The sequence below is a fragment of the Kocuria sp. UCD-OTCP genome, from assembly GCF_000349605.1.
Classification (GTDB): domain Bacteria; phylum Actinomycetota; class Actinomycetes; order Actinomycetales; family Micrococcaceae; genus Kocuria; species Kocuria rosea.
In genome coordinates this window covers 1-55,623 of sequence record NZ_AOSQ01000038.1, presented here as the reverse complement: position 1 = coordinate 55,623, position 55,623 = coordinate 1, and the positions used below count along the sequence as shown (strand labels likewise).

The window sequence follows — 55,623 nt, the reverse complement described above, 5'->3', positions numbered from 1 at the left end:
GCCCCTCGCTGTTCCTGGACGCGTCACGGGCTACCCTGGGACGGGCATGAGAGTTGGGTCACAGCACGGGACAGGAGGCGGCGCGTGGGCGCACCGGCGGACGGACCGACGACGACGGACCCGCTGCTGCGACTGTCCTGGGCCCGGTCGCTGGACCACCTCTCGGCGCCCGAGCGCTGCACCCCGCGGGTCGTGCTGGACGGCCCCGACGTCCGGGAGGCCCGCTCCCCGCTGCGGCTGCTGATGCCCGTGCTCGACGAGCTGCTCACCCCGCTGGCCGAGGACACCGGCCTGGTCGTGGCCGTCACGGACCCCGGCGGCGTGATCCTGCAGGTCCGGGGCAGCGCCGCGACCCGGCGGCGGGCCGAGTCCATGGGCTTCGTCGAGGGCGCCGACTGGTCCGAGCCGGCCGTGGGCACCAACGCCCCGGGCACCGCCCTGGTCCTGCGCCGGCCCGTGACCGTGCACCGCGAGCAGCACTTCTACCCCGAGGCCCGGCCCTGGACCTGCACGGCCGCCCCGCTGCTGCACCCCGTCACGGGGGCGCTGCTGGGGGCGGTGGACCTGACGGGCGGGGACGCCGCCGCGGCCCCCGCCACCCGGGCGCTGGTCGGCGCGGCGGTGCGCGCCGCCCGGGCCGAGCTCGCCCTCGCCCTGCGCTCCGCCCGCCGCTCCGAGACCGCCGCGGCGGCACCGTCCGCCGCCCCCGCCCACGGCGCGTTCCTGCGCGTGCTCGGCGACGCCCCGCCGGCGCTGGTGCTGGACGGGCAGGCCCTGGAGCTCACCGAGCGCCACGCCGAGATCCTCCTGGCCCTCTCTCGCGCCGGCAACGGCCTGTGCACCGCGGAGCTGTCGGAGCAGCTGTGGGCCGGCCGGGCGCAGGAGACCACGGTGCGCGCCGAGGTGCTGCGGCTGCGCCGGCTGCTCGAGTCCCGGGGCGGGTTTTCGAGCGGTTTTTGTCCTGCGCCCAGGGAGGTCCGGACTTCCTCGTCGGCTGTCGCGAGCTCGGCGGCATCCTCTGTTGCCAGTGTTGTGGCGTCGCCGAAGNCGCCCAGTGGGAAAACTTGTTCGAAAACTCCCGCCCCTACCGGCTCGAGACCCCGCTGCCCTCGGACGCGGGCCGGGTGCTCGAGCTGCTCGCCCGGGGCTCGCACCGCCGGGCGCTGCGCGAGTACACCGGGGCGCTGCTGCCCCACTCCGAGGCGCCGTCCCTCGTGGCCCTGCGCCACCGCCTCACCGGGCTCCTGCGCGAGGCCGTCCTGACCGACGGCTCGGCCGAAGCCGTGCGCGAGTACCTCACCCTGCCGGAGGCCGCCGACGACGCCGAGGCGTGGGCGCTGCTGCTGCGCCTCCTGCCGGCCCGCTCCCCCGCCCGCGCCGAGGCCGTGCTCGAGCTGGAGCGGCTGCGCCGCTGACCGGCCCCGGCGCCCGCCGCACCGTGCGTGCAACGTGCGTGCAACGTGGCCCCTCGTAGCGTGATCCGCATCACACGATGGTGCGGACGAGGCGGTCCGCACCCGTGCCACTCGCACCGTCACGCACCAGGAGCAGGTCACCATGAGCGTTGAAACCCAGTCCCTCACCACCGTCTACGCGCAGCCGGGCACCGAGGGCTCGAAGGTCACCTTCAAGCCCCGCTACGAGCACTGGATCGGCGGACAGTGGGTGGCCCCGGTCAAGGGCCAGTACTTCGAGAACATCTCCCCGGTCAACGGCAAGCCCTTCACGGAGGTGGCCCGCGGCACCGCCGAGGACATCGACGCCGCGCTCGACGCCGCGTGGGCCGCCGCCCCGGCCTGGGGGAAGACCCCGGTCGCGGAGCGGGCGCTGGTGCTGCACCGGGTCGCCGACCGGATGGAGCAGAACCTCGAGATGCTCGCCGTGGCCGAGAGCTGGGACAACGGCAAGCCCGTGCGCGAGACCATCAACGCGGACATCGCCCTGGCCATCGACCACTTCCGCTACTTCGCCGGGGCGATCCGCGCCCAGGAGGGCACCCTCTCCCAGCTCGACGACAACACCACGTCCTACCACTTCCACGAGCCCCTCGGGGTGGTCGGGCAGATCATCCCCTGGAACTTCCCGATCCTCATGGGCGTGTGGAAGCTCGCCCCGGCCCTGGCCGCGGGCAACGCCGTGGTGCTCAAGCCGGCCGAGCAGACCCCGGCCTCGATCATGGTGCTCATGGAGCTGCTCGCGGACATCCTGCCCCCGGGCGTGGTCAACGTGGTCAACGGCTTCGGCGTGGAGGCCGGCAAGCCGCTGGCCTCCAGCCCGCGGATCCGCAAGATCGCCTTCACCGGCGAGACCACCACCGGCCGGCTCATCATGCAGTACGCGTCCCAGAACATCATCCCGGTGACCCTCGAGCTGGGCGGGAAGTCCCCGAACATCTTCTTCGAGGACGTCGCCGCGGCCCAGGACTCCTTCTACGACAAGGCACTGGAGGGCTTCGCGTTCTTCGCCCTCAACCAGGGCGAGGTCTGCACCTGCCCCTCGCGGGCCCTGATCCAGGGCTCGATCTACGACCGGCTGCTCGCGGACGGCGTCGAGCGGGTCAAGGGCATGGTGCAGGGCAACCCGCTGGACCTCGACACCCAGGTCGGGGCGCAGGCCTCCAACGACCAGCTGCAGAAGATCCTCTCCTACATCGACATCGGCCGGCAGGAGGGCGCGAAGGTCCTCGTGGGCGGCGAGCGCAACGTGCTGGACGGAGATCTCGCCGAGGGCTTCTACGTCTCCCCCACAGTGTTCGAGGGCGAGAACTCGATGCGCATCTTCCAGGAGGAGATCTTCGGGCCCGTCCTGTCGGTCACCCGCTTCACCGACTACGCCGACGCCATGGCCACCGCCAACGACACCCTCTACGGCCTCGGCGCCGGGGTCTGGGCCCGCAACGGCAACCTGGCCTACCGCGCCGGCCGCGACATCCAGGCCGGGCGCGTGTGGGTGAACCAGTACCACAACTACCCCGCCCACTCCGCGTTCGGCGGCTACAAGTCCTCGGGCATCGGCCGCGAGAACCACCTCATGATGCTGGACCACTACCAGCAGACCAAGAACCTGCTGGTCTCCTACTCCGAGGACGCCCAGGGCTTCTTCTAAACCGCCCTCACCCGTCCCGTCCCGACCGTCCGTCCCGTTCCAGGAGGAGCACCATGAACGCCCAGCAAGCCCCGACCGTCCAGGAGTCCGCGGCCACCGCGGTCCCCGGCACCATGACCGCCGCCGTCGTCACCGCCTTCGGGCAGCCCCTGGAGGTCAAGGACCTCCCGGTCCCGGAGCCCGGCCCCGGCCAGGTCCTCGTCAAGCTGATCTCGACCGGTGTGTGCCACACCGACCTGCACGCCGCCCACGGCGACTGGCCGGTCCAGCCCACCCCGCCCTTCGTCCCGGGCCACGAGGGCGTGGGCACGGTCGTGGCCCTCGGCCCGGGGGTCACGGAGGTGCAGGAGGGCGACCTCGTGGGCAACGCCTGGCTGGCCTCGGCGTGCGGGCACTGCCGCAACTGCCGCACCGGCTGGGAGACGCTGTGCGAGGAGCAGGTCAACGGCGGCTACAGCATCGACGGGTCCTTCGGCCAGTACATGCTGGTCGACGCCCGCTTCGCCGCGCAGATCCCCGCGGGCGCCGACCCGTACGAGGTGGCGCCGGTGCTGTGCGCCGGGGTCACCGTCTACAAGGGCCTGAAGATGACCGAGGCGCGGCCCGGGGAGTGGGTGGTGATCTCCGGCATCGGCGGCCTGGGGCACCTGGCCGTGCAGTACGCGGTGGCCATGGGCCTGCGGGTCGCGGCGGTCGACGTCGCCGACGACAAGCTGGCCCTCGCCCGCAAGCACGGCGCGGAGATCACCGTCAACGCGTTCGCGGAGGACCCGGCCGAGGCCGTGCTCGCGCAGATCCCGGGCGGTGCGGACGCCGTGCTGGTGACCGCAGTGCACCCGGCCGCGTTCGGCCAGGCGATCGGCATGGTCCGCCGCGGCGGGACGATCGTGTTCAACGGTCTGCCGCCCGGGGACTTCCCGGCGCCGATCTTCGACATCGTGCTCAAGGGCCTGACCATCCGCGGGTCCATCGTGGGCACGCGCCAGGACATGGTCGAGGCCCTCGACTTCTACGCGCGCGGTCTGATCCACCCGACCTACAGCACCCGTCCGCTCGAGGACGTCAACGCGATCCTCGACGAGATGGAGAAGGGCAAGATCGAGGGCCGCGTGGTCGTCGAGTACTGATCCGGGCGGACGCGAGGGGTCGCGTCCCGTCCCGGGCGATCGTGAGGGGTCGCGTCCTGTCGGTGGGAGAACGTCTCATCAGCAGGACGCGGCCCCTCGCGCGTGGGCGAGGGGCGCAGCGCGGCCCCTCGCGCGCACGGCCTGCGTATCCTGGGACGGTGACTCCCCGCCTCGTCCTCGCCTCCCGCTCCCCCGCCCGCACCAAGCTGCTGGCCGACGCCGGGATCGGCCACGACAGGCTCGTCTCCGACGTGGACGAGGACGCCGTGGTCCGGGAGCGCGGGGTGACCGGCGCCGAGGAGACCGCGATGGTCCTGGCCCGGGCCAAGGCGGAGGCCGTGGCGGCGCTGCCCGAGGCCGCCGGCGCCCTCGTGGTGGGCTGCGACTCGGTCTTCGAGCTCGACGGCGAGGTGCACGGCAAGCCGCTGGACGCCGCGACGGCGACCGCCCGGATCCGGGCCATGCGCGGGCGCTCGGGGGTGCTCCACACGGGCCACTGGCTCGTGGACACGCGGAGCCCGGCGGACGGCGGGACCGGCTGGAGCGGCGGTGCGCCCGCCAGCGCCGAGGTGTTCTTCGCGCAGATGTCCGACGACGAGGTCGCGGCCTACGTGGCCACCGGCGAGCCCCTGGAGGTGGCCGGGTCCTTCACCATCGACTCGCTCGGCGCGGCGTTCGTGGAGCGGGTGGAGGGCGACGTGCACGCCGTCGTCGGCCTGAGCCTCAGCACCCTGCGCACGCTGCTCGGCCGGGCGGGCGTCGGCGTGCCCGAGCTGTGGACCGCCGGCCGCTGAGAACCGCTCCCCGCCGGAACCGGTCTGCGCTTTGTAGGACTCCTACAGAAACGGCGTCGCATTTCCGGTCCGCCGCCGGGTGGTTGGGCGATTGCTCACGACGGGGAATACAGTGCATCGGAGGATTCGACAAGGAGTGAGACGTGACCGGTAAGAACCCCGCGGACGGCGCCATCCGCCCCATCACCAAGGTGCTCGTCGCCAACCGCGGCGAGATCGCGGTGCGCGTGATCCGCGCCGCCCGCGACGAGGGCATCGCCTCCGTGGCCGTGTACGCCGACCCGGACCGGGACGCCCTGCACGCCCGCACGGCGGACGAGGCGTACGGGCTGGGCGGGTCCACCGCCGCGGACTCGTACCTGGTGATCGACAAGATCCTCGACGTCGCCGCCCGCTCGGGAGCCGACGCCGTGCACCCCGGCTACGGCTTCCTGTCCGAGAACGCCGAGTTCGCCCTCGCCGTGCTCGAGGCCGGACTGACATGGATCGGGCCCCCGCCCGCGGCCATCGCCAAGCTCGGCGACAAGGTGGCCGCCCGCCACATCGCGGAGAAGGTCGGCGCCCCGCAGGTCCCCGGCACCACCGACCCGGTCGGCTCCGCCGAGGAGGTCCTCGCGTTCGCCGACGAGCACGGGCTGCCCCTGGCCATCAAGGCCGCGTTCGGCGGCGGCGGCCGCGGCATCAAGGTGGTCCGCAACCGCGACGACATCCCGGAGCTCTACGAGTCCGCCGTGCGCGAGGCCACCGCGGCGTTCGGCCGCGGCGACTGCTTCGTGGAGCGCTTCCTGGACGCCCCGCGGCACGTCGAGACCCAGTGCCTGGCCGACGCCCACGGCCACGTGGTGGTCGTCTCCACCCGCGACTGCTCCCTGCAGCGGCGCAACCAGAAGCTCGTGGAGGAGGCGCCGGCGCCGTTCCTGTCCGAGGAGCAGAACCGCCTGCTCTACGCCTCCTCGAAGGCGATCCTGCGCGAGGCCGGCTATCAGGGCGCGGGCACGTGCGAGTTCCTGGTGGGCCAGGACGGCACGATCACGTTCCTGGAGGTCAACACCCGCCTGCAGGTGGAGCACCCGGTGTCCGAGGAGGTCACGGGCATCGACCTGGTGCGGGAGCAGTTCCGGCTGGCCCGCGGCGAGGCCCTCGGTTACGACGACCCGGAGGTCCGCGGCCACTCGATCGAGTTCCGCATCAACGGCGAGGACCCGGGACGGCACTTCATGCCCTCCCCCGGCACCATCGCCGCCCTCGACCTGCCCGGCGGTCCCGGCGTGCGCGTGGACTCCGGTGTGCAGGCCGGCGAGACCGTGGGCGGGAACTTCGACTCCATGCTCGCCAAGCTGATCGTCACCGGGGCCACCCGGCAGCAGGCGCTCGAGCGCTCCCGCCGGGCGCTGGCGGAGCTGCGCATCGAGGGCATGCCCACCGTGGTCCCCTTCCACCGCGCCGTCGTCGCCGATCCCGCGTTCGCCCCCGCGGACGGCGCCCCCTTCTCCGTGCACACGCGGTGGATCGAGACGGAGTTCGACAACACCATCCCGCCCTTCGAGGGCGTCCCGCAGGCCGGGCCCGAGGCCGAGGAGCGCCAGGCGATCGTCGTCGAGGTCTCCGGCAAGCGCCTCGAGGTGGTCCTGCCCGCCCTGCCCGGCACGGCCAAGCCCAACGGGGCCGCGGCCAAGCCCCGCAAGTCCCGCTCCGCGCGCGGCGGCGGCACCGCCGCGGCGAGCGGCGACAGCCTGAGCTCCCCGATGCAGGGGACCATCGTGAAGATCGCGGTGGACAACGGGGACGAGGTGGCCGAGGGCGATCTCGTGCTGGTGCTCGAGGCCATGAAGATGGAGCAGCCGCTGACCGCCCACAAGTCGGGCACGGTCTCGGGTCTGTCCGTGAGCCCCGGAGACACCGTCTCCGCCGGCGCCGTTCTGGCGACCATCTCCTGAGGCGGGCGGCCCGGCCCCGATGAGCACCCGACCGACCGGCGCCCCCGGGCGCTGCCTCGTGGACCTCTCCGCGCAGGACCGGCTGCGCAGCGGCGCCCCCGCCCGGACGCCGCGGCTGCGGGTGCTCTGCTGCCCGCCCTCGGGCGCGGCCGCCGGGTACTGGCGGTTCCTGGTCCGCGAGGACGTGCACGTCCTCGGCGTCCAGTACCCCGGCCGGGAGAGCCGCTTCCGGGAGCCGGCGGCGCCCTCGGTCGCCGCCCTCGCCGCGGAGGCGGCCGAGGCCGTCGCCGGCGCGCCGTGGGCGGCCTCGGACGTTCCGCTCGTGGTCCTGGGCCACAGCATGGGCGCCTCCGTCGCGGCCGAGCTCGCCTCGCTCCTCGAGCACCGGGAGGGGATCCGGGTGTCGCTGCTCGCGCTGTCCGCGAAGACCGCCCCGGGCGCCGTGGACGCGGCGGACGACGGGGACGATGACCTGCGGGCCGGGCTGGACCCGCAGGACCCGGGCGCGGACGAGGCGCTCGCCCGGTGGTTGCGGCGGCTGGGCGGCACCCCCGAGGCGGTGCTGGCGAATCCCGAGCTGCTGGCCCTGCAGCTGCCCGCCCTGCGCGCGGACCTGCGGGCCTCGATGGCCCACGACCGGCTCCCCGCCCCGGTCGGGGCGCCCCTGCTGCTGCTGCGCGGCAGCGAGGACCACACGGTGGACACCGCCGGCATGGACGCCTGGCGTCCCGTCAGCACCGGGACCGTGCAGCGGCGCGAGTACCCCGGCGGCCACCACCCGCTCGCGGAGAACCGGCACCGCCTGCTCGAGGACCTCGAGGCGTGCGCCGCCCCGGCGGAGCCTCGTGCCCGGCCCGGTGAGCGAGCCGTTGTGAGCGGTCGGCTGTGACGGAGGTCCCGGCGTGGTCCTGGGGTCCACTCCCCTCGCCCTGGACCGCGCTGCCCGCGCCCCGCCGGGCCGGTGACGTGGCCGTGGTCCAGGCCCACCTGCCCGACCTCGTGCCGTGGGCGCGCACAGTCGAGGCGTTCTGGCTGGACCCGGCGGAACAGGCCCGTCGGGACAGGTTCCTGCGCGAGGCGGACCGCGACGCGTTCCTCGCCCGCCGCTGCCTGCTGCGCGCCGTGCTGGCCGAGCGGCTGGACATCGAGCCGGCCGCGGTGCCGCTGGCACCCGCCCCTGGGGCCGCCGGGCGGCATGGCAAGCCAGCCGTGCCCGGTTTGCACTTCTCGCTCTCCTCCAGCGGTGGGCACATCCTGATCGCCATGGGCCCGCGGGATCTCGGGATCGACGTCGAGCGCGTCCCCGACCTCGTCGGCGGCGAGCAGATGTCCGCGATCCTGCACCCGGCCGAGCGGCGCCGTCTCGCCTGGACGAGCCGACGGCGCCGGCCCGCCGCGGTCGCCAGGGTATGGGCGCGCAAGGAGTCCCTGCTCAAGGCCATGGGCGTCGGGCTCTCCCGCGACCCCTCGGTGGACCGGGTGGGCGCCGGCCGGTTCCCCGGGCACCCGCTGCCGGGCTGGCGGATCCTGGATCTCCCCCTGAGGCCCGGCGGCGAGGACGCCCGGGCGGCGCTCACCGTCAGCGAGCCCTGGACCGACCGGCGTTCCAGGATGTGAGACGGGCCACCCGCCATGCGGACGGCCCGGCGTACTATCGGGATCTTGTCCCCACCCACTGCTACGACCGAGGTTTCCCCATGTCCTCTCCGGTGACCGGGCAGGACGCCACCGGCGCGTCCTCCCCCTCGCTCCCCCTGTCCGACCGCGTGCCCCGCAGCCGGGTGATCCTGGCCTCCCTCGTGGGCACGACGATCGAGTTCTACGACTTCTACGTCTACGCCACCGCGGCCGTGGCCGTGTTCCCGGCCCTGTTCTTCACGGGTGAGGACGAGACGGCCAAGCTGCTCGCCTCCATGGCGACCTTCGCCGCGGCCTTCGTGGCCCGCCCGATCGGCTCGGTGATCTTCGGGCACTTCGGCGACCGGATCGGCCGCAAGGCCACCCTGATCGGCGCCCTGCTGACCATGGGCGTCGCCACGTTCCTCATCGGCCTGCTGCCCACCTACTACTCGATCGGCATCTGGGCCCCGCTCATCCTGACGATCCTGCGCTTCTGCCAGGGCCTGGGCCTGGGCGGCGAGTGGTCCGGCGCGGCCCTGCTGGCCACCGAGTACGCCGAGGAGGGCAAGCGGGCGCGCGCCGCCATGTGGCCTCAGCTGGGCGCCCCGTTCGGCTTCATCCTGGCCAACGGCTTCTTCCTGGTGCTGACCATCGTGATGGGCTTCGTCTCGGTCGCCGAGCAGGGCACCGACCACCCGTTCCTCACGTGGGGCTGGCGCGTGCCGTTCCTGGCCTCCGTGGTGATGGTGGTCGTCGGCCTGTACGTGCGGTTCAAGCTCGAGGAGACCCCGGTCTTCCAGAAGGCGCTGGACCAGGGCGAGAAGGTTCAGACCCCGCTCGTCGAGGCGTTCCGGGGCTCGTGGCTGCAGATGATCCAGGGCACGTTCATCATGCTCGCCACCTACATGCTCTTCTACCTGATGACCGCGTGGATCCTCTCCTACGGCATCGGCAGCCCCGCCAACGGCGGCCTCGGCATCCCCTACCGGGACTTCCTGGTGCTGCAGCTGCTCGCCGTGCTGCTGTTCGCCGCCATGGTGCCCGTCTCCGGGTGGGTCGCTGACCGCTTCGGCCGGCGCAGCTCACAGCTGGTCATCACCTCGGTGATCCTGCTCTTCGGACTGAGCTTCGGCCTGCTCATGGACCCGGCCGCGGTCGGCACCGGTGAGGACGTCAGCACGGGCCGCGTGCTGTTCTTCCTCGTGGTCGGCATGACCCTGATGGGCCTGACCTTCGGCTCGATGTCGGCGATCCTGCCCGAGCTGTTCCCCACGAACGTGCGCTACACCGGCTCCGGCGTCGCGTACAACACGGCGTCGATCCTCGGTGCCGCCATCACCCCGTACGTCGCCGTCACCCTCAACGCGAGCTACGGCGTGGGCTCCGTCGGCCTCTACCTGGCGTTCGGCGCCGTGCTGACCCTCGTGGCCCTCTGGTTCTCCCCGGAGACCAAGGACGTCGACATGGAGAACGTCGTCACCCGCCGCTGATCCGCTTCCCGACGCAGCAGCACGCGCAACGGCCGCATCCCCTGAAGCGGGGGATGCGGCCGTTGTGCGTGCCGGCGGGGATCAGACGTGCACGTGCAGGCGCCGGGCCGCCTCCGAGATCGACCCGGTGAGGGACGGGTAGATCGTGAAGGTGTCGGCGAGGTCGTCGACGTGCAGCTTGTGGGTGACGGCCAGGGAGATCGGGAAGATCAGCTCGGACGCGCGGGGACCCACCACCACTCCCCCGATCACCGTGCCGGAGCCCTTGCGGGAGAAGATCTTCACGAACCCGTCCTCGACCGCCATCATCTTGGCGCGCGGGTTGGTGGAGAGCTTCAGCATGATGGTGTCCGCCTGGTAGGTGCCGTCCTCGATGGACTTCTCGCTCACGCCCACGGACGCGATCTCGGGCGAGGTGAAGATGTTGGAGGCCACCAGGTGGGTGCGCAGCGGCTTGACGGCGTCGCCCATGAGGTGCGCCACGGCGATCCGGCCCTGCATTGCCGCCACCGAGGCGAGCGGGAGCACGCCCGTGCAGTCACCCACGGCGTATACGCCCGGCACCGTGGTGCGGGAGACGCCGTCCACCTTGATGTGCCCGGACTCGGCGCGGGCCACCCCGACCTCCTCCAGCCCGAGGTCGTCGGTGGCCGGGATCGCGCCGACCGCGACCAGGCAGTGCGAGCCGGCGATCTTGCGCCCGTCGGAGAGCGTGACGACCACCCCGTTCTCGCTGCGCTCCACCGAGTCGGCGCGGGAGCGGCTGAGCACGTTCATGCCGCGGCGCTCGAAGACGCTCTCGAGCACGGCCGCGGCGTCCTCGTCCTCGCCGGGCAGCACCTGGTCCCGGGAGGAGACGAGCGTGACCTCGGCCCCGAGGCCCCGGTAGGCCGAGGCGAACTCCGCGCCGGTCACGCCGGAGCCCACCACGATCATGTGCTCGGGGACCTCGGTGAGGTGGTAGACCTGCTTCCAGTTGAAGATCCGCTCCCCGTCCGGCTTCGCGGACGGCAGCTCCCGGGGGTACGCCCCGACGGCGAGCAGCACGGCCTGCGCGTCGAGGGTGTACTCCAGCCCGTCGTCGGTGGTGACCTGCACGCAGGTGGGGCTGAGCAACCGTCCGGTGCCCGCGATCACGCGCACCCCCACCCGCTCGAGCCCGCGCTTGATGTCCCGGGACTGGGACGCCGCGAGGCGCAGGAGACGGGTGTTGACCTTCTCCAGGTCCACGGCGAGGTCGTTGATCTCGTCCCCGTCCTTGCTGCCCCCGCGCACGTGCACCCCCAGGTCCGCGGCCTCTGCGAAGCGGGTCATCGCGTCGGCGGAGGCGATGAGCGTCTTGGAGGGAACCACGTCCGTCAGCACCGCGGAGCCGCCCAGGCCCTGGCGCTCGACGACGGTCACGTCCGCCCCGAGGCTGGCGGCGACCAGGGCGGCCTCGTAGCCGCCCGGACCGCCCCCGATGATGACGAGCTTCTGGATGGAGAATTCGCTGTGTGCAGTCACCCGGCCATTCTTGCAGGTGCCGCTCCGGCGGCGGAACCGGCCCGGCCGCGCCGGGCGGCCCGGGACCATGCGGTAGCTTGGGGCGGGTGGACACAGAGCACAGCGCTGACCGGGCCGATCCCTTCGAGCTCGCCCAGGAGGCGGCGGACGCACTCCGCCGGGCCACCGGGGTCGACACGCACGAGATCGCCCTGACCCTCGGCTCCGGCTGGGGCCAGGCCGCCGATCTGATCGGCGAGACCGTCGCCGAGATCCCGGCCGCGGAGATCCCCGGCTTCACCCCGCCCGCCCTCGAGGGCCACGTGGGCACGCTGCGCTCCGTGCGCACCGCCGCGGGCCGGCACGCGCTGGTGATCGGCGCCCGCACCCACTACTACGAGGGCCGGGGCGTGCGCCCCGTGGTCCACGGCGTGCGCACCGCGGCCGCCGCCGGGGCACGCACCATGATCCTCACCAACGGCTGCGGCGGGCTGAACCCGTCCTGGGGCCCCGGCACCCCGGTGCTCATCAGCGACCACCTGAACCTCACGGGCCGGTCCCCGCTCGAGGGTGCCACGTTCGTGGACCTCACCGACCTGTACTCCCCGCGGTTGCGGGAACTGGCCCGGGGGGTGGACCCCACCCTCCACGAGGGGGTCTACGCGCAGTTCCCCGGCCCGCACTACGAGACGCCGGCGGAGGTGCGGATGGCCGGGGTGCTCGGCGCCGACCTCGTCGGGATGTCCACCGCCCTGGAGGCCATCGCCGCCCGGCACGCCGGGATGGAGGTCTTCGGGATCTCCCTCGTGACCAACCAGGCGGCCGGGATCTCCGCGACCCCGCTCTCCCACGAGGAGGTCCTCGAGGCGGGGCGCGCCGCGGGCGCCCGGATCTCCGGACTGCTCGCCCGCATCGTCGCCCAGCTCTGACCGGCCCCGGGCCGGGACGGGTTCCAGGCCCGGCACCCCGGCGCACCGGACGCCCCCAGGAGGCCGCGCCATGACCACCGACCCCCGCACCGACCCGCAGCTGCTCGACGCCGCGCGCGCGTGGGGCGCCGCCGACCCGGACCCCGCCACCCGCGCCGAGCTGGCAGCGCTCGTCGAGGCCGCCGCCGCCGGTGACGCCGCAGCACGGGCGGAGCTGGCCGACCGCTTCTCGGGCACCCTCCAGTTCGGCACCGCCGGACTGCGGGCGGCCCTGGGCGCCGGGCCGATGCGGATGAACCGGGTGGTGGTGCTGCGCGCCGCGGCGGGGCTGGCCGCCCACGTCCTGGCCGTGCACACCCCGGCGGACGGTGCGGCGGGCTCCGCCCGGCGCCCCCGCGCGGTGGTCGGCTACGACGCCCGGCACGGCTCCGAGGTCTTCGCACGGGACACCGCCGCGGTGTTCACGGCCGCCGGCATCGAGACGCTGCTGCTGCCCGCGCCGCTGCCCACCCCCGTCCTGGCCTGGGCGGTGCGGGCCCTCGAGGCGGAGGTGGGCGTCATGGTCACCGCCAGCCACAACCCGCCGGCGGACAACGGCTACAAGGTCTACCTCGGCGGCCGGGCCGTGGAGCCGGAGGCCCGCGGCTGCCAGATCGTGGCCCCGCACGACCGGATGATCGCCGAGCGGATCGCGGCCGTCGGACCCGTCGAGGACATCCCCCGGGCGCAGGACGGGTGGACCGTCCTGCCCTCGAGCGTCGAGCAGGACTACCTCGACGCCGTGCTCCCCGCCGTGGTCCCCGCGGCCGCGGACGGGGAACGTCCCCTGCGGATCGTCCTCACCCCGCTGCACGGGGTGGGCGGGCGCACGACGACGGAGGCCCTGCGGCGGGCCGGCCTCGCCGACGTGCACGTGGTCCCGGAGCAGGCGGAGCCGGACCCGGACTTCCCCACGGTCGCCTTCCCCAACCCCGAGGAGCCCGGCGTCCTAGACCTGGCCCTGGCCACCGCCCGCGCCGTGGGCGCGGACCTCGTCCTGGCCAACGACCCCGACGCGGACCGTGTGGCCGTGGCCGTCCCGGTGCCCGGCGCCGGGGACACAGGGCAGGACTGGCGGATGCTGCGCGGCGACGAGGTCGGCGCGCTGCTCGGCCACGCCGCGGCGGCCCGGTGCGCGGACCGCGAAGGCGCCGTGTTCGCGAACTCCATCGTCTCCTCCCGCCTGCTGGGGCGGATCGCCGCCGCAGCGGGGATCGCGCACCAGGAGACGCTCACCGGCTTCAAGTGGATCGCCCGCGTCCCGGGGCTCGCGTTCGGCTACGAGGAGGCGCTGGGCTACTGCGTGGCGCCGGAGGTGGTCAGGGACAAGGACGGGATCAGTGCGGCCGTGGCGGTGGCGGTGCTCGCCGACGAGCTGCGCGCGCAGGGCCGGACCCTGCTGGATGTGCTGGACGACCTCGCCCTGGCCCACGGACTGTACGCGACCGACCAGCTGAGCGTCCGGGTGGCGGACCTGGGCCGCATCCCGGTGATGGCGGCCGCCCTGCGGGACGCCCCGCCCGCGGACCTGGGCGGCTCCGAGGTCGTCGAGGCCGCGGACCTCGCCGCCCCGAGCACGGGGCTGCCGCCCACCGAGGGCCTGCGCCTGCTCACCGCGGACGGCACCCGGGTGATCGTCCGCCCCTCCGGCACGGAGCCGAAGCTCAAGTGCTACCTCGAGGTGGTCGCCCCGGTGGCCGGCCAGGCAGCGCTGCCCGCAGCCCGGGACGAGGCGCAGGAGCGGCTCGGCCGGATCCGCGCCGAGCTCGAGGCCGCGCTGGGCCTCTGACGGCGCACGGGCTCAGGCGGCCGGCGGCCGCGCCCGGTCTTCGCCCCGGGCCAGTACCCGGCGCGAGACGGCCTTGGTCGACCGGGTGACCATTTTCTCCAGCGGGCCCTGGCCCAGGGCCCGCCGCCACAGCAGGGCGAACACGGTGAACGCCACGATCTGGCCCGCGGTCCACGCGGCGGGCGCGAGGTCGTAGTACTCGGGCCAGAGGATGAGCAGGTGGGCCGTGTAGAGCGTGAACGTCATCGCGCCCGCCGCGGCGAGCGGCGCGAGGACCCTGCCGGCCACACGCTCCAGGAGCAGGCAGATGCCGAGGACGGACAGTGCCAGGCCCACGTTGAGCGCCAGGAAGAACGGCGTGTTCGTGTGCGGGGTCGAGATCAGCAGCCACCACAGGGTGTCGGTGGGCAGCGTGGGGTCCCCGCCGAAGACGAGCACCTCGTCGATCTCCGACTCGTCCATCCAGGGCGTGCCCTCGGCGATGGCCTCGTAGCCGCCGAGCACCCGCAGCGCGAGGGCGGAGGACGACCACACGAGCAGCGCGACCGCCGCCCCGACCGTCGCGAGCAGGGTCTGCACCTTCCGGCTGGTGAGGTCCGTGCGTCCCACGGCGAGTCCGGCCAGCAGGAACGCCATCCAGGGCAGGGCGGGGTAGACGCCCGTCAGGAGCAGCTGGGAGAGCACGGTGCCCGGGTCGACGACCAGGTCCACGAGGCTCGGGTTCTCGTACTCGAGGCCGGGCAGCACGTCGACGGACCACTGCATGAGGAAGGGCGCGACGAGCGCGAAGAGCGCGGCGCACACCAGGAGGGACCGGGTCCGCAGGCGCAGGAAGGGCACAGCGAGCAGGAAGAGCATCCCGTAGTAGATGAGGATGTTGCTCACCGGCAGCTCGAGGAAGCCGAGGAGGAAGCCGACCAGGGCGATCACCCCCGCCCGTGCGGCCAGGGCCCACCGGGAGGCCGTCATCCGCAGCCCCGTGCGAGGGGTGCGCCCACCGGAGGCGAAGGCCAGGCTCACCCCCGCCAGGGTGGCGAAGAGCGCGGCCGAGTGGCCGGCGAACAGGGTCCAGGACAGGTTCGCCTCGCCCGTCTGCTCGTCCCACGAGGGCAGCGTGTGCACGGCGACCATGCCGAACAGGGCCAAGCCGCGGGCGGCGTCGACGCCGGTGAGCCGGCGGGTCGTCCGGGGGCCCCCGGCAGCGTCGCGCCCGGGTCCTCCCGTCGGGACACCGGTGGCGGTGGCCGTCCCGGCCGGCGGCGTGCGTTCTGCGGACATGCGGTTCCCCCACGGATCGATCGGTTCGGGCACCCGTGCCGGTCCCGGCCCCGTCCGCGCCCCCCGGCACGGCGCCCGGCGCCCGCCCGCCCGTCGTGGACGACGGGCTCGCGGCGCACTGGTGCACGCCTGAGCTTACTAGAGCAAACGCGGAGCGGATCCCCGGCCGGGGAAAAACCCAGGACCCCCCGGCGAGGGGCACGTCAGGACTGCTCCTGGGAGCCCTCCTCGGCGGCGTTCAGCGCACGCTGGAGGATACGGGCGTACGGCAGCCCGAAGTGGTCCACGCCGTCCCGGTACCGGATGCGGGCGCGCTCGAAGCCCTGCTCCTCGTACCAGTGGTGCCCGTCCCACGCCGCGGACACGGCGTCGAACTCTGCCTGCGGGTCGGTCCCGTCGTCCTCCGTGCCCACGTCCCAGCGCAGGCGCAGCTCCTGCAGCTGCTCGGAGGTGGGCTCCGCGGAGGGCCGGTCCGGGGCCTGTCCGCCGCCCATCATGATCGCGCCGCCGCCCGGGACGAGGTCCACGTGGTCCGCCAGCAGCTCCTGGCTGATGAACTGGGCCCCGCCGGAGTACCCGGTCAGCCAGGTGCGGGAGCGGTCGATGTCGTACTCGGGCTCGAGCCGCTCCTCGACGAGCGAGAGGAACCACTGCGCGTTGAGGTCCCGCTCCTCCCACCAGGTGATCTCCCCCGCACGATCGGGAGTCCGCGGAACCACCAGCAGCATGTTGTGCTCCCGCGCGACCTCCGCCAGGCAGGAAGCGGTGTACTGGGGGCTCTCGTACTCGAAGGCGCCGTCCCCGTGGAAGTGGTACACGACGCCCACCGGCCGGTCCCAGTCCAGGTCCTCGGCGAAGACGTGGTAGGAGCTGGTGATCCCGTCGTGCTCGTGCTCGAGCTGGAAGCGGTCCTCCCGCTCCTCCCCCGGGCCGAACACGCGCGCGTCCAGCACGGCCCCGTCCGTGGGCCCGCCGGGGCCGCGGGCCGTGACCCGGACGCCGTCGAGTCCGTAGCGGGCGCACGAGACCGTCTCGGGGGCCTCGGCCTCCGGGGTCTCCTCGTCCCGGCCGACCAGGAGCGCCACGGTCGTGACGAGCAGGAGCACCAGCGCCAGGGCGCCGGCCCCGAGCAGGCGCAGCCGCCGCCGGGCACCCCGGGACGTCGCACCGCGGTGGCGGTGCCGGTGCGGCAGCCAGGACCAGGGCCACCGGGGACCGCTCCGAGGGTGTTGTCGTGTCACCCGGTCATCTTACGAAGGAGTACCTGGGAGAACCCCGACGACGTGCCGTCAGCGGGGCAGCCCGACGAGCACCCGCCCGTCGCGCACCTCGGCCGGGTGCACCGGCAGGGCGGGCCCGTCCCCGCTGAGGCACAGCCCGGTCGCGAGGTCGTAGACCTCCTTGTGCAGCGGCGAGGCGACCGTGACGGCCGAGCCGCGGGAGCCGAGGATGCCGCGGGCCATGACGCAGGCCCCGGTGCGGGGATCGCGGTGGTCGGCCGCGAGCACCGTGGTGGCGTCCACCCGGTACAGCGCCACCTGGCGGCCCGCCACCCGGGCGGCCTCGCCCCACAGGGGCTCGAGGTCCGTCAGGGCGCACACGTCGTGCCACTCGGTGCCGGCAGCACGGCTCGCCGCGTCCACCGCGGTCGCGGTCGTGATCGCTGTCGGGGTCGGGGTCGGGGTGAGGGTCGTCATGTGGGGCCTCCTGCGGCTCGGCGGAACGTCGTGCTCGACGTTAGGCGGGGCGGATGACGGGCGCGCTCCGGAGCCGTTTCGCCCCGGTCAAAGCCCGCTCACACGGAGCCGGGGCCCCGGTGAGGGAAGCGAAAAGCGACCGGAACGGCGGGGCAACGGCGGGGCAATCCCGTCTCCCTAGAGTCGGGGGCAACGCCCCAGCCGCCCGCCAGCTCCCGGAGGTCCCCGTGCCGCGCTCCCCCTTCTCCCCGCAGTCCCCCCAGCACGTCGTCGTGGTCGGCGGCGGCCCCGCCGCCCACCGCTTCGCGGAGGCGGTGCTGTCCGCGGAGGACCACCACGTGCGCCTCACCGTGTTCGCCGACGAGCCGTGGGTCCCCTACGACCGCGTCCAGCTGTCCAAGGCGCTGACGGGCCCCGCGGGCGCCGTCGACCTCACGCTGGGCGGGGGCACGGTGTGGCAGGACCCGCGGGTGGACCTGCGCCAGGGCGTGAAGGCCCGGGAGATCGACCCCGCGGCCCGCACGGTCGCCGCGGCGGACGGGACCGTGACCGGCTACGACGAGCTCGTCCTGGCCACCGGCTCCGACGCCGCGCGCCTGGACGTCCCCGGCGCCCACCACGCCTTCGTCTACCGCACCCTCGACGACGTCGCGGCCATCCGCGCCGAGGTCGAGCGGCTGCGCGCCCGCTACGGGCGCACCCCGCGCGGCGTGGTCATCGGCGGCGGTCTGCTGGGCCTCGAGGCCGCGGGCGGGCTCCAGGAGCTCGGCGCGGAGGCCACGGTGGTGCACTCCCGCAAGTGGCTGATGAACGCGCAGCTCGACGAGGGCGCCGGCCGCTCCCTCAACGCCCTCATCACCGCGCGCGGCGTGCGCCTGCACCTGGGCGAGCGCCCCTCCGGCGTGGGGCTGCGCAAGTCCGACGGCGAGGTGTGCGCCGTCGAGTTCCGGGACTCCGCCGACCTCGAGGCGGACCTGGTCATCGTGGCCACCGGCATCCGGGCCCGGGACCGGCTGGCCTTCAACGCGGGCGTCGCGACGGCCCCGCGCGGCGGCGTGGTCATCGACGAGGCCTGCCGCACCTCCGCGGAGCACGTGTGGGCGATCGGCGAGGTCGCCTCCTGGAACGGGGAGTGCCTCGGTCTCGTGGCCCCGGCGAACACCATGGCGGAGATCGTCGCCGACCGGCTGGCCGGCGGGCGCTCCACCTTCGACGGCTTCGACACCGCGACCAAGCTCAAGCTCTCCGGCGTGGACGTGGCGTCCTTCGGCGACGCCTACGGCGAGACCGAGGACTGCCTCGAGGTCGTCTACGCGGACCCCGCCCGCGGGATGTACCAGAAGGTCGTGGTCACCCAGGACGCGCGGACCCTGCTGGGCGGGGTGTTCGTGGGGGACGCCGAGCCGTACAACGCCCTGCGCCCGCTGCTGGGCCGGGAGCTGCCCGGTGAGCCCGGCGCGTACCTCTCCGCCTCCGGCGTGGACGCCCCGGCCGGGGACCTGCCCGACGACGCCGTGATCTGCTCCTGCAACAACGTCACCACCGGGGCCGTGCGGGAGCAGATCTCCTGCGGCGTGCACGAGATCGGCGAGCTCAAGAAGTGCTCCCGGGCCGGCACGCAGTGCGGGTCCTGCGTCCCGATGCTCAAGAAGACCCTGGACCTGGAACTGGCGAAGGCCGGCGTGGAGGTCTCCAGGGCGCTGTGCGAGCACTTCGAGCTCTCCCGCGCCGAGCTCTTCGAGGCCGTGCGCGCCCTGGACCTGTCCTCCTGGGACGAGGTCGTGGCCCGCTTCGGCACCGGACTGGGCTGCGACATCTGCAAGCCCGTGGTCGCCTCCGTGCTCGCCTCCCAGCGGGACGAGTACGTGCTCGACTCCGGCCGGGGCGCCCTCCAGGACACCAACGACCGTGCCCTGGCCAACATGCAGAAGGACGGCACGTACTCCGTGGTCCCGCGCGTGCCGGCCGGGGAGATCACCCCGGAGAAGCTCATCGTGCTCGGCGAGGTGGCCCGGAGGTACGGGCTCTACACCAAGATCACCGGGGCCCTGCGCGTGGACATGTTCGGGGCCCGGCTCGAGCAGCTGCCGGAGATCTGGCGGGAGCTCGTGGACGCCGGCTTCGAGTCCGGGCAGGCCTACGGCAAGGCGCTGCGCAACGTGAAGTCCTGCGTGGGCTCCACATGGTGCCGCTACGGGGTGCAGGACTCCGTGGGCATGGCCGTGCGGCTGGAGCTGCGCTACCGGGGGCTGCGCTCGCCCCACAAGTTCAAGATGGGCGTCTCGGGCTGCGCCCGCGAGTGCGCCGAGGCCCGCGGCAAGGACGTGGGCATCATCTCCACGACCGACGGCTGGAACCTCTACACCGGCGGCAACGGCGGCGCGAACCCCGCCCACGCCCAGCTGCTGGCCCAGGGTCTGGACGACGAGACCCTGGTCCGATACATCGACCGGTACCTCATGTACTACATCCGCACCGCGGACCGGATGCAGCGCACGGCCCGGTGGCAGGAGGAGCTCGAGGGCGGGATCGACCACGCGCGCGCCGTCGTCGTCGAGGACTCCCTGGGCATCGGCGAGGAGCTCGAGGCCGCGATGGCCCGGCACGTGGACCGCTACGAGGACGAGTGGGCCGCGACGCTGAAGGACCCCGAGCGGCTGCGCCGCTTCCGCTCCTTCGTCAACGACGCCGCCCCGGACGACTCCCAGGACTACGTGCTCGAGCGCGGTCAGCGCCGCCCCGCGACCGACGCCGAGCGCGCCGCCGCCGAGGCCGGCGAGGGCCCCGTGCTGCTGACCGGTCCGCGGATCCCGGTGCGCGAGGGCGCCGCGACCCCCGGAATCTGACGCGGCCCGGGGCCGCCGGTGGGGTGCGTCCGGGTCCGGATCGGGCTCCCGGCCGGGACCGGACCGGAGGGGCCCGCGGCGCCTGAGGTCACGTCAGGTGGAGCCGGCGGTGCCGGTCGAGCACGGTACGGCGGCCGGCGTCCCCGACGGCGTCGAGGACCCGCTCCAACGGCCCCCGGCCCAGCGCCCGGCGCCAGCCGACGGCCAGCAGGACCGCCGCCCCCAGGTGGGCGACGGACCAGAGGACGGGGAGGTCGTACCGGATCTCCACGGACAGCGCCACCAGGTGGGCGGTGTACACGCTCAGGGCCGTCGCGCCCACGGCCGACAGCCGCAGCAGCCACGCCCCGGACCTGCGGGAGACCAGCAGGCAACCCGCCAGCACCAGCAGTGCCACGCCCAGGCCGGCGGCGATCGCCCACACCCCGTCGACGGGCCACGGATCCGGGCCCCGCACCAGCACCTCCGCCAGCTCGTCCGCGCCCGTCCCGCCGGTCGCCGGAACCCGGTCGTGACCGCCGACGACGTACGGTCCGAAGGGGTCGGCGGTCCGGGCGAGGACGACCAGGCCCGCCCCCGCCGCCAGCAGACGGACCTGGATCCCCGTGTCGCGCAGGTTCATCCGCCCCACCCCCAGCCCGGCCAGCAGACAGCTCAGGTACGGCAGGGCCGGGTAGGTTCCGGTCACCAGCAGCCGGGAGACCGTCCCGCCCGGCTCCGCCGGCACGTCGGCGAACGCGGGGTGGGCGGAGGCGAGGGCCGGCAGGACGTCCGTCACGCCCTGCACCAGCAGCGGGCCCACCATCCAGAGGACCGCCGCGCAGACGAACAGGGCCGTCGCGGACAGGCGCAGGAACGGGATGGCCAGCACGAAGAGCACCCCGCAGCAGACCAGGAGGTCGTCCGCCGGGGCGTCCTCGGGCATCAGCGCCCCGATTCCCAGTCCCACCACGGCGAGCAGCACCGCCCGCACGGCCAGCCCCACCCGATCGGCGGCCAGCCATCTGCCCCGGTGCGGGAACCGTCCCCCGGACCCGAGCGCCAGTCCCACCCCGGCCAGCAGGATGAACAGTGCCGCCGAGCTCTGCGAGAGGAGGGTGTGCGGCCAGGCCGGCGCCTGGGTCGGGGCGTGGTGGCCGGGCAGGATCTGCACCGCCATCAGCCCGATCAGCGCCAGCCCGCGGGCCGCGTCGAGGCCCGTCCACCACGCCGGGGACCTGCGGGCCCCGCCCGTGGCCGCGGCCGGGGCGAAACGCTCCGTTCCGGACGTCCACCTCATGACTCCCCCGTCCTCGCGGGCCCGCCCCGGCACTGCCAGGGCTCGGGCCGCATCCGAGGTCCCAGTGCTCCGGGACCTTTCCGGACCCAGGATCTCTGCCGCACGTGGCGCTCCCGTTGCGCACACCTCACGATTCCGTGAAGTCCGCGGGCCCCGCCGTGCACGCCAGCGGGACCTCCGGCACTCCGCGGTTCCCCGCACCGCGTCCGCGGGGCAGGCGGTGCGGAATCGGAAACCTGGGGTAACACCGTGGTCACAGGACCGACCTACGCTCGGGGCATGACCGCCGCACCCCCCTCCCCCGCACCCGGTGACTCCGGCGCGCCCGGCGCGCTCGGGGAACTGACCGGGTTCCGCGTCGGCGTGACGGCCCACCGCCGCGCCACGGACTTCATCGCCGCCCTGGAGCGCCGCGGCGCGCAGGTGGTGCACGCGCCCGCCCTGATGATCTCCCCCGTGGCCGAGGACACCCGGGTGGTCGAGGACACGCGCACGCTGCTCGCCCACCGGCCCGCGATCATCGTGGTGACCACCGCCTACGGGCTGCGCCGGTGGTTCGAGGCCGCCGACGCCGCGGGTCTCGGGGAGGACCTGCGGGACGCCTTCCGGGCCGCCCGGGTGCTCACCCGCGGGGCGAAGGCCCGGGGCCAGGTGCTCTCCCTGGAGCTCGAGGACGCGGAGGTCTCCGAGGACGAGCGGACCTCGTCGGTGGTCGACCGGCTCCTGGCCGACGGTGTGGCCGGCGCCCGCGTGGCCGTCCAGCTGCACGGGCTGACGGACCAGGTCCAGCTGGAGCGGCTCGTGGCCGCCGGGGCGCAGGTGGACACGGTCTCCCCCTACCGGTGGCTCTCCGCCGACGACGGCGAGCGCCTGCCCGGCCTGATCCGCGACGTGTGCGAGCGCCGCCTGGACGTGCTGACCTTCACCGCTGCCCCGGCCGTGGACTCCCTGTTCAGCACCGCCCAGGAGATGGGCCGCTGTGAGGACCTCGTGGACGCCCTGCGCACGGACGTCACGGCCGCCGCGGTGGGACCCGTGTGCGCCGGGCCCCTGCTGGAGGTCGGGGTGGAGCCGCTCGTGCCGGAGCGCTACCGGCTGGGGGCCCTGGTCCGGGCGGTGTGCACCCACGCGGTCGAGGAGCGCACCCTGGTGGTGCCCACCCGGCACGGGACGCTGCGGCTGATGAGCACCGGCGCCGCCCTGGAGAACGTGTTCGTCCCGCTCTCCGACGCCCAGGTCGCGGTGCTGCGGGCGCTCGCGGCGCACCCCGGGGCGGTGGTCTCCCGGGGGCAGCTGCTGTCCGCGGTGCCGGGCCTGGAGACCGAGCACGCCCTGGAGATGGTGATCTCCCGGCTGCGCCGGATCCTGCCCGCTCCCCTGGTCGCCACCGTGATCAAGCGCGGCTACCGGCTGGACCCCTGAGCCACGGCCCGGCGGACCGGCCGGACCACCGCGTTCATCGCCCGCTCCAGCGGGCCCCGCCCGAAGGCCCGCTGCCAGGCGAGGGCGAACAGCACGGAGAGCACCAGGCTCGCGACCAGCCAGAGCAGGGGCGCGGTGTGGAAGAGCTCGAAGGACAGGAACACGAGGTGCGCCGTGTACAGGGTGAGACTCATCGCGCCCACGGCCGTCACGGGCAGCAGCCAGGCGCTGTGCCGGCGGGCCAGGAGCAGGCAGGTCCCGACGACGGCCAGGCTCACCCCGAGGCTCCACGCCACGGAGAACGGGGTGTTGACGTCCGGGGTGGTGAGCACGAGCCACCACGGCGAGGTCGTCGGCAGCGTGTCCTCGGGGCCGTAGGTCAGCAGGCTCTCGAGCTGCGCCACGGTGAGGTCCGGGTCGCTGAACAGCAGCCTGGTGTAGACGTCCCCGGCGTAGAGCAGCTGCCGCGAGACCAGCTTCGCGGTCACCGCGAGGACCGTGCCCACCACGACCAGCCGGACCTGGACGTCCCGGCGGCGCAGGTTGAGCCGGCCGATGGCCAGGCCTGCCAGCAGGTAGGCCAGGTACGGCAGGGAGGGATAGGTCCCCGTCAGGAGCAGCTGGCCGAGCACCGCGAGCGGTTCGGTGACCAGGGTGACGAAGGTCGGGTTGTAGGAGGAGAAGCCCGGCAGCGCGTCCCCGGCGAGGTGGAGCAGCAGCGGGCCGGCCACCAGGGCGACGCCCGCGCCGAGGAACAGAGCCCGCGGCCCGAGCCCCAGGAAGGGCAGGGCGAGCAGGAAGTACGCGGCGAAGTAGATCAGGATGTTGTAGGCCGGGGGCTCCGGCGGCATGAGGTGGCCGATGACCAGCCCCAGGATCAGCAGCAGCAGCGCGCGCACCGCGATACCGGCCCGGGCGGCCGTCATCTCGCGGCCGCGGAGCGGGCGGCGCCCGCCGGAGGTGAGCGCCAGCCCCGTGCCGGCCAGCAGGGCGAACAGGGCCGGGGAGTCGCCGGGGAACAGGATCCACGTCACCGTGGGCCGGCCCGTGGCGGCGTAGGACACAGGCAGGATGTGCACGCACATGATGGCCACGAGCGCCAGCCCGCGGGCGGCGTCGAGGCCCACGAGACGCCTCGAGGACCGCAGCGCGGCACCGCGGGACGCAGCCGCCGCGGGCCGGTGCTCGGTGGGGCGCTCCCTCATGGATGGTCGTCCTGTTCGTCGGTGCAGGCCCGCGCGGGCGGGCGGCGGGCGCGACCATCTTCGCACCCCGGGGCACCCCGGCCAATCGTGACGGGCCGGTGACGCTGTCCACCCTTGTGCGAGAGCACACGCCGGTGCGTGGCCCTCCGGCGGCACGGGACCCCTCACGCCGCGGCGGCGTGCTCCTCGACGAGCCGGCGCACCGTGTCCGTGCAGCCCCCGCAGCCTGTCGAGGCGCGGGTGGCGCAGCTGACCTCCTCGAGGGTGGCGGCGCCCTGCCCCACTGCGTCGGTGATCCGGCCCATCGTGACGCCGGCGCAGTGGCAGACCGTGGACTCGGGCGTCAGCCGGGTCTCCTGCTGCGTCCCGGCGTCCGGGCCGTCGAGGCGCAGCAGGACGCCGGGGTCCTCGGGCACGGGCTCGCCGCGGTCGTGGAGGAGCCCGATCTCGGCGGCGGCGCGGGGCAGGCCGAGCACGATGTAGCCCTCGAGCGTGCGGTCGGGGCGCAGCACGAGCTGGGCGTAGCTGCCGGCCGAGCCGTCCGCCCAGTGCACCACGGTCCCGCCGTCCGGGCGGGGCTCCCAGGGCAGGCCCCCGACCGTCCCGGCGCAGGCGAGCTCCACCTGGTGGGCCTTGAGCCGCACCGCGCCGGCGGGACCGGTGGTGAGGGGGGCGAGCACGGCCGTCCCGCCCTCGGCCACGGCGTCCAGCTCGGCGCGGATCCGGGCGGCCAGCCACTCGGCCTGCCGCCAGCCGGGACCGATCAGACCGGACGGGCCCATGCCGTCCCGGCCGGGGCAGACCCGGCAGGACGGGTCCTTGCACAGCACCTCGGCGCAGTCCCCCACCGCGAAGACCCGCTGCTCCACGTCGGCCTCGAGCTCGTGGTTGACCACGATCCCGCGGGCAGTGCGCAGCCCGGCGCCCTCGGCGAGCTCCGTGCGCGCCGTGACGCCGATCGACAGCAGCAGCAGGTCACCCGGCAGGGTCCGGCCGTCCTCGAGCACGAGCCCGCGGAAGGAGCGGTCCTCGTCGAGGGAGACCTCGCGCGCCTGGGCGCCGGAGACCACCTCCACGCCGGCCTCGGCGAGCGCGCGGCCCAGCAGCGCGCCGCCGGGGGCGTCGAGGGAGCGGGTCAGGACCCACGCCGCGTGGTGGACCACGGTGACCGGGCAGCCGGCCTCGCTCGCCGCGAGCGCGGCCTCGAGCCCGAGCACGCCGCCGCCCAGGACCACCACGCGGCCCCGCCGTTCGACGACGGCGCGCACGGCCCGGGCGTCGCGCAGGTCGCGCAGCGCCGTGACCCCGGCGGGCAGGTGCTCGTAGGCGCCGGGGTCCGGGTTGATCCCGCGCAGCACGGGGAGGTTCGGGCGGGCCCCGGTGGCCAGGACCAGGCGGTCGTAGCCGAGCTCCCGGGTCTCCCCCGTCGGCCCGTCGGTGAGCCGCAGGACCCGGCGGGAGCGGTCGATCCGGGTGACCTGCGTGCCGAGCAGCACGTCGATCCCGGAGCGGGCCAGGAGCTCGGGGTCGGCCAGGGCCATCGTGGCGCGCTCGGTGCGGCCCATGGCGTGCTCGCCCACGAGCACCCGGTTGTAGGCGGGGTTTTCGAACCACTTTTCCGGCGGCGATGTAGCCGGCGGTGCCGAAGTGCCCGATGGCGACGCTGTCGTCGCCGGTGATCCTGCGGGTCCACGGGTGGGCGAGCGCNCCAGAATCGACAAATACCACCTGAACCGGTGCCCACACGATAGTCACGAGCCAGCCGTAGAGGGTGGTGCACGAGCAGGGGCCACCCAAAAATGTCTTCGAAAACGATCACGGTGAGGCGGATCGTGCCCGCGGCGGCGAGGTCGGCGACGTCGTCGACGAAGCGGGCGGCCACGGGGCCGAAGCCGATGACGACGACGTGCTCGCCGGGCCGCATCGGGGTGCCGTGGGCACGGGTGGGGCGGTGCACGGTCATCGGGTCGTCTCCTCGGCGTCGATCGCCCGGACGGTCACGGAGCCGGCCTTGAACTCGGGCATGGCCGAGACCGGGTCCACGGCCGTCGAGGAGACGAGCCGGTTGGCGGTCTGGGTCCCGGCGTAGTGGAAGGGCAGGAACACCGTGTCCGGGCGGATGTCGGTGCTCAGCTCGGCGCGGGCCACGGCCCGGCCGCGGGCGCTGGTCAGCTCCACCGCGGCGCCGTCGCGGATCCCGTGGGCGGCGGCGGTCGCGGGGTGGATCTGCAGCCGCGCCCCGGGGCGGGCCGCGTGCAGCGAGGGCACGCGGCGGGTCTGGTTGCCGGACTGGTAGTGCTCCAGCCAGCGGCCGGTGGTCAGGGTGAGGGTCCCCGCGGTGTGCAGGGGCTCCCGCCGGTGCCCGGGCGGGCTCGGGTCCACGGCCCGGCCGGCGGCGCGCGGGCGGACCGGGACGAGCACGGCCCGTCCGTCCGGGTGGCCGAAGCGGTCGAGGAAGACCCGCGGCGTGCCCGCGGACGCCCCGGCGGGGTGCGGCCACCAGCAGGCCTCGCCCGCGTCCAGGGCGGCCCAGCCGATCCCCGAGTAGTCGGCCTTCCCGCCCGCCGAGGCCCGGCGCAGCTCCTCGAACACCTCCTCCGGGTCGGGGCTGAACGTGCCCGGGGCCTCGAGCCGGCGGGCGAGCTCGGCCATGATCCACAGCTCGTCCCTCGCCCCGGGCGGCGGGTCGAGCGCGCGGCGGCGGCGCAGCACCCGGCCCTCGAGGTTCGTCATGGTGCCCTCCTCCTCGGCCCACTGCAGCACGGGCAGGACGAGGTCGGCGAACTCGGCGGTCTCGGAGAAGAAGAAGTCGCAGACCACCAGGAAGTCCAGGGCCTGCAGCCCGCGGACCACGGCGTCGGTGTCCGGGGCGCCGATCACCACGTTGGAGCCGTTGACCCACAGGCAGCGGACGCCGTGGTCGGTGCCGAGGGTGGTCAGCATCTGCGCGGCCGGGATCCCGGGGCCAGGCAGCTCGGCGGGGTCCACGCCCCACACCCCGGCCACGTGCGCGCGGGCGGCGGGGTCCGTGATGCTGCGGTAGCCGGGCAGCTGGTCGGCCTTCTGGCCGTGCTCCCGGCCGCCCTGCCCGTTGCCCTGCCCGGTCAGGGTGCCCCAGCCGGAGCCCTCGCGCCCGGGCAGGCCGAGGAGCAGGGCCAGGTTGATCGCGGCGGTCGCGGTGTCGGTGCCGTCGACGTGCTGCTCCACGCCGCGCCCGGTCAGGACGTAGGTCCCCTTCCGCGCCCGGGCCAGCAGGCGGGCGGCCCGGCGGATCCGCTCCGCCGGGACGCCGGTGACCTGCTCGACCCGCTCGGGCCACCACGCGCTGACGCTCGTCGTGAAGGCCTCCGAGCCGGTGGTGCGCCGGGCGAGGTACTCCCGGTCGGCGAGGCCCTCGTGCAGGACCACGTGGGCCAGACCGAGCAGCAGCACGAGGTCGGAGCCGGGGGTGGGCTGCAGGTGCAGTCCGCCGTCGTCGTCGGTCATCCGGGCCGTGGCGGAACGGCGGGGGTCGACGACGACGAGGCCCCCGTGCTGGCGGGCGTGCTGGAGGTGCTGGACGAACGGGGGCATGGTCTCGGCGGGGTTCGTGCCCAGCAGCAGGACGGTGTGGGCGTCGTCGAGGTCGGTCACGGGGAACGGCAGGCCGCGGTCCAGGCCGAGGGAGCGGTTGGCGGCGGTCGCGGCGGAGGACATGCAGAACCGGCCGTTGTAGTCGATCCGCGAGGTCCGCAGGGCCACCCGCGCGAACTTCCCCAGCTGGTAGGCCTTCTCGTTGGTCAGCGACCCGCCGCCGAAGATCCCCACCCCGTCCGGGCCGTGGCGCTGCTGGGCGGCCCGGAACTCCGCGGCCATCCGGTCCAGGGCCGCCGCCCAGGACACCTCCTGGAAGACGCCGTCCGTCCCGCGCAGCAGCGGCGCGGTGAGCCGTGCGGGGTCGGCGAGCAGCTCCGCCGACGTCCAGCCCTTCCGGCACATCCCGCCCCGGTTGGTGGGGAACTGCCGGGCGGCGACCTCCGGGTAGCCCTGCGCCGCGGCGGCCGCCGATCCGGTGTCCAGGGTCATGGCGCACTGGAGGGCGCAGTACGGGCAGTGGGTGGCCGTGGTGCTCATGCGGGCGGTTCCTCCTGGGGTCGGCGGGACGGGGCGGGGCTGCGGGCTCAGATGTGGCTGTCGCCCATCTCCGTGCCCCGGCGGAGGTAGCAGCACCAGGTGACCGCGAGCGCCACCACGTAGAAGGCCACGAAGCCGTAGAACGCCGCGCTGTAGGCCCCGGTGGTGCTGTTCGAGAGGTTCAGCGCCTGCGGGATCAGGAAGCCGCCGTACGCGCCGACCGCACCGATCAGCCCGAGGGCGGCCGAGGCCTTGCGCTCGGTGGAGACCGCCGCGTCCTGCTGCTGCCGCAGTCCCAGCACCCGGTAGATCGAGGGGATCATCCGGTAGGTGGAGCCGTTGCCCATGCCCGCCGCGGTGAACAGCAGCAGGAACAGGCCGAGGAACAGCCAGAAGTTGGCCAGCGGCAGGGTGAGCACCACGGCGAGCGCGAGCAGCGCCATCACGGCGAACACGGCGACCGTCATGGGGGCGCCGCCGAAGCGGTCCGCGAGCCGGCCGCCGTAGGGGCGGGAGACCGAGCCGACCAGGGGGCCGAGGAACGCCAGGGACAGCGCCGCGGCGCCCACGCCGAAGGACGAGAACTCCGGGAAGGTGTCGGCGATCAGCTTGGGGAACACGCTGGAGAAGCCGATGAAGGAGCCGAAGGTGCCCACGTAGAGGAAGGACATGATCCAGAAGTGCGGCTCCCGGACCGTGGCCAGGGACCCCGCGACGTCCCCCTTGGCGTGGGAGAGGTTGTGCATGTGCTTCCGGGCGCCCCACGCCGCGAGCAGGATGAACGGCACCCAGATCCACCCGGCCAGCGGGAGGTCCAGGGCCCCGGCCGCGAGAACGGTGACCGCGATCGGGACGAGCAGCTGGGCCACGGCCGTGCCGAGGTTGCCGCCGGCGGCGTTGAGCCCCAGCGCCCACCCCTTCTCCCGCACCGGGTAGAAGAAGGTGATGTTGGCCATCGAGGAGGCGAAGTTGCCGCCGCCGAAGCCGGCCGTGGCCGCCAGGAGCAGCATGACCGCGAACGGCGTCTCCGGGTTGCCGACCGCCAGGGCCAGGCCCACCGTGGGGACCAGCAGCAGCAGGGCCGAGACGATGGTCCAGTTCCGGCCGCCGAACCGGCCCACCATGAACGTGTAGGGGATGCGCAGCGTGGCGCCCACCAGGGACGGGATGGAGATCAGCCAGAAGATCTGGGAGTCGCTGAAGGCGAAGCCCGCCGCCGGCAGGTAGATCACCGTGATGGCCCACAGCTGCCAGACGGCGAAGCCGAGGAACTCCGCGAAGATCGACCACTTCAGGTTGGTGCGCGCGATCGGGCGGCCGGTGGACTCCCAGAAGTCGGGGTCCTCGGGGCGGTAGCCGTCCAGCCAGCGGCCGGGCCGCTCCCGCAGGGCGAGCGGCGGGGGCGCCGGGCTGCCGGTTGCCGTGGTGGCCGGGTCGGGATGCAGTTCTGAGCTCACGGGTGACCTCCTGGGCGAGCGGGGCGGAGCACGGCGACGGCGGCGTGCGGTGCTCCCACGCTACGAACCCCGTGTTTCGGTCCCCGACGGCGGGAGTAACGCCTCGATGCACTTCCACTCACAGCGCCGCAGGACCCCGTGTGAGGTCCCCGGCCCTCTGCCTCCCAGGCCGCGCCGAGTCCCCCCTCGCCGACGCCCTCATGCAGCGAGTCCCCCAGGTGCTCGCAATCCCCCCGGATCGGATGGGGGGATTTGCGAGCACCTGGGGGACTCGACGGTCACGGCCGGGGCCGCGGGGCCAGGGTCGCTGGCTGCGGGTCAGCGGGCGGCGACGCTCCCGGCGATGCGCTTCGAGGTGCGGGCCACCAGCTTCTCGAGCGGGCCCTGGCCCACGGCGCGCTGCCACGCGACGGCCAAGAGGCCGAACACGGCCACCTGCATCCAGAACCAGAACCCCGGGTGCAGCTCGTAGACCCCGGTGCCGAGGAACAGCAGGTGCAGGGTGTAGAGCGTGAACGTCATGGACCCGGCGGCCGCCAGCGGCGTGAGCGCCTTGCCGATCAGCCGGGCCAGGAGCAGGAACGCTCCGAGGGCGAACGCGGCCATGCCGAGGCTCAGGAGCAGCGCCACGGGCGTGTTGCTGTGCGGGGCCGGCACCATGAGCCACCACAGGGTGGTGGTCGGCAGGGACGGGTCCGGGCCGAAGACGAGGATCTCGTCGATCTGCTCCTCGGTCAGCCACGGGGTGGCCTCCCAGATCCGGTCGTAGACGCCGAGGGCCAGCAGCGCCCCCATGGACACCGTCCAGGAGAGCAGGGCCAGCGCCGCGCCGGCGCCCACGAGCCACAGCTGCACCCGCCGGCTCGTGAGGTTCATCCGGCCCAGGGCGATCCCCGCGCACAGGTAGGCCATGTACGGCAGCGCCGGGTAGGTGCCCGTCAGCAGCAGCTGGGAGAGCACGGTGACCGGGTCGGTGACCAGGTTCCACAGGGTGGGGTTGCCGTACACGTGCGCGGGCAGGACGTCCACGGCCCACTGCATCAGGAACGGGGCCAGCGCGGTGAACGCCGCCGCGCTGATCAGCAGGTGCCGGATGCGCAGGCCCAGGAACGGCATGGCGAGCAGGAAGAACATCCCGTAGTAGATGAGGATGTTGTCCACCGGCAGGGCCACGAAGCCCACGAGGAACCCGACGAGGGCGATCACCGCGGCGCGGCCCACCAGTCCCGCCCGGTCCCCGGCCAGCCGCCGGCCCGTGTGCGGGGTGCGGCCCCCGGAGAGGAACGCGAGGCTCACCCCGGCGAGGGTCGCGAAGAGGGCGGCCGAGTGCCCGGCGAACAGGGACCAGGCCAGGGAGGCGCGCTCGTTCTCCGCGTCCCAGAACGGCAGGGTGTGCACGGCGACCATCCCGAGCAGGGCGAAGCCCCGGGCGGCGTCCACGCCGACCAGCCGCCGCCGGGTGCGCCGCCCGGAGGCGCCGGGGACGTTGAGCACCGCGGTGCCCCCGCCGCGCGTGGCGGCCGCGTGCTCAGCGCTCACGGGTGGCACCTCCGGCGGGAAGGGCCTCGGCGTGCAGCGGGCGGATCGGGTTGCCGCCCCAGGTGCTGCCGGCGGGCACGGTCTCCTGGGCCATGACCAGGGAGCCGGGGCCCACCGTGGCGCCGGCCTCTACCGTGCTGCCGGGCAGGACGAAGCTGTTGGGCCCCAAGGTGGAGCCCGCCTCCATCGACACCGGCTGCAGCCGCATGATGCGGTCGTGGAACAGGTGGGTCTGGAGCACGGTCCCGCGGTTGACGGACACGCCGCGGCCCAGGTGCACCAGGTCGAACTCGGGCAGCCACCAGGTCTCGCACCACACGCCGCGCTCGATCTTCGCGCCCATGAGCCGGGCCCAGGCGTTGAACACCGGGGAGCCGACGGCCAGCCGGATCAGGCCGGGCACGGCCAGGGACTCCGCGAAGGTGTCGGCCAGCTCGTTGCGCCACACGAAGGAGCTGAACAGCGGGCGCTCGCCCTCGCGGAAGCGGCCCATGAGGGCCCACTTGACCAGCACGGGGATGAGGGCGGCCACCACGCCGGCGGCGAGCACCACGGGCGTGGCCCACAGCAGCGCCGAGAGGATGCCGTCGAGGCCTCCCCCGGCCCGCATGTACACGGTGGTGAGGACGAAGACGATCGCGAGGTCGATCCACGCGGTGACCATGAAGGGCACAGCGCGCAGGGACTCGACGAGCGTGCGGGCCACGACCAGGCGCCGGCGTGGCCGGTAGGTGACAGCCTCATCCGCAGTGTCGGTGACGCGGCTGATCGGCTCGGGGAGCCGGCCCAGCCAGGAGGTGCCGCGCTCGGCGTCGGCCGGGGCGGAGGAGAGCACGGCGACCAGGGAGTCGTCGGGGACGTCCCGGTCCGGGCCCACGATCGCGGAGTTGCCCACGAAGGAGCGTTCCCCCACGGTCGAGGGGCCCACGTGGATCCAGCCGAAGCCGGTCCGGGCGGAGCTGACCATCGAGTGGTCGGCCATGAAGGAGCCGGACTCGAAGGTAGTGAGGTGCGGCAGGGTCTCCACGGTGGAGATCTCCACCTGGCTGCCCACCCGGGCGCCCAGCAGCCGCAGGAAGAACGGCGTGGCGATGGAGGCGTAGATCGGGTAGGTGGAGACGAGGCTCTTCTGCAGCAGCACGCCCGTGAGCCACACGGCCCAGCCCACGGTGCCGTCGGCGGGGTGGTGGCCCGGGCGGATCAGCAGGGCGAGCGCGCGCACGACCAGCACGAGCAGGGCGAGATAGACGAGGACCGTGAGCACGGCGAAGACGGGCACCCACAGGGCCATGACGGGGAAGACCAGCTCGTAGAGCTCGAGCCCGCGCACCTGGGTGAAGACGATCAGCGCGCCCGGGACCACGGCCAGCACGGGCAGGATGCCGACCGTGCCGAGACCCAGGACGTACAGCAGCCCGGTCAGGAACCGGTTGCTGCGGCCGGGGGCCCACTCGAGCCAGGACTCCCCGGCGGGGCCGAGGTCCACGAGCGGGGAGCCGCCCTGCAGGCGGCCGGCGGGGACGGTGCCGGTGACGTGGGAGCCGGGGTCGACCTCCGCGCCGGCCTCGACCACCGCGCCCGGGCTCAGGAGCGTGCGGGTGCCGACCCGGGCGTTCTCGCCCACGGTCACGCCGCCGAGGTGGAAGACGTCGCCCTCGAGCCAGTAGCCGGAGAGGTCCACCTCGTGCTCGATGGCGGCGCCGTCGCCGATGCGGGCCATGCCGCTGACGGGGGGCATCGTGTCGAGGTGGGCGTGGCGGCCCACCCGGTTGCCGAGCAGCCGGAAGAACAGCACCATCACGGGGGCGCCCATGAGGGGCTCGAACTTGTTGAAGATCAGGACCCGCTCGGCCATCCAGACCCGCAGGTGGGTCCAGGAGCCGCGGGCGTGGGCGCCGGGGCGCAGCCGGAAGGTCAGCAGCCGGATGAACAGCGCGGTGAGCACCAGCCGGCCGGGCAGGGCGAAGAGCACGAGCCAGCCGAGGACCAGGGGCAGCAGCGGCGGGTTCGGGACCCAGCCCGCGCCGAGCACGTTGAAGAGCAGCCACACGACGATCGTGGCGCCCAGGACGTAGCGCAGCCCCGAGACGGCGTAGAGGGCCGTGAGGAAGGGAACCTGGACGAGGCCGTTCCAGCGGGGGACGTCCGCCACCCGGCGCTCGCGCGCGGCGTCCTGGGCGACGACGTCGACGGGCGCCAGCGTGGTCAGGTACTCGTGCATCCCGGCGAGCGTGGGGTGCCGGTAGATCTCGGCGATCGCGGCGTCCGGGTAGGTGCGGCGGATCTCGGAGACGAGCTTGGCCACCGCCACGGACGTGCCGCCGAGGACGAAGAAGTCGCTGTCCTCGTCGATGGGCAGGGGGCCGAGCTGGTCCGCCCACAGGGCGGCGAGCCACTCGAGCTCGGCGTCGATCTGCGAGGCCTCCGCGGCGGCGCCGGCGGAGGGCAGCGGCCAGGGCAGGGCCTTGCGGTCCACCTTGCCGGAGGTCTTCAGGGGCAGCTCGTCCATGAGGGTCAGCGCGGGCACCATCTGGCCCGGCAGCCGGTCGGCGAGCAGGCGGCGGGCGTCGGCGAGGTCCACCGAGCCGGGGGCCTCGGCCACGAGGTAGCCCACGAGGACCTGGTTGCCGGCCGGGGTGGTGTGCACGGCGGCGGCGCCGGCCTGCACGCCGGGCAGCCGCGACATCTGCTCGTCGATCTCGCCCATCTCCACGCGCCGGCCGGAGATCTTGACCTGGTCGTCGGCGCGGCCCACGAAGACGATGCCCTCGGGATCGGCGCGCACGAGGTCCCCGGAGCGGTAGGCCCGCTCCCAGCCCAGGGTGTCCATGGGCGCGAACTTCTCGGCGTCCTTGGCGGGGTCCAGGTAGCGGCCCAGGCCCACGCCGCCGATGATCAGCTCGCCCTCCTCGCCCCAGCGCACGGGGTTGCCGGAGGTGTCGACGATCGCCAGCTCCCACCCGGGCAGCGGCAGGCCGATGCGCACCGGCGGCTCGCCGGTGAGCACGGCGCCGGTCGCGATGACCGTGGCCTCGGTGGGGCCGTAGGTGTTCCAGACCTCGCGGCCGGGGTGCACCAGGCGGGCGGCGAGCTCGTTGGGGCACGCCTCCCCGCCGAAGATGAGCAGGCGGATGCGGCTCAGCGCCTCGGCCGGCCACATCGACGCGAGCGTCGGCACGGTGGAGACGGCGGTGATGTCCCGCTCGACGAGCCACGGGCCGAGGTCGGTGCCCGAGCGCACCACGGCGCGGGGGGCGGGGACCAGGGCGGCGCCGGAGCGCCAGGCCAGCCACATCTCCTCGCACGAGGCGTCGAAGGCCACGGAGAGCCCCGCCATCACGCGGTCGCCGGGGCCCAGGGGGCGCCGGGGCAGGTAGAGCTCGGCCTCGGCGTCCACGAGGGCGGCGGCCGAGAGGTGGCTGATCGCCACGCCCTTGGGCTTGCCGGTGGAGCCGGAGGTGAAGATGATCCAGGCGTCGTCGCCCGTGCCGGGCTGCTGGCAGTCCGCTCCCGCGCGGACGCCGGTGCGGGGCCGGAGGGACAGGTCCGCGCCGTAGACGGCGCACACCGAGGCCTCCTCCCAGACCGTGTTCGCCCGCTCGTCCGGGTCGTCGAAGTCGACCGGGACGTAGGCGGCGCCGGCGAAGATCGTGCCGAGGACGGCCACGTAGAGGTCCACGGTCCCGGAGGGGACGCGGATGCCCACGCGGTCCCCGCGGCCGATGTCGAGGTCCCACAGGCGCTGGGCCTGGGCCTCGACGCGCTCGAGGAACTCGGCGTAGCTGAGCACCGTGGTCCCGTCGTCGAGGGCCACTGCGTCCGGGTGGCGCGAGACGGTGTCCATGACGATGTCCACGAGCGTGCGCGGGGCCGGCGCCGGCGAGACGGGGAAGACGGCGCGGCCCGGGACCTGCGGCATGGGCTGCGTGTGCAGGGCGCGGTCGAGGACCTCGCCGTCCTCCATCGGGTCCTGCTCCGGGTAGCGGTCCTCGAGCAGGTGCCGACCGCCTCCCTGGCGGGTCGAGCCGCTGCGCGTGGTTGGGCGCACTGTCATTGAATCCCCCATCGACTTCTCTGCCGCTGCGGATCTGCACAGCGGCCGGTGCCGACAGGAAGGACGGGCCCAGGGACCGGACGGACCGGACGGAAGGCACCCCGGGGGCACGCGCGCCGGATCAGCGCGGTGCCGAGAGTGTGTGTTCGGCCGTGATGCCCCCGCATCGGCCTTCCCCCTGAGCCGGCTCCCCTGCCAGCTTTGCTTACTGCACCGTACGGTCGGTGCTATTGCATATGCAAGCCGAGAAGGCAGTCGTGGTCCGTCCCCCGAGCGGAGCCTCCCCCCGCTGCGCCCCGCCGTTCCGCGGATCCGATCCTGACCTGCGACGACGACGAGAGATCAGTCACGTCCCCTCTTGGGGGGCTCTGTCGAGGGTTCCCCCGAGAGCTCCGCCGAGCGCTCCCCCGGGGACTCCCCGGCGGTCATTGCGGCGTCGAGCACCCGGGCCTCGGGCAGCTCGAAGTGGTCCACGCCCTCGCGGTAGCGCACGCTGGTCCGCGCCCAGCCGGCGTCCTCGTACCAGGCGTGCCCGGCGGCGGCCGCGGAGAGCGCGTCGAACGGGGCGTAGGGGTCGGTGCCGTCGTCCTCGAGACCCACGTCCCAGTGCAGGACCAGCTGCTCGAGCTGCTCCTGAGTCGGCTCCGAGGTCCCGGTGGACGGCGCCCCGCCGCCGCCGGAGAGCACCGCGCCGCCGCCCTGCAGGAAGTCCGCACGGTCGGCCAGCAGCTCGTAGCTGATGAACTCGGCGCCCCCGGAGTAGCCGTGCAGCCACGTGCGGGAGCGGTCGAGGTCGTACTCGGCGAAGATCCGCTGCTCGGCCAGGGCCAGGAACCACTCGGCGTTGCCGTCGAGGTCCTCCCACCAGGTGGGCTCGCCCTGCCGGTCCGGGGTGCGGGGGGCCACGAGCACGGCGTTGTGCGAGCGCGCCACCTCCGCGAGGCAGGACACCTTGTGCCCCGGGTGCTCGTACTCGTAGGCCCCGTCCCCGTGCAGGCGGAAGACCACGCCGACCGGTTCGCTCCAGTCGATGCCGTCGGCGAAGACGTGGTAGCTGCTGGTCGTGCCCTCGTGCTCGAAGGTCACGTCGAGCCGGTCCGAGGTCCCCTCCGCCCAGCGCAGTCCGCCGGAGAGCACCGGGCCGGTGCTGAGCGGGCGGGCTCCGCCGCGCGGGGTGGTGCTCACGTCCTCGAGGCCGTAGGGGGCGCAGGAGACCTGCTCCTCCGGCCCCGGGGCCGGCGTCCACGCCCACCGGGCGGCGAGCGTCGCGGCGACCAGGACCAGGAGGGCGCCGGTGAGAATGGCCACATCCACGACCCAGCGGGATCCGCGGCGCGGCGCGGCCTCGCCCGGATCCGCATGCGTTTTCACCCGTCCATCCTAGGCGGAAGCACGACCGGCGGCTTCCCGCCGAATTTCGGTTTCGCAATCGTTCCCCCATAATCGGCCAGGACCGTTCGGGGGGACGGCGCCCCCCACTTCCTCCTTCCGTGGTCCGTCCACCGCAGCAGAGGAGAAGATTCCGCGTGACCATCACCGCACGCTCGCAGGCCGAGCAGAGCGCTCCTGAGATCCAGGAGCAGCCGCCGGCCCAGGAGAGGCTGCGCCGCAGCCTCAAGCCCCGCCACCTGACCATGATCGCGATGGGCGGGGCCATCGGCACCGGCCTGTTCGTGGCCTCCGGCAACACCATCGCCACCGCCGGCCCGGGAGGGGCGCTCCTGGCCTACGTGGTCATCGGCTTCATGGTCTTCCTGCTGATGCAGAGCCTCGGCGAGATGGCCACCTACCTGCCGGTCTCGGGCGCCTTCGAGGAGTACTCGACCCGCTTCGTGAGCCCGTCCTTCGGCTTCGCCATCGGCTGGAACTACTGGTACAACTGGGCGATCACCGTGGCCGCCGAGCTCGTGGCCGCCGCGCTGATCATGCGNGCTTCGCCATCGGCTGGAACTACTGGTACAACTGGGCGATCACCGTGGCCGCCGAGCTCGTGGCCGCCGCGCTGATCATGCGCTACTGGTTCCCCGACTCGCCCTCCTGGATCTGGTCCGGGGCCTTCCTGGCCATCCTGTTCGCCCTCAACGCGCTCAGCGCCCGGGCCTACGGCGAGAGCGAGTTCTGGTTCTCCCTCGTCAAGGTCGTCACGATCGTGCTCTTCCTGGGGCTCGGCATCCTCATGATCGTCGGCATCCTGGGCGGCGAGTCGCCCGGCTTCGAGAACTGGACCACCGGGGAGGCGCCCTTCGTGGGCGGCGGCCTCGGCATCCTGGCGATCTTCATGGTGGCCGGCTTCTCCTTCCAGGGCACCGAGCTCGTGGGCGTGGCCGCCGGCGAGGCGGAGAACCCCGAGAAGAACGTCCCGCGCGCCATCCGCACCGTGTTCGTGCGGATCCTGCTCTTCTACGTGGGCGCGATCACCGTGATCGGCTTCCTCATCCCCTACACCAGCCCCAACCTGCTCACCAACGGCGTCGAGGACATCTCGATCTCCCCGTTCACCCTGGTCTTCCAGAACGCGGGCGTCCTGGCGGCGGCCTCGGTGATGAACGCGGTGATCCTCACCGCGATCCTCTCCGCCGGCAACTCCGGGCTCTACGCCTCCACCCGCATGCTCTGGGCGCTGGCCGACAGCGGCAAGGCTCCCAAGTTCCTCGCGAAGGTCAACCGCCGCGGCGTGCCCATGAACGCCCTGCTCGCCACGACCGGCGTGGGAGCCGCCTGCTTCCTCACCACCTTCATCGGGGACGGCGCCGCGTACGTGTGGCTGGTCAGCGCCTCGGGGCTGGCCGGGTTCATCGTGTGGATGGGCATCGCCTGGAGCCACTACCGCTTCCGCAAGGCGTACACCGTCCAGGGCCACGACCTCGCCGACCTGCCCTACCGGGCACGGTTCTTCCCGCTGGGGCCCCTGGTGGCGCTCGTGCTGTGCGCCGTGGTGATCCTCGGGCAGAACTACCAGGCCTTCATCGGCGACATGGACCTCATGGCCGCCCTGACCGCCTACATCGGCCTGCCACTGTTCCTGGCCCTGTGGTTCGGCCACAAGCTGGTCACCGGCTCGACGATGGTCCGCTACGAGGACGCCGACCTCACCCGCCCCCGCGACTGACCCCCGGCCCCATATCCGCCGAGTCCCCCATGGCGTCGCGATTCCCCCCGCTCGATCGAGGGGAACTGCGACCTCATGGGGGACTCGGCGTTTCGGGAGGGCGAGCTGAGCGCTCAGGCCACCGAGCGGTAGCGAGTGACGACCACGTCCACCAGTTCGGCGGGGACCTCTCCTTCTGGCACGGCCAGCGGGTCGGTGTCCACGTCCGCGCCGGCCTTCCGGGAGAGGTCCAGGAAGTAGCCGGGCGCCAGCAGGTAGTTGGCGACGACGACGCGCCCCCCGTCCACCAGGCCGGCCCGGGCGGAGGACACCGCCTCGGCCACGCGCGGACGGGCGGCGGCCAGGTAGGACACGGTCACGGGTCGGCCCAGTTCCTCGGCCAGCAGCTCCGCGACCGTGGCGCAGTCCACCACCGCGCGGCGGTCGGAGGACCCGGCGGTGGCCAGCACCACGGCGTCGTGCTCCGCCAGCGGGGCCCCGGCGGCCGTGCACGCCTCGTGCACCCGCCGGGCGAGCAGCCGGGCGAGCGCGCGGTCCGGTCCCAGGGCGGCCGAGACCCGGTGGAGGTCGTCGGCGGCGACCGCCTCGGCCACGTCCACGTAGACGTGGTAGCCGGCGGAGAGCAGCAGCGGCACCACCACCGCGGGGCGTCCGGCGTACTGCTCGGTGCGCTCAGCCAGGTCGGGGGTCTGCACGTCCACCCAGGTGGGCACCACCTCGACGCCCGGCAGCTCGGCGGCCACGGCGTCCACGAGGCGCTGCACGGCGGTGCGCCCGGACGGGGAGCTGGTGCCGTGGGCGCAGGCGAGCAGGACGGGGGCGTCGGAGGTCGTCATGGATCCCAGCCTACGAAAGACGGCCCGCGGCGGCCGCCGGCGTCACGCGACGTCACGGGGGCAACCGTGCTGTAACACGCGTGCCGCATCCTGGTAGTGGCGGCCGGCCCGCCACGACCCCCGCTCTCCCCCTGGAGGACCGCATGCTGTTGACCGCCGACCTCACCGGAGTCCCGGTGCTCGTCCTCGGCGCCCCGGACGACGCCCGCCGCGCCAGGCGCCGCTACGAGGCGGCCGGCGCCGCCGTGCGCTCCGTGGCCGAGCCCGCGCTGCTCGGCCCGGCGGACCTCGCGGGCGTCGCGCTCGCCGTGGTCGTGGGCCCGGCGGCGCAGCGCTGGCGCGAGGCCCTGGCCGCGGCCGGCGCCAGCGTGCCCGTGGTGCAGGAGCCCGCGGCCCGCACCGGCGGCCGGGTGACCCTGGTCGGCGGCGGCCCCGGCGCGGACGACCTGCTCACCGTGCGCGCCGTGACCGCCCTGCAGGACGCCGACGTGGTGTTCGTCGACCGCCTCGCCCCCGCGGGCGCGGTGGCCGCCGCGGCCCCCGGCGCCGAGATCGTCCCGGTCGGCAAGACCCCCGGCCACCACCCGGTCCCGCAGTCGCAGATCCAGGACCTCATGGTGGAGCACGCCCTGGCGGGGCGCTCGGTGGTGCGGCTCAAGGGCGGGGACCCCTACGTCTTCGGCCGCGGCGCCGAGGAGCTCGCCGCGTGCGCCGCCCACGGCATCCCCGTGGACGTGGTCCCGGGCATCACCAGCGCGGTCTCGGTGCCGGGCGCGGCCGGGATCCCGGTGACCTTCCGCGAGGTCTCCCGGATGTTCACGGTCGCCTCCGGGCACGTGCCGTTCTCCGAGGCGGAGCTCGCCCACTTCGCCGGCCTCGGCGCCGGCGGGGGCACGCTCGTGGTGCTCATGGGCGTGGCCACCCTCCCCCACCTCGTGGCCGGCCTGGTCCGCAACGGCGCCGATCCGAAGACCCCGCTGGCGGTGGTGGAGCGTGGCTTCACCGACCGGCAGCGCTCCACGATCAGCACGCTCGCCACCGCGGTCGCGGATACCGCGGCGGCGGGCTGCGGCTCGCCCGCCGTCGTCGTCGTCGGTCCCGTGGTCCGCCTGGCGACCGCCGAGCGGGACGCGTTCCTCGCGGAGGTCACCGCCCATGGCTGCTGAGGACCTGCCGCTGGCCGGCCGGGTGGTGGGCGTGACCGCGCACCGCCGCTCCGAGGACCAGATCGCCGCCCTCGAGCGCCGCGGCGCCCGCGTGCTGCACGCCCCCGCCCTGCGCGTGGAGCCGGTCGGCGAGGACGCCGGGCTCGCGGCCGCCTCCCGGGCGATGTTCGAGGCCCGCCCGGACCTCGTGCTGCTGACCACCGGCTACGGCCTGCGCCGCTGGCACGACGCCGCCGTGGCCCAGGGCTTCGACGCGGACCTGCTGCTGTGCCTGCGCGAGGCCGCCGTCTACGTGCGCGGGCCCAAGGGCCGGGGCGCGGTGCGCGGCCTGGGCCTGGAGGACGCCGGGATGTCCGCGGACGAGACCACCGCCGGGCTCGTGGACCTCGTCCTGGCCGAGCACGACGGAGACCTCACCGGGCGCACCATCGGCCTGCAGCTGCACGGGATCGCCGACGTGGTCCAGCGCCGCCGGCTCACCGACGCCGGGGCCCGCGTGCTCACCGTGACGCCCTACCGGTGGGCCTCCGCCGACGACGCCGGGCAGGTGCCGGTGCTCGTGCGCGAGGCCGCGGCCGGGCGGGTGGACGCCGTGACGTTCACCGCCGCCCCGGCCGTGGACGCGCTGTTCAGCACGGCCGAGGAGCTGGGCCTGCACGAAGAGCTGCTGGCGGCGTTCCGCGGCGGGATGCTCGCCGCGACCGTGGGGCCCGTGACGGCCGCGCCGCTGCTGGAGCTCGGGATCGAGCCGCTCGTGCCGGAGCGCTTCCGGATGGGCGCGATGCTCAAGCAGCTCACCGACGCCCTCTCCGGCGGACAGCCCGACGACGACGGGCGGTAGGCGCCACCGACCGCGGGCCCACCCCGCCCCTGGGCGAGCGCGGGACGATTGCGGGGGCGCGCCAGGACGGGGGTCAGGGGAACCGGGGGTATCCCGACGCACCCCTGCGACCGCTCGGCAACCGCCAAGGCCGCAGGTCAGGCGGACATTTTGTTCGCCGTGCACCGAATGTAGCAGATCACACCGGATTAGCGAACACTTTCCTGATGTAATTGTGTCGGAATGGTCACGGCCCCCGGTCCGACGGTGCCGCCGCCTCTCCGCAGGGTCTTCCGCCGGGCCGTGAGCCGGGTCCGCCGAGGGGGCATCATCGGGGTCTCCCGGCGGCGGCCGGTAGGCTGGGCGCGACCCGCCCGTCCTGTCGAAAGGCCGCCCGTGACCACCCCTCAGCTCGCCTCCTACGTCGACCACACGCTGCTCAAGCCGGAGGCGTCCCGCGAGCAGATCGCCACCCTGTGCGCGGAGGCCAGGCAGTACGGCTTCGCCTCGGTGTGCACCAACCCGCTGTGGACGCCGTTCGTGCGGAAGCAGCTCGCGGGCAGCGACGTGCTGACCTGTGCCGTGGTCGGCTTCCCGCTGGGCGCGTCCGCCACGGAGGTCAAGGCGTTCGAAACCGCCACGGCCGTGGCCGCCGGGGCCGACGAGATCGACATGGTCATCGACATCGCCGCCGCCCGCGCCGGCGAGCGCGAGCGGGTCGAGGCCGATGTGCGCGCCGTGGCCGAGGCCGCCCACCGGGGCGGGGCCCGGCTCAAGGTGATCATCGAGACGTGCCTGCTGACCGACGAGCAGAAGGTCCTGGCCTGCGAGGCCGCCGTGGCCGCCGGCGCGGACTACGTGAAGACCTCCACGGGCTTCTCGACCGCCGGGGCCACCGTGGCGGACGTCCGGCTGATGCGCGCCACCGTGGGCCCGGACATCGGCGTCAAGGCCTCCGGCGGGATCCGCACCCGCGAGGACGCCCTGGCGATGATCGAGGCCGGCGCCTCCCGGATCGGCGCCAGCAGCGGTCCCGCCCTCCTCGGCTGAGTCCGACGCGCCCGCCGGGCGGCCGCGCATCGGGTCCAGCCCCGCGGAGCGCTCCGGGCCCCGCCCGGCCGGCCGCAGCGACCGGGCTTCACCGCGCCCTCATCGGGGCCCGCCGCGCCCTCCGCCGGGCACCGCCGCGGGCCGCGCCCGAGCGACTAGACTGGCCCCGAACGCCCCGCGGCCGCCGTGGCCGGCCGCTCCCATAGTCAGAAGGATTGGATCCATGGCCAACCGAGCCCAGTCGTCCACCAGCACCGCGGCGGACGCGACGCCCAGCGGTCGCAGCGGCGGCGCCACCGTCCGCTCCCACTCGGGCCAGGGACGCACGGTCAACAACTTCGTGTTCCTCGTCCTGTGCATGGCGATCATGATCGGCAGCTTCATCGCCTTCGCCAGCTACCCCAACAGCCCGCTGATCTGGTTCGTCGGCCTGGGCCTCTACGCCCTGGCACTGCTGATCCCCGTGAGCCTCCTGCAGAACAGCACCGCGAAGAAGGCCGAGGGCGGGCGCACCATCCTCATGCACGTCCCGCCGAGCACGGAGGTCGCCGGCGAGCCGACCACCGCGGCGGCCTTCCCGGACCCGCCCCGCAACATCGGCACCCGGGACGCCGAGGTCCGCGCCGAGCACAAAGACGACACCCTGGGCAAGGCGACCCAGTAGCCCGTCCCGCACCACGACCGACGGCCCCCTCCCGCATCCGCGGCAGGGGGCCGTCGTCGTTCCGGAGGGGGCGGTCGCGAGGAGCATCCGGGCGTCGGTCGGTGCGACTAGACTGGCCGGGAATGCTTCGCGGCCGCCCGTGACCGGCCGCCTCCCACCGCCAGAAGGGTTAGATCCATGGCCAACAGAGCCCAGTCCTCCACCAGCGCCTCGGCGGACGCGTCGACCGGCCGCAGCGGCGGCGCCACCGTGCGCTCGCACTCCGGTCAGGGACGCACGGTCAACAACTTCGTGTTCCTCGCGCTGTGCATGGCCATCATGATCGGCAGCTTCATCGCCTTCGCCAGCTACCCGAACAGCCCGCTGATCTGGATCCTCGGCCTGGGCCTCTACGCTCTGGCACTGCTCATCCCGGTGGGCATCCTGCAGAACAGCACCGCCAAGAAGGCCTTCGGCGGGCGCACGGTCCTCATGGACGTCCCGTCGACCACCGAGGTCCCCGAGATGGGCCGCGGCCGCACCGCCGCCGCGTTCGACGACGGCCCCCGCGACGCCCGCGAGCGCGACGCCAAGACCGCGGCCGTCCACCACGGCGACAAGTACGGCAAGAACGTCGAGTAGGGCCGCGCCGGGTCCGACGACGACGACCCGACGACCGCTCGCACCGCAAAGGTCCCCTCCCACCGCGGGAGGGGACCTTTTCCGTGCCCGGTGGACCGGACTGCGGAGGCTGGGCTGACGGATCAGGCCGTGGCCGGCTCCTTCGCGAAGACGGCCTCGACCACGCCGCGGGCCCAGGCGAGCACGGCGCCGTCCACGAGGTCCTTGCCGCCGATCCGCTCGGTCTTGGGCTTGGGGATGAGCACCTGGAAGGTGTCGGTGCCGGGCACCGCCTTGACCTGCGCGCCAGGGTAGAGGCGGGTGAGCCGCATCTGCCGGGACTCGGGGAGGTCGGCCGGGGCGAAGCGGACCATGTTGCCCTGCGCCGCGACGTCGGTGAGGCCGGCGGCGCGGGCGGTCACCCGGAAGCGGGCGACCTCGAGCAGGTTCTGCACGGGTTCGGGCACCTCGCCGTAGCGGTCCACGAGCTCGTCGGCGACCTCCTGGATCGCCTCCTCCGTGGCGGCGTTGGCGAGGTTGCGGTAGGCCTCCAGGCGCAGCCGCTCCCCCGGGACGTAGTCGTGCGGCAGGTAGGCGTTGACGGGCAGCTCGATCTTCATCTCGGTGGGCCGCTCGTCCTCCTCGCCGCGGTACTCGGCGACGGCCTCGCCGACCAGGCGCAGGTACATGTCGAAGCCCACCCCGGCGATGTGCCCGGACTGCTCCCCGCCCAGCAGGTTGCCGGCGCCGCGGATCTCGAGGTCCTTGACGGCCAGCTGCATGCCGGCGCCGAGCTCGTTGTGGGCGGCGACGGCCTTGAGCCGCTCCAGCGCCGTCTCGGAGAGCGGCTTCTCGGCCTGGTACAGGAAGTAGGCGTAGGCCCGCTCCCGGCCGCGGCCCACGCGCCCGCGCAGCTGGTGGAGCTGTGAGAGGCCGTAGCGGTCCGCGCCGTCGACGATCAGGGTGTTGGCGTTGGCGATGTCCAGGCCGGTCTCCACGATGGTGGTGCACACCAGGACATCGAACTTCTTCTCCCAGAAGTCCACGATGATCTGCTCGAGCCGGGACTCGGACATCTGCCCGTGCGCCACGGCGATCCGCGCCTCGGGCACGAGCTCGGCGAGCTCCTTGGCCTTGCGCTCGATCGAGGAGACCCGGTTGTGGATGTAGAAGACCTGGCCCTCGCGCATGAGCTCGCGCCGGACGGCGGCGGAGACCTGCTTGTCGGTGTAGGCGCCCACGTAGGTGAGCACGGGGTGGCGCTCCTCCGGCGGGGTGGCCAGGGTGGAGGTCTCGCGGATGCCGGTCAGCGACATCTCCAGGGTGCGCGGGATGGGCGTCGCGGACATCGCCAGGACGTCCACGTTGGTCCGCATCGCCTTGAGCTTCTCCTTGTGCTCCACGCCGAAGCGCTGCTCCTCGTCGATGACCACGAGGCCGAGGTCCTTGAACTGGACCTCCTTGGACAGCAGCCGGTGGGTGCCGATCACCACGTCCACGGTCCCGTCCTTCAGCCCGGCGAGCGTCTCCTTGGTCTCCTTGGCGGTCTGGAACCGGGAGAGCGCGGCCAGGCGCACGGGGAAGCCGGAGAAGCGCTCGGTGAACGTTTCGGCGTGCTGCTGGGCCAGCAGCGTGGTGGGCACGAGCACGGCGACCTGCTTGCCGTCCTGCACGGCCTTGAACGCCGCGCGCACCGCCACCTCGGTCTTGCCGTAGCCCACGTCCCCGGAGATCAGCCGGTCCATGGGGACCTCCCGCTCCATGTCCGCCTTGACCTCGTCGATGGTGGTCAGCTGGTCCGGCGTCTCGATGTAGGGGAACGCCTCCTCGAGCTCGCGCTGCCACGGGGTGTCCTCCGCGAAGGCGTGCCCGCGGGAGGCCATCCGCGCCGAGTACAGGCGGATCAGCTCGTTGGCGATGTCCCGGACGGCCTTCTTGGCGGCGCGCTTGGTCTTGTTCCAGTCCGTCCCGCCCATCTTGGACAGGGTGGGGGTCTCGCCGCCCACGTAGTTGGTGACCTGGTCCAGCTGGTCGGTGGGCACGAACAGGCGGTCCCGCGGGCCGTTGCGCTTGGAGGGCGCGTACTCGAGCACCAAGTACTCGCGCACGGGCTTGGGCTGGCCGGGCTTGATCATCGCCCCGGCGATGGGCCGCTGGATGAGTTCCACGAACTGGCCGATGCCGTGCTGCTCGTGCACCACGAAGTCGCCCTGGCTCAGCGCCAGGGGGTCCACGGCGTTGCGCTTGCGCCGCACCGGGAGCTTGCGCATGTCCTTGGTGGTGTAGGGGCTGGCCTTGCCCAGCAGGTCTGCCTCGGTGAGCAGCACGATCCGCGGCCCGTCCAGGGCGAAGCCCTTGCCGGCCACGGCGGTGGTGAGCTCCACGATCCCGGGCTGCGGCTGCTCGGCGAGGGTTTCGCGGCGGGCGGCGGGGATCCCGGCCTCGTGCAGCAGCTCCGCGATGCGGGTCAGCGGACCGGGCCCTTCCGTGACGGCGACGACGCGCCAGCCGTCCGCCACCCGCCCCTGCAGGAACTCGAGCATCGCCTCGACGTCCCCGTGGAAGCCCAGCGGGTCCCGGGCGGCCACGGTGAGGGTGTCGGCGTCCGAGTCGATCAGCGCGATGTCCTCCGCGGCGGTGTCCGCGTCCACGTCCTGGCCGGCCACCGCGTTGACGTTGAGGGCGGTGACGGCCCACCAGCCGAGGCCGGTTTCCAGCGCGGTGGCCCGGGCCTCGGCGAGGGTCTGGAAGGACCCGGAGGCCAGGGTGCGGCCCTCGCCGTCGTCGTTCCGGACGATGTGCTCGGCGGAGGTGATGTCGATGGGCGCGGACTGCCCGTCCGAGGCGGACTCCCACGCGGCGAGGAGGAACTCCTCGTTGGTGGCCACGAGGTCGTGGGCTCGGGTGCGGACCTTCTCCGGCTCCATGACCACCACGAGCGAGCCGGGCGGGAGCAGGGACAGCATGGGCACCAGGCCGTCCACCAGCAGCGGTGCGAGGGACTCCATGCCCTCCACGTAGATGCCGCCGGCGATCCGCTCGAGCATGGACTCCGCGCCGGGCAGGGAGTTCTTGAGCTTCGCGGCCCGGGACATCACGGACGGGGTGATGAGCACCTCGCGGCACGGCGGGGCCACGAGCCGCTCCGGGTGGTCCCCGGTGGTCAGGGTGCGCTGGTCGGCCACGGCGAACCAGCGCAGCTCGTCGACCTCGTCCCCGAAGAACTCGATGCGCACCGGGTGGTCCTCGACCGGCGAGAAGACGTCGATGATCCCGCCGCGCACGGCGAACTCCCCGCGCCGGGTGACCATGTCCACCCGGGCGTAGGCTGCCTCGGCGAGCGAGGTCACGGCGGCGTCGAAGTCGAGCTCCTCTCCCCGGGCGAAGCGCACCGGGGCCATGTCCCCCAGGCCTTCGACGACGGGCTGGAGCACGGAGCGGACCGGGGCCGTGACCACCCGCAGCGGGCGCTCGGCGTCCTTGCCGGCCAGCCGGCGCAGCACGTCCAGGCGGCGGCCCACGGTGTCGGAGCGGGGCGAGAGCCGCTCGTGCGGCAGGGTCTCCCAGGCCGGGAACTCCGCGACCTCCCCGGCCGGCAGGTAAGCGCCCAGGGCCGCGGCGAGGTCCTCGGACTCGCGGCCGGTCGCGGTCACGGCCAGCACCACCGGGGGGCGGGATCCGGCCGGGGCCGGGGCGTCGTCGAGGGCGCCGCGCAGCTGGGCCGTGAGGACCGCGCGCATCCCGTCCGGGGCGCTGATCACGGTCTCGGCGCTGCGCTCCCCCGGCGGCAGGCCGGCCTGGGTGCGGAGATTGGCGAAGGAGCGCTCCGCCCCGAGGGCGGCGAGCAGTCCGGACAAGGTCATGGGGTGGCAGTCTCCTGGGACGCTGAGTGGGGTGCTGGTGGAGCACAGAGGCTGTCGGAGCCAACGTTCGCGGGTCCCAGCTTACTCCCGGGCCCCGACAGGGACCCTCCCGGAACCCACGGCCCGGGGGTCGAAGGCCCGCCTACCATGGGAGCACGCAACCGCCGCTGCCGATCCGCCGCTACCGAGGAGTCCTCCATGGCCGTCACCGCCTCCACCACCGTCCCCGCTCCCCTCGACCAGGTCGTGGTGACCTTCACCGACGAGGAGTTCATCCGGCACGTGACCCATCGCGCCGGGGCCACCCTGGACTCGGTGGAGGTCGCCGGGGACGTGGAGGCGCAGTTCGCCGTGACCACGGTGCGGACCATGGCAACGGACCGGCTGCCGGAGATGGCCCGGAAGTTCGTGGGCTCCTCGGTGCAGCTCACCCAGGTGGACACCTACCACACCCCGGACGCGGACGGGATCCGGATCGTGCGCACCGAGATCTCCGTGGGTGCGCTGCCGGTGTCGGGCTCCGCCACCCAGACCCTCACCCCGCAGGGCGAGACCACCGACGTGCACGTGCACTGCGTGGTCAAGGCCAACATCCCGTTCGTGGGCAAGATGGTCGCCGAAGCGGCCGAGCCGTTCATCGGCAAGGCCCTGTCCTTGCAGTCCCAGGAGGCCGAGGCCTGGCTGGCCGGGCGCTGACTCCCGGAGGGTCTGAGATCCTTCTCGTCTGTGCCTTCGCGCGCCGCTCCCGGCCTAATGACCAGAGCGGCCAGAGCCCGATAGTCGACTGATCACTGATTTTCCGACGACGAAATGCAAGAGGGCATTTCATCAGCGACTCGGGTCGGAGCTTCTCGCCGTAGGCGGTATGCGTGCGGTAGTAACTAGACTAATTGACCGATACTCCGACTGCGGTCCGGCGTGCCAGCTTGCCGGCGTAACTCCGAGTGCAGAAGACCTCGTCGACGAGTAGTCGGTCGAATCTCTCGACCTTCCCGTTCTGGCGCGGCGTGTACACCCTGATCCGCTGGTGCTTCGAGGCCAAGGCCTCAGCTGTGCGGGTAAAATTTGTGGCCCGTTGGTTGGCGCCATTGACGAGGATCACCCCGTGTAACCGCATGATGCCGTGGGCGGCGAAGAAAGCCCTCGTGCGGGCAAAAAATACTATCGTGGTGACGGTCCCGCTCATCCTCGGGCGCCTCGGTGTAGACCAGCGAGGAGAACGCATTTCGATGGCCGGGTGCAGGTAGGTGTAGCCGAACCTGACCCCAGTATCGCGCTTGGACTTCTTTGCCGCCGTGAACCCGCGGCCATGGGCGCGCCAAACGGTGCCGTCCGGAATCTACGCGACCTTCTTGACGTCGAGAAGGGTCATGGGCCCGGGCCAGTACGCAGTGTTCCGTCACGGTGGGTGCCGCTAGTGGCCCGTGGTCGAACTAACTAAACGCATCAAGCGGTGGGACCATAGGTTATGGCAAACCATCCTGCGGCCGCGTTGCTATTGCGGGAAGGCGATAGGGAGAAGTTGACCCAACTCGTCCACTCCACCTCGGTGCGTGCCGGGCTGGCGCAGCGGGCAAGAATCGTGCTGCTCGCCGCCGACGGGGTATCCAACACCGAGATCGCCGAGAAGGTCGGGGCCACCTGCACCACCGTGATCGCCTGGCGGGCCCGCTACGGGCAGGCCGGCATCGCCGGGCTGGCCGACCACGACCGGTCAGGCCGGCCCCGGCAGATCGACCACCGGGCAATCGTCACCGCCACGCTCAGACCGCCGCCGAAGAAGCTCGGGGTCACTCACTGGTCCTCGCGGCTGCTGGCGTCCCGGCTGGGGATCGACCACAGCACCGTGGCGAAGGCCTGGCGGGAGTACGGGGTCGCCCCGTGGCGGGAGGGCTCTTTCAAGTTCTCCACAGACCCAGAGCTCGTGGCGAAGGACCTCGACGTGGTGGGGCTCTACCTGGCCCCGCCGGAGAACGCGATCGTGCTCTGCGTGGACGAGAAGTCCCAGATCCAAGCCCTCGAGCGCACGGCGCCGGGGCTGCCGATGCAGCCGGGAAAGCCGGCGGTCCGGACCCATGACTACGTCCGGCACGGGACCTCCACACTGTTCGCGGCGTTGGAGATCGCCACCGGCCATGTGACCGCAGCCTGCAAGCCCCGGCACCGGCGCCAGGAGTTCCTGGCGTTCCTGAAGCAGGTCGCCCGGGCCTACCCCCAGGGGGAGCTGCACCTGGTGATGGACAACTACGCCGTGCACAAGACCCCCGAGGTCAGAGCCTGGCCGGCGGAGAACCCCAGGTTCAAGGTGCACTTCACGCCGACCTCGGCCTCGTGGACGAACCTGGTCGAGGTGTGGTTCGGGATCGTCGAACGCCAGGCCCTGCACCGGGCCGACGTCGCCTCCGTGGCCGAGCTCAACAAGAAGATCCGGGCCTTCGTCACCGGATGGAACGACCGCTGTCACCCGTTCGTGTGGACAAAGACCAGCACCGAGATCCTCAAGAAAGCCAACCGATCAACCACATCAAATACGGGCCACCAGTCCTCACCGTCTGGGGTCAGGTCTTGCCGCCGGGAGATTCCCAGCCCGTGCAGCCACCGCCAGACCGTGCGCAGGGCGATGGCACCAGTGGGCGCCAGGGTCCGTATCCATTCTCATCGCGACAGCCCCCTGTGGTTAGGGGCGCCGAATCAACCGGGCCAACCACTTCGGGCCCGGCGCAAGTCAGCGGTGCCCTCCGCCACCTCCGGAGCGGTCTGGTCCGAGGGCGAGGACGGGACCGAGGGCCGGTCGCGAACCCCTCCTCACCCTCGTCGCAGTATCGAGCCACACCCAGGTGGTCATTCGCGGACTGCTCAAGCCGTCCTCCCCGACTACGTGGGCCTTCGGTATGCCGTCGCAGAGGTGGCGGGCGACCGCGCGCATCCGGGCGGTCGGGGTCAGGCGTGCGTTAACTTGAGTCACGAACGGGCTCTCTCATACGGGCGGATGGTGTAGGGACTTCCATCCTGGGCCAGGAGCCCGTTGCTCACCTTGTCGCCCCACCCGTGCCAATAACCTCACGACTCACAATAATTCAAAGCAAGCGAAGGACATGCAGAAACACAGTTGTTCGCTTCCGCAAATCTCGTATGCAGGTCAGGGCCACGATGGTAACTTGGGGCCACCCGGTGAGAACCGCCAAAGCGCCGTATCACCCGCCGGCAGGGATCGTTGCTAGACATCATGGCCACGGCATCCAGTTGACAAGCAGCTCATGCCGATTCGCATGGAAAACACTGCTGAAGCGACATAGGCAGAAAAAGCAATAACTGTATCGTCTAGCTCAAGTGAGAGGGCCCCAAATCGCGCCGCCGAGGTCCACACCGGTCTTCTGTGAACGCATGATTTCCAGGAGGCACACAAGGGTGAACCACTGAGGACGAGCACATTTATCCATGACAAGCTCAATTCGCTTATTAGCTGGAGAGCCGGACCGGATTCAGAAGCAAACGTAAAGCGCCGCGGTATACGAACCAGTGGCTGCGGAGAGAGGGAGCCAATGTGAGAGAAGGTCGTGTCGACAGACCTCTGGAAGATTACCGTCAAACTGTGGCACGACTGGCAACGGCCCAAAAGCGCCGCACCGCTGGTGCTCCAGCGTTTACGCTACTAGTCAATCGCCCAATTGGTCGCCTTTTGGCCGCATGGGCATACCGTGCTGGCCTAGAGCCGAATCAAGTCACAATAATAAGTGCGTTCTTCACATTCACGGGGTTAGCGGTGGTCGCCCTGAGCCCACCCCTCGTCTGGGTGGGACTTGCGGTGTGGCTATCCCTGTTCCTTGGATATGCCTTCGATTCCGCCGACGGGCAAGTCGCTCGATTGCAGGGTGGGGGCACAGCTTCAGGGGAGTGGCTTGATCACGTATTGGACTGTATCAAGATTTCAACTCTCCACATCGTGGTCCTGATAACCGCAGTACGGCATTTTGAACTGAACAGCCTCCTGTGGTGCCTCATCCCCTTGGCATATCTCATCGCGGACAACGTCACTTTTTTTGCCATCATGCTGAAAGAGGGTCTGAAACAGGCCGCGGGCGCCCCTGCGCACCAGCCAGATAGCTTTCGGTGGTCGAAATCCATTCTTCTTCTCCCGACGGATTACGGAGTTCTGTGCTTGGCATTCTTGGCCTTGGGGTGGCCCGCTTTGTTCATGGCCATCTATACTGTCCTCGCCTTGGCCACTATCGGACGTACCGTGTTGGCGCTGACCAAGTGGTTCCACGACATGCGGCACCTGGAAGTCGGGGTCTGAATGGGTGCCCCAGAATGGCTTCTTGCGAGATTAACAGAAATTCAGGAAATCAACAGTCGGAACCTAATTCTAATTTCACCATTGTAATACGTAACATGTAGGTCAGGGCGGAGGATCGCAGTAATGGCAGCCGCTACGAAATGGGGGAAAGTGTTAAAAAGAGAAAAATCTACAGGGCGTCCAGTCGTCGGACACGCATCTGGTGCTTTCGATTTGTTCCATATTGGGCACCTGAATATACTGTCGCAAGCAAAGCGCCATTGCGACTATCTGATTGTCGGGGTTGCCTCCGATGAGGTGTTGGAGATGGCAAAAGGAAGAGGACCGCTAATTCCTGAGAATGAGCGAGCCGAAATTGTGCGACATATCGACTATGTTGACCAGGTGCACATTGACTATGCGCCGGATACGCTCGACACATGGCGCCAGTTACAATTCGATATTGTATTTAAGGGCGATGACTGGAGAAATACACCCCGAGGAATCTTGCGCGAAAAAATGTTCGCCGAAGTGGGCGTACAGGTAATGTACTTCCCATACACATTGCACACGTCGTCAACGACGTTGCGTGCGGCGCTTGATATTCTGAATGGTGCAGCAGATAATCGAAAACAGACTACTAGGCGATGATTCGCACAACACTGGCGTTTGATTAACGTAGGATGCCGGGTAGTGAATAATGGCGGATTCAACTGGTGGGCGCAACGAATCTGAGCAATTTCCCAATGGTTTCAGATTTTCGAGTGTGTTGCGCGGGTGACTGTTGGGGCTGTTTTGGATGCGGTTCAGCTAGTGGCCCGTCTTTGAAGTCCTTGAGCAATTGGCTTTGTTGAAGCTTTCGGTGCTAGTCACGTTCCACATCAACGGGTGACAGCGGTCGTTCCAGGCGCTGTCGAGGGAGCGGATCCTGGCGTTGAGTTCAAGCAGAAGGCTACGTCGGCCCGAGGCATGGCCTGTGGCGCGCTGATCTCGAGCCAGACTTCCACGATGATTAGCTGTATGAGGGCACGGCCTAATTGACTCGGGCAGGAACTCCTGAGGCCGAGGGCTTGTCGCCGCAGGCGGTGTGCGGGGCGGTGGTGCTTGTAGTGATGTCCCAGGTTCCGATCGCTGACCGGAGTGCCAGCTCGCCAACGTAGCTACGCGTGTCCAGTACCTCGTCGACGAGCAGGCGGTTGCACCGCTCCACCTTCCCGTTTTGCCTCAGCGTGTACGCCCTGATCCGCTGTTACTGGCTCGCGAGGACCTCGACGGTGTGGGTGAAGTTCTTGGCCCTATAGTTGGCGCCGTTGTCGGTGACCACCCGATGTAGCCGTTTGATGCTGTGGGCGGCGAAGAATGCCTGCGTGGGGACTGTCCGATAAACGGTGTGTGGGGTCCGGCGGTATTCATCAGTGAGTGGTTCTCTCGAACCGTCCGGCGAAGGTGATCGCGAACGCGTTCAGCGCCGGCTTCCGCCTCATCACCCAGCGTGCTCCACCGCCGCCGGTGGGGTCAAGGGACCGAGTGACCAGATACAGGCACTTCAGCGCGGCCTGCTCGTTCGGGAAGTGCCCTCGGGCCCGCACCGCCCGCCGGTAGCGGGCGTTGATCGACTCGATCGCGTTCGTCGTGCAGATCACCCGGCGGATCTCCACGTCGTACTCCAGGAACGGCACGAACTCCGCCCAGGAGTTCTCCCACAGTTGCACGATCGCCGGATACCGCTGGCCCCACTGCTGGGCGAACTCGGCGAACCGGTCCTTCGCCGCGGCCTCGGACGGGGCGGTGTAGACCGGCTTGAGCGCCTTGACGATCCCGTCACGGTGCTGCCGACCGGCGTAGCGGAAGCTGTTGCGGATCAGGTGCACGATGCACTGCTGGACCACCGTGCGATCCCAGGTAGTCGTGATCGCCTCCGGCAGGCCCTTGAGCCCGTCACAGACGGCGATGAGCACGTCCTCGACGCCCCGGTTTTTGAGCTCGGAGAAGACCTGCAGCCAGAACCGGGCGCCCTCGGCGCCGTCACCGGCCCAGATGCCCAAGATCTCCCGCTCCCCGCTCGTGGTGACGCCCATGACGACGTAGAACGGGGTGTTGCGCACCTGCCCGTCGCGGACTTTCACCACGATTGCGTCGATGAAGAGCACGGGATAGAGCGGGTCCAGCGGGCGGGAGGACCACTCGCTCAGCTCGCCGGTGACCTTCTCGGTGATCTTCGAGATGGTGTCCTTGGAGACCTTGGCCCCGTAGACCTCCTCGAAGTGCGCAGCGATCTCACCGGTGGTCAACCCGCGGGCCGACAGTGAGAGCACGATCTGGTCGATCCCATCCAGACGCCGCTTGCGCTTGGGCACGATCACCGGCTCGAAGGACCCGTCCCGGTCCCGGGGCACCTCGATCTCGACGGGGCCGATCTCTGTCAACACGGTCTTCGGCCTCGTGCCGTTGCGCATGTTCGCCGCAATCGGTGTCTGCCCGTGGTCGTGACCGAGGTGCTCGGTCAGCTCGGCTTCCAGGGCGGTCTCGAGGACGTTCTTCGTGAGCTGGTTCAGCAGGCCGCCGGGCCCGACCAGACTCACACCCTGCTCCTTGGCCTGGGCGAGGAGCTGTTCGGCAAGTTCCTTTTGATCGATGATCTCTCCCGTCACAGGATCGATCATCGGGCCTGTCATCTCGGTCGTGAACTCTGACACGGCCGTCTCCTTTCGGATCAGGCCGGACCCTCACACACCGTTCTTCTTACAGTCCCGACGGGTGGCGATGGGCCTTCCGGTACGTGCGTCCGGTCCGCAGGCAGGACCGCTGCCCCCGGGCCAGTGGCGGGAGCTGGTGGCGGTAGACGGCGCGGTAGATCGTCTCGTGCGCCAGATGGCGTTCTTCCTGGCCCGGAAAGGTAGCCGGCAGGGCACGGGCGATCTGAGAGGGGCTCCAGTACTCGGCCAGCCGCGCGGCGACCCAGCCTCCCAGCTGGGTGTCGGCCTCGACCTTGAGCCGGTGGTGGCGCTGCCGGCGGTGGCGTGCGAGCTGTTCGGCGGTGAAGGGTCGGTAGGTGGTCAGCCCGCCGCGGTTGCGGCGCACCTCGCGGGAGATCGTCGAGGGAGCTCGGCCCAGCAGCGCGGCGATTCCACGCAGGCTGGTGCCGGCCCGGAGCTCGTCGGCGATCATCAGCCGCTCCTCTTGCGAGAGGAACCGGGCAGAAATCGGCTGTGGAGTCGGGGTGAGCGCCTCGAAGACGACCACGGTGCCGTCGGGGCAGGCCACCCGATAGCCGTTCTTCCAGTTGTTCGCCGAGCTGCGGTTGATCCCCAGTTCACGGGCCGCGGCGGCCACGGTCCAGCCCTGCCCGATCATCTTCAGGAACTGTTCCCGTTTGGCCGACATCGGCCGCCGCCCGACGCGGCGATCATGTCCTCTCAGTGGTGCTGTCATGGCCTAACTTTCGGTCAGGTGTTGCGACCATGACGAGAAAGCACCCGGTCGAAAAGTGAGCACTCGATGATTGGAGTGTGATCACTGTGGAAGATTGGGCGTTGATCCGTCGGCTGCATGCCGAGGGGGTGCCGAAGTCCCAGATCGCGTCGCGGCTGGGGATCTCGCGGAACACGGTCGCCAAGGCCGTGACCGCCTCGCGACCACCGCGCTATGAAAGGTCCACCGGGCCCAACGCCTTCCGCGATGTCGAGCCGGCCGTGCGGGCGCTGCTGGCCGAGCACCCGATGATGCCGGCCACGGTGCTGGCCGAGCGGGTGGGGTGGTCGGGGTCCGTCACCTGGTTCCGGGACAATCTTCGAGCCATCCGCAGCGAGTATGCCCCGGTCGATCCGGCGGATCGGTTGTCCTACCGGCCCGGGGACCAGGTCCAGTGCGATCTGTGGTTCCCGCCGGCACGGATCCCGCTGGGTGGCGCTCAGTGTCGATGCCGTCTGAATACTGACCCTCGGGCGCCGGGCGGATTCAACAGCTCGTCGCAACACCGACGTTGTTTCAGCATGACATCTTGGCCGCGAACACGGTGGCCGGCGTCGCCCATC

Annotated in this window: 36 protein-coding genes and 6 pseudogenes; 23 read left to right on the top strand and 19 right to left on the bottom strand. The window is 72.3% G+C overall.

The features are described from left to right. Window positions 1–1,214: 1,214 nt before the first annotated feature. From H488_RS37475 to H488_RS31615, 8 genes are all read left to right on the top strand, one after another. Complete coding sequence (locus H488_RS37475) at window positions 1,215–1,415, top strand: hypothetical protein (protein ID WP_031283380.1); 201 nt, start codon at window positions 1,215–1,217, stop codon at window positions 1,413–1,415. Window positions 1,416–1,557: 142 nt separating this feature from the next. Beyond that, window positions 1,558–3,105, top strand: coding sequence for an acetaldehyde dehydrogenase ExaC (exaC, locus tag H488_RS31645; protein WP_017834230.1), 1,548 nt, complete (start codon window positions 1,558–1,560; stop codon window positions 3,103–3,105). Window positions 3,106–3,158: 53 nt separating this feature from the next. Further along, window positions 3,159–4,232 carry an alcohol dehydrogenase AdhP gene (adhP, locus tag H488_RS31640; RefSeq protein ID WP_017834229.1) on the top strand — a complete coding sequence of 358 codons (1,074 nt, stop codon included), beginning with the start codon at window positions 3,159–3,161 and terminating at the stop codon, window positions 4,230–4,232. A gap of 158 nt (window positions 4,233–4,390) precedes the next feature. After that, the gene (locus H488_RS31635; RefSeq protein WP_017834228.1) at window positions 4,391–5,026 is read left to right on the top strand and encodes a Maf family protein; all 636 of its coding nucleotides are present in this window, start codon (window positions 4,391–4,393) and stop codon (window positions 5,024–5,026) included. 143 nt (window positions 5,027–5,169) lie between these two features. Then, window positions 5,170–6,963: an acetyl/propionyl/methylcrotonyl-CoA carboxylase subunit alpha gene (locus H488_RS31630; protein WP_017834227.1), complete on the top strand. Its 1,794-nt coding sequence runs from the start codon at window positions 5,170–5,172 to the stop codon at window positions 6,961–6,963. Window positions 6,964–6,982: 19 nt separating this feature from the next. Next, window positions 6,983–7,852, top strand: coding sequence for a thioesterase II family protein (locus H488_RS31625; RefSeq protein ID WP_081615824.1), 870 nt, complete (start codon window positions 6,983–6,985; stop codon window positions 7,850–7,852). Beyond that, window positions 7,849–8,580, top strand: coding sequence for a 4'-phosphopantetheinyl transferase family protein (locus H488_RS31620; RefSeq protein WP_150110374.1), 732 nt, complete (start codon window positions 7,849–7,851; stop codon window positions 8,578–8,580). The genes H488_RS31625 and H488_RS31620 overlap by 4 nt, the downstream gene beginning before the upstream one ends. A gap of 80 nt (window positions 8,581–8,660) precedes the next feature. Then, on the top strand, window positions 8,661–10,073 hold the full coding sequence (locus tag H488_RS31615; RefSeq protein WP_017834224.1) for an MFS transporter: 1,413 nt from the start codon (window positions 8,661–8,663) through the stop codon (window positions 10,071–10,073). Window positions 10,074–10,154: 81 nt separating this feature from the next. On the opposite strand, the gene H488_RS31610 is transcribed toward H488_RS31615, so the two are convergent. Further along, on the bottom strand, window positions 10,155–11,579 hold the full coding sequence (locus tag H488_RS31610; protein WP_017834223.1) for an NAD(P)H-quinone dehydrogenase: 1,425 nt from the start codon (window positions 11,577–11,579) through the stop codon (window positions 10,155–10,157). Between the two features lie 86 nt (window positions 11,580–11,665). Here H488_RS31610 and H488_RS31605 point away from each other — a divergent pair, with 86 nt between their 5' ends. Both H488_RS31605 and H488_RS31600 read left to right on the top strand, forming a co-directional pair. Beyond that, window positions 11,666–12,487: a purine-nucleoside phosphorylase gene (locus tag H488_RS31605; protein WP_017834222.1), complete on the top strand. Its 822-nt coding sequence runs from the start codon at window positions 11,666–11,668 to the stop codon at window positions 12,485–12,487. Window positions 12,488–12,557: 70 nt separating this feature from the next. Continuing rightward, the gene (locus tag H488_RS31600) at window positions 12,558–14,315 is read left to right on the top strand and encodes a phospho-sugar mutase (protein ID WP_017834221.1); all 1,758 of its coding nucleotides are present in this window, start codon (window positions 12,558–12,560) and stop codon (window positions 14,313–14,315) included. Between the two features lie 12 nt (window positions 14,316–14,327). Here the strand turns inward: H488_RS31600 and H488_RS31595 are convergent, their stop codons facing one another. The 3 genes from H488_RS31595 to nirD all read right to left on the bottom strand — a co-directional run bounded on the left by H488_RS31595 (window position 14,328) and on the right by nirD (window position 17,290). Continuing rightward, window positions 14,328–15,593, bottom strand: a complete 1,266-nt coding sequence (locus tag H488_RS31595; RefSeq protein ID WP_017834220.1) for a heparan-alpha-glucosaminide N-acetyltransferase domain-containing protein — start codon at window positions 15,591–15,593, stop codon at window positions 14,328–14,330. Window positions 15,594–15,796: 203 nt separating this feature from the next. Beyond that, entirely contained in the window at window positions 15,797–16,834 is a 1,038-nt protein-coding gene (locus H488_RS0118735; protein ID WP_017834219.1) for a hypothetical protein, read from the bottom strand. A 48-nt stretch (window positions 16,835–16,882) separates the two neighbouring features. Continuing rightward, window positions 16,883–17,290: a nitrite reductase small subunit NirD gene (gene nirD / locus H488_RS31590; RefSeq protein WP_017834218.1), complete on the bottom strand. Its 408-nt coding sequence runs from the start codon at window positions 17,288–17,290 to the stop codon at window positions 16,883–16,885. A gap of 227 nt (window positions 17,291–17,517) precedes the next feature. On the opposite strand from nirD, the gene nirB reads away from it, so the two are divergent. Continuing rightward, on the top strand, window positions 17,518–20,136 hold the full coding sequence (gene nirB / locus H488_RS31585) for a nitrite reductase large subunit NirB (protein WP_017834217.1): 2,619 nt from the start codon (window positions 17,518–17,520) through the stop codon (window positions 20,134–20,136). Between the two features lie 88 nt (window positions 20,137–20,224). On the opposite strand, the gene H488_RS31580 is transcribed toward nirB, so the two are convergent. Then, window positions 20,225–21,415, bottom strand: a complete 1,191-nt coding sequence (locus tag H488_RS31580) for a heparan-alpha-glucosaminide N-acetyltransferase domain-containing protein (RefSeq protein WP_017834216.1) — start codon at window positions 21,413–21,415, stop codon at window positions 20,225–20,227. Window positions 21,416–21,694: 279 nt separating this feature from the next. On the opposite strand from H488_RS31580, the gene H488_RS31575 reads away from it, so the two are divergent. Next, a complete protein-coding gene (locus H488_RS31575) occupies window positions 21,695–22,837 on the top strand; it encodes a uroporphyrinogen-III synthase (RefSeq protein WP_017834215.1) in 1,143 nt (380 codons plus the stop codon). Here H488_RS31575 and H488_RS31570 read toward each other — a convergent pair. From H488_RS31570 to H488_RS36180, 8 genes and pseudogenes are all read right to left on the bottom strand, one after another. Beyond that, window positions 22,819–24,042 carry a heparan-alpha-glucosaminide N-acetyltransferase domain-containing protein gene (locus H488_RS31570; RefSeq protein WP_017834214.1) on the bottom strand — a complete coding sequence of 408 codons (1,224 nt, stop codon included), beginning with the start codon at window positions 24,040–24,042 and terminating at the stop codon, window positions 22,819–22,821. The genes H488_RS31575 and H488_RS31570 overlap by 19 nt on opposite strands. Before the next feature lie 164 nt (window positions 24,043–24,206). After that, entirely contained in the window at window positions 24,207–25,622 is a 1,416-nt protein-coding gene (locus H488_RS0118730; protein WP_150110373.1) for an FAD-dependent oxidoreductase, read from the bottom strand. A 43-nt stretch (window positions 25,623–25,665) separates the two neighbouring features. Then, window positions 25,666–25,797 (bottom strand): annotated as a pseudogene (locus H488_RS38360) (hypothetical protein); the annotation flags it as partial. 204 nt (window positions 25,798–26,001) lie between these two features. Beyond that, window positions 26,002–28,155, bottom strand: coding sequence for a molybdopterin oxidoreductase family protein (locus tag H488_RS31565; protein WP_017834212.1), 2,154 nt, complete (start codon window positions 28,153–28,155; stop codon window positions 26,002–26,004). A 47-nt stretch (window positions 28,156–28,202) separates the two neighbouring features. Continuing rightward, window positions 28,203–29,612 carry an MFS transporter gene (locus tag H488_RS31560; RefSeq protein WP_017834211.1) on the bottom strand — a complete coding sequence of 470 codons (1,410 nt, stop codon included), beginning with the start codon at window positions 29,610–29,612 and terminating at the stop codon, window positions 28,203–28,205. 318 nt (window positions 29,613–29,930) lie between these two features. Further along, window positions 29,931–31,151, bottom strand: a complete 1,221-nt coding sequence (locus H488_RS31555; protein WP_017834210.1) for a heparan-alpha-glucosaminide N-acetyltransferase domain-containing protein — start codon at window positions 31,149–31,151, stop codon at window positions 29,931–29,933. Then, a complete protein-coding gene (locus tag H488_RS31550; RefSeq protein ID WP_017834209.1) occupies window positions 31,141–35,115 on the bottom strand; it encodes a Pls/PosA family non-ribosomal peptide synthetase in 3,975 nt (1,324 codons plus the stop codon). Before H488_RS31550 ends, H488_RS31555 begins: the two co-directional genes overlap by 11 nt. Before the next feature lie 432 nt (window positions 35,116–35,547). Next, entirely contained in the window at window positions 35,548–36,576 is a 1,029-nt protein-coding gene (locus H488_RS36180) for a hypothetical protein (RefSeq protein WP_150110372.1), read from the bottom strand. A 161-nt stretch (window positions 36,577–36,737) separates the two neighbouring features. Here H488_RS36180 and H488_RS31540 point away from each other — a divergent pair. Next, a pseudogene (locus H488_RS31540) lies at window positions 36,738–38,314 on the top strand (amino acid permease). A gap of 113 nt (window positions 38,315–38,427) precedes the next feature. Here the strand turns inward: H488_RS31540 and H488_RS31535 are convergent. Beyond that, window positions 38,428–39,150 carry a sirohydrochlorin chelatase gene (locus H488_RS31535; RefSeq protein WP_017834207.1) on the bottom strand — a complete coding sequence of 241 codons (723 nt, stop codon included), beginning with the start codon at window positions 39,148–39,150 and terminating at the stop codon, window positions 38,428–38,430. A gap of 143 nt (window positions 39,151–39,293) precedes the next feature. Here H488_RS31535 and cobA point away from each other — a divergent pair, with 143 nt between their 5' ends. The 5 genes from cobA (at window position 39,294) to H488_RS31510 (ending at window position 43,471) form a co-directional block, all read left to right on the top strand. Continuing rightward, on the top strand, window positions 39,294–40,316 hold the full coding sequence (cobA, locus tag H488_RS31530) for a uroporphyrinogen-III C-methyltransferase (protein ID WP_017834206.1): 1,023 nt from the start codon (window positions 39,294–39,296) through the stop codon (window positions 40,314–40,316). Beyond that, window positions 40,306–41,157: a uroporphyrinogen-III synthase gene (locus H488_RS31525; RefSeq protein WP_017834205.1), complete on the top strand. Its 852-nt coding sequence runs from the start codon at window positions 40,306–40,308 to the stop codon at window positions 41,155–41,157. The genes cobA and H488_RS31525 overlap by 11 nt, the downstream gene beginning before the upstream one ends. A 375-nt stretch (window positions 41,158–41,532) precedes the next feature. Then, complete coding sequence (gene deoC, locus H488_RS31520; RefSeq protein WP_017834204.1) at window positions 41,533–42,186, top strand: deoxyribose-phosphate aldolase; 654 nt, start codon at window positions 41,533–41,535, stop codon at window positions 42,184–42,186. Window positions 42,187–42,409: 223 nt separating this feature from the next. After that, window positions 42,410–42,850 (top strand): hypothetical protein, encoded by a 441-nt coding sequence (locus H488_RS31515; RefSeq protein WP_017834203.1) that lies wholly within the window; start codon window positions 42,410–42,412, stop codon window positions 42,848–42,850. A gap of 177 nt (window positions 42,851–43,027) precedes the next feature. Continuing rightward, on the top strand, window positions 43,028–43,471 hold the full coding sequence (locus H488_RS31510; protein ID WP_017834202.1) for a hypothetical protein: 444 nt from the start codon (window positions 43,028–43,030) through the stop codon (window positions 43,469–43,471). A gap of 122 nt (window positions 43,472–43,593) precedes the next feature. Here the strand turns inward: H488_RS31510 and mfd are convergent, their stop codons facing one another. After that, window positions 43,594–47,313, bottom strand: coding sequence for a transcription-repair coupling factor (mfd, locus tag H488_RS31505; RefSeq protein ID WP_017834201.1), 3,720 nt, complete (start codon window positions 47,311–47,313; stop codon window positions 43,594–43,596). Window positions 47,314–47,511: 198 nt separating this feature from the next. On the opposite strand from mfd, the gene H488_RS31500 reads away from it, so the two are divergent. Continuing rightward, window positions 47,512–48,009, top strand: coding sequence for a DUF2505 domain-containing protein (locus tag H488_RS31500; protein ID WP_017834200.1), 498 nt, complete (start codon window positions 47,512–47,514; stop codon window positions 48,007–48,009). 193 nt (window positions 48,010–48,202) lie between these two features. Here the strand turns inward: H488_RS31500 and H488_RS38050 are convergent. Further along, window positions 48,203–48,712, bottom strand: a pseudogene (locus tag H488_RS38050) (IS481 family transposase); the annotation flags it as partial. A 69-nt stretch (window positions 48,713–48,781) separates the two neighbouring features. Here H488_RS38050 and H488_RS0118715 point away from each other — a divergent pair. The 3 genes and pseudogenes from H488_RS0118715 to H488_RS36670 all read left to right on the top strand — a co-directional run. Then, a pseudogene (locus H488_RS0118715) lies at window positions 48,782–49,837 on the top strand (IS630 family transposase); the annotation flags it as partial. Window positions 49,838–50,857: 1,020 nt separating this feature from the next. Then, complete coding sequence (locus H488_RS38430; RefSeq protein WP_051063803.1) at window positions 50,858–51,610, top strand: CDP-alcohol phosphatidyltransferase family protein; 753 nt, start codon at window positions 50,858–50,860, stop codon at window positions 51,608–51,610. A gap of 123 nt (window positions 51,611–51,733) precedes the next feature. Next, window positions 51,734–52,240 carry an adenylyltransferase/cytidyltransferase family protein gene (locus H488_RS36670; RefSeq protein WP_081615821.1) on the top strand — a complete coding sequence of 169 codons (507 nt, stop codon included), beginning with the start codon at window positions 51,734–51,736 and terminating at the stop codon, window positions 52,238–52,240. A gap of 382 nt (window positions 52,241–52,622) precedes the next feature. On the opposite strand, the pseudogene H488_RS38035 reads toward H488_RS36670, so the two are convergent. The 3 genes and pseudogenes from H488_RS38035 to H488_RS31475 form a co-directional block, all read right to left on the bottom strand. Then, window positions 52,623–53,015 (bottom strand): annotated as a pseudogene (locus H488_RS38035) (IS481 family transposase); the annotation flags it as partial. Further along, window positions 53,002–54,252 carry an IS256 family transposase gene (locus H488_RS31480; protein WP_202804024.1) on the bottom strand — a complete coding sequence of 417 codons (1,251 nt, stop codon included), beginning with the start codon at window positions 54,250–54,252 and terminating at the stop codon, window positions 53,002–53,004. The gene H488_RS31480 and the pseudogene H488_RS38035, both read right to left, overlap by 14 nt. An 88-nt stretch (window positions 54,253–54,340) precedes the next feature. Beyond that, window positions 54,341–55,021 (bottom strand): annotated as a pseudogene (locus H488_RS31475) (helix-turn-helix domain-containing protein); the annotation flags it as partial. Between the two features lie 77 nt (window positions 55,022–55,098). Here H488_RS31475 and H488_RS37200 point away from each other — a divergent pair. Beyond that, window positions 55,099–55,623 (top strand): helix-turn-helix domain-containing protein (locus H488_RS37200; RefSeq protein ID WP_150110370.1); only part of this gene is annotated, 525 nt, incomplete at its 3' end.

What these genes read in the sequence shown, in the direction of transcription:
- exaC (WP_017834230.1), top strand. Translation starts at nt 1,558, where the DNA reads ATGAGCGTTGAAACCCAGTCCCTCACCACCGTCTACGCGCAGCCGGGC.
- adhP (WP_017834229.1), top strand. Translation starts at nt 3,159, where the DNA reads ATGAACGCCCAGCAAGCCCCGACCGTCCAGGAGTCCGCGGCCACCGCG.
- H488_RS31625 (WP_081615824.1), top strand. Translation starts at nt 6,983, where the DNA reads ATGAGCACCCGACCGACCGGCGCCCCCGGGCGCTGCCTCGTGGACCTC.
- H488_RS31615 (WP_017834224.1), top strand. Translation starts at nt 8,661, where the DNA reads ATGTCCTCTCCGGTGACCGGGCAGGACGCCACCGGCGCGTCCTCCCCC.
- H488_RS31600 (WP_017834221.1), top strand. Translation starts at nt 12,558, where the DNA reads ATGACCACCGACCCCCGCACCGACCCGCAGCTGCTCGACGCCGCGCGC.
- H488_RS31595 (WP_017834220.1), bottom strand. Translation starts at nt 15,593, where the DNA reads ATGTCCGCAGAACGCACGCCGCCGGCCGGGACGGCCACCGCCACCGGT.
- nirD (WP_017834218.1), bottom strand. Translation starts at nt 17,290, where the DNA reads ATGACGACCCTCACCCCGACCCCGACCCCGACAGCGATCACGACCGCG.
- H488_RS31580 (WP_017834216.1), bottom strand. Translation starts at nt 21,415, where the DNA reads ATGAGGTGGACGTCCGGAACGGAGCGTTTCGCCCCGGCCGCGGCCACG.
- H488_RS31575 (WP_017834215.1), top strand. Translation starts at nt 21,695, where the DNA reads ATGACCGCCGCACCCCCCTCCCCCGCACCCGGTGACTCCGGCGCGCCC.
- H488_RS31570 (WP_017834214.1), bottom strand. Translation starts at nt 24,042, where the DNA reads ATGAGGGAGCGCCCCACCGAGCACCGGCCCGCGGCGGCTGCGTCCCGC.
- H488_RS31565 (WP_017834212.1), bottom strand. Translation starts at nt 28,155, where the DNA reads ATGAGCACCACGGCCACCCACTGCCCGTACTGCGCCCTCCAGTGCGCC.
- H488_RS31550 (WP_017834209.1), bottom strand. Translation starts at nt 35,115, where the DNA reads ATGGAGGACGGCGAGGTCCTCGACCGCGCCCTGCACACGCAGCCCATG.
- H488_RS31535 (WP_017834207.1), bottom strand. Translation starts at nt 39,150, where the DNA reads ATGACGACCTCCGACGCCCCCGTCCTGCTCGCCTGCGCCCACGGCACC.
- cobA (WP_017834206.1), top strand. Translation starts at nt 39,294, where the DNA reads ATGCTGTTGACCGCCGACCTCACCGGAGTCCCGGTGCTCGTCCTCGGC.
- H488_RS31525 (WP_017834205.1), top strand. Translation starts at nt 40,306, where the DNA reads ATGGCTGCTGAGGACCTGCCGCTGGCCGGCCGGGTGGTGGGCGTGACC.
- H488_RS31515 (WP_017834203.1), top strand. Translation starts at nt 42,410, where the DNA reads ATGGCCAACCGAGCCCAGTCGTCCACCAGCACCGCGGCGGACGCGACG.
- H488_RS31510 (WP_017834202.1), top strand. Translation starts at nt 43,028, where the DNA reads ATGGCCAACAGAGCCCAGTCCTCCACCAGCGCCTCGGCGGACGCGTCG.
- mfd (WP_017834201.1), bottom strand. Translation starts at nt 47,313, where the DNA reads ATGACCTTGTCCGGACTGCTCGCCGCCCTCGGGGCGGAGCGCTCCTTC.
- H488_RS31500 (WP_017834200.1), top strand. Translation starts at nt 47,512, where the DNA reads ATGGCCGTCACCGCCTCCACCACCGTCCCCGCTCCCCTCGACCAGGTC.
- H488_RS36670 (WP_081615821.1), top strand. Translation starts at nt 51,734, where the DNA reads ATGGCAGCCGCTACGAAATGGGGGAAAGTGTTAAAAAGAGAAAAATCT.
- H488_RS31480 (WP_202804024.1), bottom strand. Translation starts at nt 54,252, where the DNA reads ATGATCGATCCTGTGACGGGAGAGATCATCGATCAAAAGGAACTTGCC.